Raw genomic sequence first — 57,671 nt, 5'->3', positions numbered from 1 at the left:
TGATTCCTTTCGTAAATCTTGTCAGTTTATGGATTGGCCGATTGAAGTATTTGTTCATAATGAGGACTCTTTATCCTATAATTTTTTTCTGGAAGAACAGCATGGAGTGCCTTTGCTTACTAGGATCTGTGCAGAAGGAATAGTGCTAAAAGGAGAAGAACTTGGGGAGGCGCTTATTCGAGAAGGGAAAGAGTTATTAAATAAAGGACCAAGTGCTTGGCCGAAAAGCCAGCTGGATAAAATGCGATATAGAATTACGGATTTACTTGATGATTTAGAAGGGTCTACTTTGCCTGAAGAGGACCTGTTTACTGTGACCGCCCTTACTGAAAAACTCCATCAATTTATTTTAAGAGCTAATCAGCAGTGGACCGGAGAGGGTAAATGGATGTATCGTTCACTTAAGGATTTTAATCCAGGGATGAGTAAAGAGCTTGAGAAATACTTACGGGAGTATTATCAGCTTAGTAAGAAAAAAGAACTGATTCAATATATAGATGAACTGCTTGAACCTTATGGCGGAAGGCTGTTTGACAACTTCTCTCAATAAAAACAATATAATAGGACTCATCAGCCAACCCGAACCAGTCATTAATGGTTCGGGTTTTTACATGATTGATTGGATTGGAATATTAGTAAGGAAAGATCATAAATTAAAAAGATGACTGCATTCGATTTAGTGCCATTCTCATGCACAGCGTTCAACATGTGAACAGGCAGGAATGGGGGGAAGCATGAATAATAAGAAAAAGTGGCTGTATCTGCCCATTGAAGTAAAAGTAAGAGAATTAGATGCGAAACTTCTATTAAGCTATTATGCTCTGAGAGAAGGTTATCGAGTTGTCTTAGGGGAACATCAAATGGTCGAACTGGCCGCCAATACGCTGCCCAAAGGGATTTTCTTTTCTAAAGGTTATACACATGGATACCGGCAGAGAGTAATTACCAATGCCCATGCAGCCGGCCATAAAATAGTGGAGCTTGATGAAGAGGGTTTTCTGGTTTCGGATCAGAAGAAGTATATGCGCGACAGGATGAAGGCTGACATGTTGGAGCTTGTCAGCCAGGAATACTGCTGGGGGGACTATCAGAAAGATATAATTATTCAGAAACGTCCTAACAGAAAGAACATGTGTTATGTGACAGGCAGTCCAAGACTGGACTTGCTTAAGCCCAAATTTCAGTACCTTTTTAAAGAAGAAGTGAATCGGTTAAAAGGGAAGTTTGGTACTTTTATCTTAATTAATACAAGATTCACAAGCTACAACTATATGAAGGGCAAAAAGGAAAACACGGATGCAGTTACGGTTTATATGAAGAAGCTGTACGAAAGTTTTCTTCAGCTGATTCATACTATGGCGGTTCGGTATCCAGATGTGAACATCGTGATCCGTCCCCACCCTGGGGAAAATAGTAAGAGTTATCAAAAGGAATTCACTTCGTATCCAAAGGTCCATGTGCTCCATCAAGGAAATATTATTAATTGGCTGGCAGCAGCTAAAGTGGTGATTCATAATGGCTGTACCTCGAGTATTGAAGCATTTCTCCTTGGTAAATCTACCATCTCTTATTTGCCTATTGTTTCGAAGGAGTTTGATGTAGAACTTGCTAATCAATTAGGAATAAAAGCAAGCACCATCGCAGAAGTTCATTCAATATTGGATAAGATTATAATAAATGGTGACTTTACACGAGTGAGTGAGGAACAATACGCTCCCGAGAATAGACAATTATTAGATCATTATTCTCCCGTGTTAAAAGAAACGTTCACGTATAATAAAATCCTCAAATTAATGAATAAGCTGCCCGTAGATGCAGCAGGGGATTCTTCTCCTAAACAGCCTATGAAAGTCCGCTTCAATGCAAAGTTAAAATATGTATTTCCATCGCTCTACAGGAAGGAGATTTGGGCTTTTTATAAAAAAATGGATAAATTGGAGCGCAACATTAGTCATCTCACAATAGAACAATTAGGTGATAATCTTTTTAAAATCGAACGCATCGACTGATTTGCCATAGAAAAACCTGATTGTGCAAATGAAGAACCCCCTTGAATGCACAGACCCTCTTTTGTGGGATTCAGGGGGTTTTTGCTGTCTTTAAATCTTACAAGAGTGCCATAGGATAAGTGTATACTCCGCTTTACACCTAACACCGCATAAGCTAAACCACATATATATAATTAGTAGATTAAAAAAGATTGAGTGATAGGTATGAAGTTTTTTAAAAGGATGAAAGAAAGGCTGAAAAATAAGATGACAGATGAGATCGATCATAAACCATGGCTTTACTTACCCATAGAAACGAAAGTAAGAGAGCTTGATGCAAAGTTATTGCTCGCCTATTACGCAGTGCACCATAATTACAGGGTCGTTTTGGGTTTATCAGGGATGATGGAAGAGGCACTTGAATGTTTACCGCCCGGGATTTTTCTTGATAAGGGCTACATCGAGAACGATAAATTACGCCGTTTCCAACAGGCTAAGAAGTACGGACATAAGTTGCTGAATTTACACGAAGAAGGGTTTCCGCTAACGGAGAAAGAGATTTATATTCAGAAGAGTCTTGACCAGAAGAGCTTTAATCTTCTTGACTATGAGTGCTGCTGGGGAGAAGTACAGAAAAATATTATTATTAGTCAGTATCCTGGTGAAGCCCATAAATGTGTGATCACGGGCAATCCCCGTTTTGATTTACTGCAAACGAAATATCGCAGCTTATTTAATATTGGAGCGGAAGCCATCAAAGAACGTTATGGAGACTTTGTTCTAATTAATACCAGGTTTCCTGCCTATACAAAGACCGTGAATGAAAAGGGCAAGGTGAATGTAAAAATCCTTTCCCAATTAGAGAGACATCTAGGGAAGTATGGTCCAAGAGAAATCTTACAGCTTTATAAGCAATTTATCGTAATGATCAAAGCGTGCAGTCAAAGGTATCCTCATCTTCATTTCGTAATCAGACCTCATCCAAGCGAAGTATTCAGTGTGTACGAGCAAGATTTGAAAGAATGTAACAATGTTTCCGTGGTCCACGAAGGAAACGTGATTAACTGGATTCTTGCTTCTAAGCTAGTCATTCATAATGGCTGTACGACTGGAGCTGAAGCCTTTCTGCTGGAGAAACCAGTCATTTCCTATGTTCCGTTGAAAGAAAGGAAATATGACCTGCCAAACGAGCTTAGTATTAAAGTAGCTAAAGTAAAAGATATCTTTCAGTTTATTGATCATGACCTAAATCAATATGATTTCAACAGCAACAAATTTAATGAACAAAGAAAGCTGCAACTGCTTAAGGGATATAATGCGGGGGTTCAGGATCGGTTTGCCCATGAAAATATTCTTCATTTATTAAATAAAATTCCTGCACCTAAGGCGAGTCCCGATCATATTGAAATGAATGCTCAACTGCTCAGCAAATTGAAGAGAGAAAATAATAAACGGATATATAAGACCAATCCCATTGTTATGCAGAAATTTCCCAGTTTAACCGTTAAGGAGATAAACAGCTTCCTTACAAGGATTAATAGGATAGAAAGAAAAGGCAAGCGGATCCTAGTTCGGCAATTGTACGATAAGTTCTTTGAAATCACTTTAGAAGGATGACATAGAAAGGAGGAGAAGAATGTATTTTAAGAATAAAAGAGTACTGATTATTGGCGGAACTGGAACGATTGGGAAGAGTCTATTGAAGGCGATTCTGCTCCAAGATCCTAAGTTCGTGCGAGTGTTCAGCCGTGATGAATATAAGCAATACCTTTTGCAGAATGAAATGGGAAACGATCAGGATATTCAGTACTGCCTTGGCGACGTAAGGGATGAAGCACGAGTGTTTCAGGTTATGGATGGAATCGATTATGTCTTCCACGCAGCCGCTATGAAACATGTTCCATCATGTGAATTTAACCCATACGAAGCTGTCCTGACCAATATTAAAGGCACTTATAATGTGATTCATGCAGCCATAGCTAGGAAGGTGAAAAAGGTCGTCTTTACAAGCACGGATAAAGCCATTTCCCCGACTAATACGTACGGTGCAACTAAGTTAGCCGCTGAAAGGCTGATTGCATCCGCGCAAACGATTGAGGGAAGTCACTCTACAACGTTTTCAAGTGTACGATTTGGGAACGTAATGGGCTCGCGAGGATCTGTTATTCCTTTGTTCACCAGGCAAATAAGGGAACATAAGAAAATTACTGTCACAGATTTGAAGATGAGTCGCTTTATGATGACCCTGGAAGAAGCCACAAATCTTACGATGAAAGCCTTACAGTATTCAACGGGAGGAGAAGTATTTGTATTAAAAATGCCTGTCGTTAATTTACAGGATTTGGCCAAAGTAGTCATAGAAGAAACCTGTAACAAATATGATATTAAATGTGACTCCGTAGGAATTGAGGAAATAGGGTTAAGACCTGGGGAGAAAATGTATGAAGAATTAATGACCGAAGATGAATCGCTAACCGCGCTTGAATTACCCGATATGTTTGTGATACCGGCATCCCCTGCAAATTTGGCAGATTATAATGGAGCGAAACCCGTGACTAAAGGAACATACCGTTCCGACGACCAGTCTCCTATGACCTTAGAAGATTTAAGGACTAGAATTATTAAAGAAAAGCTTATTTAGCTTGAAGGGAGGAAACGGAATGAATGTATTAGTTACCGGAGGAGCGGGATTTATCGGCCGGTGGGTAGTAAAGAAGCTACTAGACGATGGACATCATGTGTGGGTTTTGGATGATCTGTCTAATGGCAGAGAAGAGAATTTGTCAGCGTTTAGAACTCATAAGAATTTTGCAGCTTTTATAAAAGGGGACATTAAAGACAATGGTTTATTAGCGCAGGTATTTTCAAACCATTTTTCTGTCTGTTATCACCTTGGGGCGAGCATCAACGTTCAGGATAGTATTGATGATCCTAAGACTACGTTCGACAATGATACGATTGGCACATTTAATATTCTGGAACAATGTAAACAACACCAGGTGAAGATTGTATTTATGAGTACTTGCATGGTTTATGATCAAGCTTCGACTCCATTGGGAATTAAAGAAACGGATCCGATCAAACCCGCGTCTCCTTATGCGGCTTCAAAAATTGCCGCAGAGAATTTGGTCTTGTCTTATTATTATGCCTATGACCTTCCAGCTGTAGTTATTCGCCCATTTAATACCTATGGCCCTTTCCAGAAAACAGGAGGAGAAGGCGGAGTAGTAGCCATTTTTATCAAGAATAACCTCGAAGGTATTCCTCTGCAGATTTACGGTGATGGAAAACAAACGAGAGATCTTTTGTATGTAGAAGATTGCGCCAGATTTGTAGTGACAAGCGGTTATGAAGACACCGTGAATGGGGAGATCGTTAATGCTGGTCTAGGGAAAGACGTTTCCGTTAACGATTTAGCTTTTCTCATCTGTAAAGATGAAGGCAAAATTCAGCACGTGAAACATATACACCCTCAAAGTGAGATTGCTAAATTATTGTGCAATCATGAAAAAGCAGAGAAATTATTAGGCTGGAAACCACAAGTCAGCTTGGAAGAAGGGATCCGAAAAACGGAAGAATGGATCAAATCGACGGATTTAATCTAGCGGAGGAGTGAATATGAACATCAATCAAAACGATGAAGAATTCTATCGAGTAAGGTCCTCGTTACTCCCATATGGAAGACAATGGATTGACGAACAGGATTGCCAGGCTGTTGAGAAAGTCTTGAATAGTGAATTTCTGACTACAGGGCCGATGGTGGGGAAATTTGAAGCCGCTGTTGCTCAATACACAGGAGCAAAGTATGCTGTTGCGTTTTCAAGTGGGACGGCGGCATTGCATGCTGCCTGCTTTGCTGCGGGTATTGAGGAAGGAGACGAAGTGATCACCACGCCTATGACTTTCGCCGCAACGGCTAACTGCATTCTATATCAAAAAGCCTGCCCAGTGTTTGCCGACATAGATCCCGATACTTACAATATCTCACCTGCCTCTATATCCTCTCTCATCACCTCTAAAACAAAAGCCATTATACCCGTACACTTTACTGGTCAGCCAGCAAATATGAAAGCTATTCATAAAATCGCTCAAGAACATAACCTAGTGGTGATTGAAGATGCGGCTCATGCATTAGGAGCTTTCTATAATGGGAAAGCGGTCGGGGGTCTCAATGATATGACCATGTTCAGTTTCCATCCGGTGAAACATATCACTACTGGAGAAGGCGGTATGATCACGACCAATAATCCTCAGTATCGGGATAGCCTGCTTAAGTTCAGAACTCATGGGATCAGCCGCAACCCTCAGGATCTAGTAGAAAATCACGGACCCTGGTATTACGAAATGGAGTTTCTTGGTTTTAACTACCGGATGACGGATATACAGGCTGCTCTCGGGGAAAGTCAATTAACTAAATTAAGCGGCTTTATTCAGCGAAGGAAAAAGTATGTGCAGATGTATAATGAAGCATTTAAAGACTTGAAGGAGTTGACTATTCCTTTTCAAGATCAGCTAAGTGATTCGAGCTGGCACCTGTATGTCATTCGCTTGAACTTAGATCAATTGAAAGTAGGCAGGAAAAAAATATTTGAATCGTTTCTGAAAGCTAATATTGGAGTGAATGTTCATTATATCCCTGTGTACTATCATCCATTCTATAAAAAATTAGGATTTCAGAAAGGTCTGTGCCCAGCTGCGGAAAAGCTCTATGAAGAAATCATTACGCTTCCTTTACATCCTTCCATGACCAAACAAGACGCTGAAGACGTGATAAGCGTGACTAAAAGCATCCTTTCTCATTACTCTGTTCACTCGTAACTGGTCGTACTTAGGGGGGATAACTATGGGGGAGGCCATAACGATTAATGGGAGGGCAGTAGACGCTGTCCGCCCTTATATTATTGCGGAAATTGGATCAAACCACGATGGGAATTTGGCACAGGCAAAGCAGCTGATTGCTTCTGCAGCAGCTGCAGGAGCAGATGCTGTTAAATTCCAGACGTTTAAAGCAGATCGTCATTATTCTAAGTATACCCCGGGTTTTTCCTATTTAGATCATAACAAACGAGGAACCTATGAACTGATTCGCTCTCTCGAGATAAACAGGGATTGGCATACGGTGTTAATGGCGTATGCAGCGAAGCACGGTGTCACATTTTTATCTTCTCCTTGCGACAAGGAGGCGGTTGATCTGTTAGGTCAATTGGATATGAAAGCATTCAAAGTGGCTTCCTTTGATTTAACGGACGGTGATTTAATCGCCCGGATGGCCTCTTTCCAAAAGCCGATGATTTTATCAACGGGCATGGCGGATTATGGAGACATTCAATGGGCGGTTAATCGTTGCAGGAAAGAAGGGAACGACAAAATTATTTTATTACAATGCACATCGCTCTATCCTGCCCCTGTTGAGTTATCGAACTTAACAGCTATGAAAACCTTACAAGATACCTTTCAAGTTCCTGTCGGGTACTCGGATCATACGCTGGGGACCCATGTTTCCATAGCCGCAGCGGCATTAGGGGCATGTGTAATCGAAAAGCATTTCACACTGGATAGAACGCTTTCTGGACCGGATCATCCATTTGCGGTTGAACCGGAAGAGATGAAAACGATGATAACGGACATACGAGAGGTGGGGAAAGCTTTAGGAGACGGAGTAAAGAACGGGCCGAGGAAAGAGGAAGAGGAAATGTATTGGAAGGGGAGAAGAAGTCTTCACACAACTAGGGACCTTCAAGCAGGAGAAAGGCTGACTAAGGCGGATTTGTGCATCAAACGTCCGGGTTATGGAATTTCCCCGCGATTCATGGAAGAGGTCAAAGGTATGGTATTGACCCAAACCGTAAAGGCCGATCACTGGATTACATGGGAGGATTTAAAATGAGTCATAAGACCGTGTTTTTGACCGGTGCTGGAGGGGCGGCGGTTCCGGGATTAATTAGAATCTTGAAGAGTAAGGGCTATCGAGTACTGGCTGGGGATATGGATCCTCATGCTGTGGGACTTTATACGGCCGATCAAGGGTTTAAGCTCCCTCAAGGAGACTCTCCAGAATTTTCAAAGAAGCTGGCGGAGCTTTGTCAGCAGGAAAAAGTAGATGTACTTATTCCTTTAGTTGATGAAGAACTTCCAGCTTCTGCTGCGTTGGGGAGTGAATCACTGGCTGTATTGGTTCCGGACAAAACGTTCATAGAATTATGTCTAGATAAATATAAATTAATGCAAGCCTTTGAAAAGGCGGGAATCCCTTTTCCGAGGACGAAGCTTGCGAGTGAAGGTGCTCATGACCTTAAGTTTCCGATTATAGCTAAGCCAAGAGTTGGAAGAGGAAGCCGGGGAGTGGAAGTCTTCCAGTCGATTGACGAGTTTAATAGTTATAGAGGCACCTTACCGTCTGCGAAGGATATCCTTATTCAGGAATACATTGATGGCTTGGAATTTACTGTTTCCGTTTGTGTTTGGCGCGACGGGAGGGTCCAAGCGGTCATTCCAAAAGAAATTATTAAGAAACGAGGAGTTACTCAGCTTGCGGTTACACGAAAAAACAGTGTGATTGAAAAAGTGTGTATAAAGATTCAAGAGCAATTGCAGGCAGATGGGCCATTCAATGTGCAGCTCCGTATAGATAAGCAAGGAGTGCCTTTTGTATTTGAAATTAACCCTCGCTTTTCTACCAGCGTATCTTTAACGATTGCTTCAGGGTTTGATGAATTGAATTACTTAGTAGATCGAGCATTAGGTGTACGGTCAAGCCAAAACATTTCTTGGAAAGAAGGAGTAGTTTTGCTTCGGCAGACCTTGGATGAATTTATAACGGAAGATAAATTTCTGAAGCGAATGAAGGAATTTACCGGTGAGGGGCAATGATTCTGCTGACTGGAGGAGGGGGGTTCGTCGGCAGGAAACTGTTGGAGGCATTGCAAGGGTTATACGGAGAAGTCCTCCCTGTTTTTCGTTCTGATTGTTACTCAAATCAAAAAGAATATATTCAGTTAGATTTAACTTCCATAAAGCATTTGGAACAATTAAAACAAAGAAAGGATCATCCCGATACGGTTGTGCACTTTGCTGGTTTGGTAGATATTCATCTTCTGCCTAATCAAACGAATCCAACTCTAGCTCCCGTACCAGCCAATAAAGACATTGCATCTCTGTATATGGCCAATACCATTTCCACCGCTAACCTGCTTGAGTACTGTTTAGCTGCAGGAGTGAAGCATTTAATTTATGCTTCCTCTCAAACCGTTTATGGACTTCCAAAGACCCAGGTTATTCAGGAAGAAACTCTATGTGAACCACTTGAGCATTACGCGGTAAGCAAATATTGTGCAGAGCAGCTGCTAAAGACAGGGTCTAAGCAGGATTTGGCAGTCACATGTCTGCGCTTTCCTGGTATTTATGGAGAAGGCCGAAAAAGCGGCATGGTATATAAACTCTGTGAAGCAGCAGTAAAGCGCAAAGAAATTAAGGTGGAATTTTCGATGCCTCTGCCGCTTGACGTTTTGCATATAGAGGATGTGATCGAGGCGGTACAGAAAGCTGTGGTGCATGGAGGAAGTGGGTGGACGTGTTTGAACATCTCGACTGGCGAACCTTGCAATATACTTTTATTAGCTCAAAGAATAGCTTCATTAATGAAAGATTGCAAAGTTATAGACGCTTCTGTAGAGCAGCCGGTTATTCAATTAGATAATTCCCGGGCGAAAGAAGTACTGGGATGGAGTCCCTGGCCGATGAATAAACGGTTAGTAAACATGCTGGAGAGTGTTGAAAATGAAGCTTGATGACCTAACGTTGATTGTTGAAAAAGTGGGGAAAGCGGTGCTGACTAGACGCGGAGAAGCTTCTGAAGGTCATTGGGAAGGAACCCAATTTAAATCGAAAATCGATGGATATGCGCATCAATTATTGGAAATCTATTTAACTAAATTAGATGCCTCTGTTCCTATTATCAGTGAAGAAAATCCTCAGTCCTTAACAGCCGTTCGCCCGCGAAAGTACTGGTTGATCGATCCAATAGATGGAACAGCAAGCTTTGCTCATGGATATGACGGATATGTAACCCAGGCGGCGCTGATGGAAAATGGCTGTCCTGTAGTAGCGGCAATCTTTGCGCCAAGTCTTGGGGAGATGTATGCCGCTGAAAAAGGTGGAGGAGCGTATCATAACGGTTCATCTCTCCTTTGCTCTACTCTCAAGCCTTTTAGTACTCTGATCGATAACGAACCGGTACCGAGCGGCATCGCAAAAGAAGTGTATGATCACTTCTCCTGTGCGAGTTATATAGAATGTGGAAGTATTTCCTTGAAAATTTGCAAAGTAGCGGATGGGACTGCTGACTTATTCGTCAAAGATGTCGTGGTTAAAGATTGGGATATTGCTGCTCCTCATTTAGTTTTGCAAGAAGCAGGAGGAGTGATGACTGATCTTAGCGGTGCATCCTTCCACTATAATCACCAATATAGTAATCAAGGTCTTATTGCCTCACATTCAGCGGAGAATGTTAACAAGGTAGCAGATTGGCAGAAGGAGAAGCGAAGGGGGAAGGGGTCTTGAAAGTATTAGTAATAGCGGCACATCCGGACGATGAAATATTAGGCTGTGGAGCTGCGATGGCAAAGCATGTGGAGAACGGTGATGAAGTTCGTGTAGCCATTTTGGCTGAGGGAATTACGAGCAGAGAGAAGAAGAGAAACCGGCCGGCTAACGAAGGTAAATTATCATTACTTGCAAAGCAAGCAGAAAAAGCAAACCAAATCCTTGGGGTCAAGGAATTGAAGTTATTTGATTTTCCTGATAATCGTATGGATTCAGTGGACCAAATAGATATTACTAAAGTAGTAGAAGATTTAATAGAAGAATACCACCCGGATTGTGTTTATACTCACCACATAGGAGATGTCAATGTTGATCACCGCTGTATTCATCGGGCGGTCATTACCGCTTGCAGACCGATGCCGGATAAGCATAATGTAAAAGAACTGCTGTTTTTTGAAGTTTTATCAAGTACTGAATGGCAGCCGCCAAATTCGGGGGCTACTTTCCATCCAAACTGGTTTATCGATGTATCCCATACGATTGACAAAAAGTTGAAAGCCCTGGAAGAGTACAGTCATGAAATGAGAGACTGGCCGCACTCGCGATCCATTGATACGGCGCTCTATTTAGCGAAACTTCGTGGCTCTGCTATTGGTGTGGAAGCGGCGGAAGCTTTTATTCTAGGGAGAAAATTGCTGTGAAATCTGATGACCCCCACTTGTTGGGGACGAAATTGAAAGTTGTGATCCGCACGGATTCATCCGTATCTATAGGATATGGTCATGTCATGAGATGCTTAAGCATAGCTGAGGAATTAAGAATACTTGGTGCGGAAGTGTGTTTTATTTGCAAAGATTTAAAAGGCAATTTAATTAAAGACATAAAGGAAAAAGGATACACCGTGTATTCGATTGCCGGTACAGATCGGGAAATGGAATTCAACTGGCAGGAAGATCAGAAAGCAGTCGCTGAGATATTAGAAGGTATGGGCGAGGTCGACTGGATTATTATTGACCATTACCGGATTAATCAGCAATGGGAGAAATCTATTCGTCCGTATGTATTGAAGATTATGGTTATTGATGACCTGGCTGACCGCCTCCATGACTGTGATGTCATCTTAGATCAGGGATACTACTCCAATAATGAAGAAAGGTACAGGGACTTAGTTCCGGTACATTCGCTGAAATTGTTCGGGCCTGGTTATGCTTTGTTAAGGGAGGAGTTTAAACAAGCAAGGAATCAGCTGAGGAAAAGAGAAGGAAGTCTCAGGCGGGTAATGATTATGTTTGGAGGAACGGACCCTACGCAGGAAACGGAGAAGGCATTATCAGCCTTAGAATTACTAATGGATGAGGAAATGAAAGTAGATGTGGTAACGGGTGAGGCAAACGAGCGGAAAGAATTAATTAGAGAAAGATGTAAAAGATGGCCGAACATAACTTTTCACTGCCAGGTTAATTACGTCGCTGATTTAATGTTGAAGGCTGACCTGGCTATTGGCGCTGGAGGGAGCTCTACATGGGAAAGGTGTTTTCTGGGACTTCCGGCACTCACGATTCTCACAGCAGATAATCAAGTAGCGATGTGCCGCGAGCTGGAGAAAGTGAATGCCATTATGAACCTAGGCTGGTATGACCAAGTAAGTGTGGAAATGATTGCTCGGAAAATCAAGGAGTTTAAACAATCCCCATCCCAACTAGCCGAAATCTCAGAACAGGGGTTACGTCTCTTTCATCAGAATCAAAAGGAACATAAAGAGTTTGACTGGGTAAGGAGAGTGTTTTATGAACAAGGGTAACGGCTCGCTAAGATATATGGAAATGAGTGATATGGATAAAGTTCTCGAATGGCGTAACTCTGATCGCGTACGCTTAAATATGACGAATGATCATGTCATTTCCAGGCAGGAGCATGTAGATTGGTTTCGAAATCTGGACAGAACAAAGAACCATTTTTTACTATTTGAATATAAAAGGAAACCTGGTGGAGTAGTATATTTTAAGGACTTAAATGTCGACCACAACTCCTGTTACTGGGGCTTTTATTTAGGGGATTCCTCTTTACCGAAAGGGACTGGAAATTTAATGGGGAGTATGGGGTTGGATTTTGCTTTTCAGAAGTTAGGTGTTAGAAAGATTTGTGCGGAAGTCTTTCTGTTTAACGACCGAAGCATAAAGTATCATGAACGGCTGGGGTTTAGAAGAGAAGGACTGCTAAAGCAGCATTACTTAAAGCATAACAACTATGAAGATGTTATTTGCTACGCATTGTTTAAAGAAGACTGGGAAAGAACGGAACCAGTTTGAGCGAGTAAGAGATCTCCCTCTAGAAGGGTGTAGTCATGTTGGGGGTTGCTTCCAACAAGAATCTTGATCCGTCATCCAGAAGTTAAAGATAGAATCAGGAGTGAAATTGAAAATGAACAACAGGATAGTATTTACCTCTCTATGTTTACTGCTGTTCTTTGCTGCTTCCATTTCACTTGTTTACATAAAATCAGGAAGTACCGTAAAGCAAGCTATGTCTACCCTAGTTCCCTTTAGTGATCCAGTTATAATCGCTCACCGAGGAGCCTCTGCACGTACGCCTGAACATACGCTTCCAGCCTTTCGAAAAGCCATCGAACAGCAGGCAGACTTTGTAGAGTTTGATTTGCAGATGACAAAAGATGGAGAGCTTGTTGCTGTACATGATTCTACACTCGAGAGAACGACCAACGTCAAAGAACTGTATCCTGACAGGTCTCCGTGGGCCGTGAAAAATTTCACTCTTGAAGAAATTAAAAAACTGGATGCGGGAACATGGTTTAACGCTGCCTACCCTCCACTCGCAGATCCGGAATATCAAGGACTGCAAATACCAACATTGCAGGAAATCTTGAACCTCATTAAGGAATATCCCTCTACTCACATTGGAATTTACATAGAAACCAAAGGTCTTGGGATGGAAGAACAGCTTGCTGGGATCTTACAAAGAAACCATGTGTTTGAAAAAAGACAGGTGGTTCTGGAGTCTTTTATTCCTGAAAGCCTGAAGAAGCTCAAGGGGATAGTTCCTGAAGAAGTAGTGTTCATTCAATTAGTAGATTCGGCTCCTGCTGGAGAAGCAGAATTAAATCAGCAAATGGAGGAGATAGGTACCTATGCGGATGGAGTGGGTCCCTCGCAGGAACTTATTTCAAAGAAATATGTACAGGCAGCTCACAGGCATCACCTGCTGGTGCACCCGTATAATGTTCAAAATGAATCATTCATACAGCAGGCGATTTCATTGGGAGTTGATGGTTTGTTCACAGATGATCCAAGCCATCTCTACCAATTAATAAAACCTGGCGCAGAACATGGCATAAGTCCGCTTCCCCTGATTAGATAATGAAACAGATAGGGGAGATAGCAATAGCAAACCCGGACCATTTGCTTTCGTTGGTCCGGGTTAGCTGTTTGCACGTCTATGAAGGTTCATACTCTTCGCTTTCCGACGGTACTAATGTATTTGCTAATGATTTTGGTTGTATTTTCTATGTTTCTATGATGTCTTTTTTTACCTTATTTATGTTTGTGATGGCCGTGACCTTTGCCGTGATGGTGGTGATGTCTCCCATGACCGCCGTGGTGATGATGATGTTTTCCGTGATGTTTATCTTTATCTTGCGAAAGGTCGAGCTGGTACTTGGCGAAACCATTTTCGGTTTCATTTAGAAAGTTGATATTCTCAATGGAGTCTGCATAAGGCTGTGCTTGTTTAGAAGATTCAAAAGTAAGATCAAGTTTCTTATTTTTAATTTCTTCAAAGGACCAGTTCTGATCGGCAGCCGGATCAATCGTTTGCTGGTCCACCATATAGTCAATTAAGATTTGACGGTTTTCATCTGGTGAATCAATGATGATGTTGGAACCGTCCAGGTGAGGGAAGTGACCGCCTCCGCTCGCACGATAGTTATTGGTCGCCACAATAAAGGACATGTCCTTTGTTACATTCTTACCATTATACTGCAGTTTTTTAATTCGGTTGGCATCCGGATGGATTTCCTTACCGCTTTGATCGTATTTAGCCGGCTGTGTAACATCAACTTTATAAGTAACTCCGTCAATGACGTCGTAGTTATAAGAAGGGAATTCTGAATTGATTAAACTTTGCTCTTGTTTACTTTTTGGATCGATTTGGTTAAATTGACCGGCAGACATCTCTAGCCAGTCTTTTAGTTCTTCCCCATTCAGAAGTACGGCTTTTAACGTATTTGGATAAACGTAAAGGTCCGCTACATTCTTGATCGCGATATCTCCTGCTGGTATATCTGTATAATAGGAAGAACCGCTCCGGCCGCCGGCTTTAAACGGTGCCCCGGCCGATAATACGGGAATATCCGCATATTCCGTTCCCTGAATGTTATTTTCCACATACCATTTCTGTGCATTCGTAACAATTTGAATGGATGGATCATCGTTGACAAGCGCGAAATAGCTGTTAATCGGTGCGGTAGTTTCTCCCACCGGTGTTCTTACATAATCGATCGTTGCTTCGTGCTCCTCTTTTACAGCGTTCACAATGTCCTGATCCGTCTCTACAAGGGATGTGCCCGTAGCTGAGTCATAGATAGGACGCGCTTCTGATTGAGAATCTTTTACCGTCCAGTTCCCATTGTTATCTGTTAAGGTAAGGTCAATAACCCCTAGATGATCGCCCCAATACCCAGGTTCAACAGAAGGGACACCATTAATTGTACCTTTAGCAGAATCCACACCGCTCACCCCTTCGAAAGTGGCGTCTCCAGGAAATACTTTATGAGCATGTCCAAATAGAATCGCGTCGATTCCCTCTACCTCACTTAAGTAATAAACGGCATTCTCATCATTTCCCTGTGGTGCAGCTTTTTCAAAGCCTGAGTGGGGAACGGCAACAATAATATCAGCACCTTCTGCCTTCATTTCAGGTACGTATTTCTTTGCCGTTTCTACTATGTCTTTCACAATCACTTTCCCTTCTAGATTTCCTTTATCCCATTGCATCACTTGAGGGGGCACGAACCCAATCACGCCGACTTTCAGCTGATGTTCCTGACCATTCTCATCAGTGACCGTTTTATCAAGGATCTTGTAGGGATTAAAATAATGTTTATCATTGTCCGGATTATTATCCTGATCATCTACATAAACGTTAGCGTTGACGTAAGGGAAGTTTGCACCGCTAAGACTTCGATTTAGAAAATCAAGTCCATAATTAAATTCATGATTTCCGATATTTCCAGCATCATAATTGAGGAGATTCATCGCTTTATAAACTGGGTGCACTTCACCCTCCTTAAGAGGATTTACCTTCGCCACATAATCTCCTAAGGGTGTCCCTTGGATTAAATCACCATTATCAAACAACAAGCTATTGGTTGATTCTGTTCTCGCTTGTTTGATGAGTGTTGCCGTTTTTGCCAGTCCGAATTGGTCTGTCTTCTGGTCTTTATAGTAATCATAATTCACAATATTCGTATGGATGTCGGTCGTTTCTAAGATTCGCAGATTCACATCTGCTGATGCTCCATCCGCATGCGCGGGCGGATTATGTAACGGTAAAGCTAGTATTCCAATAGTTAATGCAGCGGCAAAAGCCTTCTTTAACATGTAACAACCTCCTATATAATGAGTGGGCCCGTTACTATTCTATAACCTTTTGCCGTAACCTTCTGTCGAAATATGTAAAAATTGTGTAAAAAACAGGAAAATGGTTCGTTGGAATCAGGATGCCAGAGAGAAGGAGGTACAAAGGTTCATCAATTAAACAAGCTAAAGACGAACAATTCGGGAAGGATAGAGATTTACTCTGAATAGCCGCTCCGGAAATACACTCCGCTTTTCGCGGGCGGCTGGTGTGCCTCCTCGTGCTGCGCACTCCGGGGGTACACTATGCCTTCCTCCTGCAGCAGTCTCCTTGTATTTCCTGCGCTAGAATGGTTTCTATTTTTCACTTCCTTCTTCCTGTTCATTATAGGAGCCTGATTTAGATAAATGGGAAACGTGAAATACGTTCTGTGTAAATTTCAAGATACCTCATATCACGCTGGCAGGAAAAAACCCGAACGATGAAGAAACGTTAATTGCTTCATCGTTCGGGTCTAATAATGGCTGGCAGATTTTTTCCCAACCTACTTCTAATACAAAAACATGGACTCATCAAGGGATTTATGGTTTCAATATAACTTTAATGTTGCCATCTTCTTTTTTATCAAAAATATCGTAAGCTTTTGCTGCCTCATCGATCGGCATGCTGTGAGTAATGATATCAGTCGGATCAAACTCTTTATTTTCAATCATGTCATACAATTTAGGCATCAAGTGGATAACAGGAGCCTGCCCCATTTTTAATGAAACATTGCGGGCAAAGAAGTCACCGATTGGAAAACCATTAGCTTCTGTTCCATACACTCCGGTCAGCTGGACGGTTCCAAATTTACGAATAGACTCAGACGCCGTTTTAATAGGGCTGATTGTTCCAAATTGGTTATCAAATTCTGAACCGAATTCTTCATCGGAAGGCACCGTGCCATCCATACCTACACAGTCTATGACGACATCTGCTCCGCCTTTCGTTTCTTCGTGAAGAAGGGAGCCGATTTTTTCAAAGGTTTTAAAATTATAGGTTTCCGCATTATTCGTCCGTTTGGCATGATCAAGACGGTGATCCACTTGGTCAACAGCAATCACTCGGCTGGCGCCTTTAAGTTTAGCGAATTTCTGGGCCATTAATCCAATCGGTCCGCTTCCAAGGATGATGACGGTGTCTCCCTGTTTTACCCCGCTGTTCTCTACACTCCAGTAAGCTGTTGGAATGACATCAGAAAGGAATAAGACACTTTCGTCATCCAATTCACTCGACTCCGGAACTTTAAAGGACGTGAAATCCGCATAAGGAACACGCAGGTATTCTGCTTGTCCTCCTGGATAGCTTCCGTACATTTCTGTAAATCCGAATAAACCACCGATTTCACCGTGGGGATTGGACTCATCACACTGGCTTTCCATTTGGTTTTTGCAGAAGAAGCATTCTCCGCATCCAATATTAAAAGGAATGACGACCCGGTCGCCTTTTTTCAAGTTCTTCACGTCAGGTCCAACTTCTTCGACAATTCCCATTGGTTCGTGGCCGACAACGTAATCCTGCTCCGGCTCAATTCCACCTTTGTAGAGGTGTAGGTCTGAACCGCATATTCCGCTTGCTGTTATTTTTACAATCATGTCCGTATGTTCTTTAATAGAAGGGGCTTCGACTTGTTTCGTTACCATCCGTTCTTTGCCTTGATATGTGACAGCTTTCACTTTAAACACATCCTCTTCTTAAAGTTTGTTGACCTATTTCCGTAATTAAAATCCCTTAAACTTTGAACATTTACAGAATTTATCCTTTTATATAGGTCTTTTTATTTACAAATAGAAGTAAATAAAATGATAGGAAAAGTGAGAGAGACCTAAATGAAGGCGATTTAAAGCTGTTTCATATAATTGCGGGCAGAAGAGGAAGAAATGAATCATAAGTCTGTATTAAATTTTTTGTAATATTATTTTATTAGAATAATATTTGTTGTAGGAATTGGTGGAGGAAAGCAGATGGAAAAATGATGTTTAAGGAGAATAAAAAGAGGAACATAGATTCTATTAGTAATAAAAAGGAAGGGGAGATATTCATGCAAAAACGAATTGAATACTTAACAAATTGGCTTCAAAACAAGGTGAAAGAGGCAGGGGCAGACGGAGCATTAGTAGGAATCAGCGGAGGGATAGATTCTGCAGTAGTTTCTTATTTAATTAAACGTGCTTTCCCAGATCATTCTTTAGGAGTTATTTTACCAATAAACCAAAAGGTTGAGGATCAGGATGATGCTCTGGCTGTAGTAGAAGGGGCAAATCTGGATTATACAGGAATAGAATTAACGATTCCTTATAAGGAAACCTTCTCCGCTATTCGTGAAAAGCTTGAAGAAAAAGGAGATTGGAATGAAGGGAAGTCCCAGCTCGGCGGTGCGAATTTGCAAGCAAGACTCAGAATGAGCACTTTATATGCAGTAGCAAGCAATTACAATTATTTAGTAGTGGGAACAGATAATGCAGCGGAAGATTATACAGGTTATTTCACTAAATATGGGGATGGCGGTGTGGATCTTGTTCCATTGATTCATATGCGCAAGGAGGAAGTCCGGGAAATGGCTAAGGCTCTCAATGTTACGGATTCTATTCTCCATAAGAAGCCAAGCGCAGAGCTCTGGGAAGGACAGTCAGATGAAGATGAACTTGGATTATCCTATGACACGATCGATAAATATCTCCGTGGAGAAAGTATCAGCCCGGAAGATGAAAAACATTTGAAAGACTTGCACGCCAAGACTGAGCATAAACGTCAAGTTCCGGCAGGACCAGAACGTTATAAAGGAGAGTGATGTCCATGAAGCAGGATACGGCGCTGATTATTATAGATATGATTAATAAAATGGAGTTCGACGGCGGAGAAGATCTGCTTGATAACACTCTGCAAATGACAGAGAATCTGCAAAATTTGAAATCGCTGGCAAAGGATAAAAATCTTCCCGTCATTTACGTCAACGACAATTTTGGTCTTTGGCAGGATAACGTTTCCGATTTAATTTCTGAATGCAGGAAGGGACAAGGTAAGCCAGTCATTGATCAGCTACTCCCTGATGAAGACGATTATTTCATAATTAAACCGAAGCATTCCGGTTTTTTCGGAACGCAGCTGGGTATTCTTCTCAACCAGCTGGAAGTCAATAACTTAATTATCACTGGAATTGCAGGTGATATCTGTGTATTATTTACCGCAAACGATGCGTATATGAGAGAATACAACCTTTGGGTGCCCAAGGATTGTACAGCTTCAGAGACAACGGAAGGGAATAATAATGCCATTCGAATTATTGAACGTTCTTTATCTGCTGTGATTACTGATAGTCGAGAGATCGATATGGATCAGGCATTCGATGATTGACTTTTTCTGGTGAATTGAGTACGATTTAGCTGTGAACAGTTTCTGTTCCGCCAGCACAATTCCTTACTAAAAAGGGGAAATGATTTATGAGTGTGGTTGTTCTTAACTAATTCCGTTAACTTTATACGGTCCTGAATAGCAGTTAAAAGCATGCATTAAGCAGGCTTATTTCGCTGCACTATTTTTCAGGAGGAGTTAAGAACAAGCATAAGCATAGCGCAAAAGACAAGAGTGTACCTACAGCTATGGCTTTTTTAGTCATAGCTTTTTTTATACTCTATTATGGCGGAACGGAGAATGTATTCATCCATTCAAACCATATCTTTGCTGCGGTGAGCTATTTAGCTTGCCGCAGTTTTTTTTATGGGAAAATTCAGGAGGGGACCCCATTGAATCAACGCACGTATCAAACCTTAGAGTTTAAGCAAATTTTACAAGAGGCAGCTGGTTTGGCCTTAACACGCGAAGGAAAAGAGAAGGTAGAACAGCTCACTCCATCTATTAACCGTAAAATGATAGAACGCTGGCATGAAGAAATTGACGAGGCGTTGGCGATTCTTAATATGAGCGGTAATCTACCCGTTCACAGTCTCGATGATGTGAGCTATATGATGGAACAGGGGCAGAAGGGAATATTTATTAAACCGGCTCAATTCACAGATCTTCTTTCGTTTCTCGATCATTGTACTAAATTAAAGCGATATATGAAGGATAAGGAATTTATCGCTCCAACAATAAGCCTCTATGCTCATTCGATGGCTGATCTATCCATGTTAGAAGAAGACATTTCTAGTAAAATCCGTCACGGACAAGTGGATGATTATGCTTCGAAGACCTTATCTAAGGTCCGGAAACAGCTGCACATTAAACAAGCGAAACTGAAAGAACGTATAGAGGCTTTATCTAAGAAACATCACGCCTATATGCAGGAAAGCCGTCCGGTGGAGAAAAACCAAAGATATACCCTTCCTATTAAACGAGAGCATCGCAGAAAGGTGAAAGGAACCATTATTGACCAATCTTCTTCAGGGGCAACACTCTTCATCGAGCCGGAAGAGCTGACATTTCTGCAGGAGGATCTTCAGCTTCTGCGTATGAACGAGGAACAGGAAGTTGAACAAATTCTATATTCCTTGACTAACCGCGTCCTGGACCACGAATATGAACTGACTATTGCCATGGAGACCATGCTTCAATATGATATTATTTTCGCAAAAGCGAAATACAGCCGTTCTATTAGTGGCAGTACGCCTATCTTTGCAGAAGGATATTCTATAGTAATGAAGAATGCACGGCACCCACTGTTAAAGGAAGAAGCGGTGCCCCTATCGTTGCAAATGGGGGAAAAAGATCAGGCGTTGTTAATCACTGGTCCTAACACAGGAGGGAAAACCGTGACTTTGAAAACGACGGGACTGCTATGTTTAATGGCTCAATCCGGTCTGCACATACCGACGGACGAAGGAACCGTACTGCCCATTTTTCAGCAGATTTTTGTAGATATAGGGGACGGCCAGAGTATTGAGGAGAATTTAAGCACGTTCAGCTCTCGGTTAGTCAACTTAATTGATATTCTCAGAGAGGCAAATGACCACTCCCTGCTCCTCTTAGATGAAATAGGATCCGGCACAGATCCAGGAGAAGGTATGGGGCTGGCCACGGCGATACTTGAACAATTATCTCAGAAAGGATCAACTATTTTAGCAACTACCCACTATAGTGAGATGAAGGAATATGCCAAACAAAAGCCAGGATTTATCAACGGGGCAATGGAATTTGATTTGGAAACGTTGAAGCCGACTTACAAGCTCCTTCTTGGTATGACAGGTAGAAGTCAAGCCTTTGATATTGCCCACAAACTAGGTCTTCACCCAGACATTCTTAAGAAAGCTCACGAGATTACCTATAAAGAAGAAACGCTTTATACGGTGGATGCCGACCAATTGAAGAATCAGGCATACACGAGCCAGACAGCCATCAATCGGTATGGAAGACAAAAATACTCGGAGAAGGCAAAACCGACTTCGAAGGGCTTTGCAATGGGAGATAATGTAGTGGTTCTTGCTACAGGCGAAACCGCCATCGTTTATAAGGGACCGGATGAAAAGGGGAATTATATCGTTCAAATCAAAGGAGAGAAGTATACCTATAATCATAAGCGTTTAAAGCTCCATATAGCTGCAGAAGAACTGTATCCTGATGATTATGATTTTGATATTATTTTTAAATCCAAAGAATACCGGAAAATAAACAAGCAGATGGAACGCAAGCACGTAGAGGGTCTTACCCTTCGTGATGAAGAGTAAGCTATAGCTCCACATAAGTTGGGAACGTAAGAACTTCATGCATTAGAAAACCCGAACGATCTGGTTCGGGTTTTTATTTTGCGATTCATGAAGATACCATTTCTTCCACTTCAATGCCCCTCTTGGTCTTGTACCCAACACTCCTAATAGCTATTGAATCTACGTCAAGAATAACCATTGTTTTTTTATATAAATTCTAATTAACATGTTTTATTAAGTGGTGAACGGGAAAAGAGAGGACATAAGAATTTACATATTTTATAAAAGGAGGAGTATTGGAATGAGTGACGAGCAGAAGAATCGTAAACAAGAGCAGCTTGAAAAATACAGCACGAATGATAAAGGGCACATGACTACGAACAACGGCCAAAAAGTTTCTGAAGATGAATTTTCTTTAAAAGCGGGTGAACGCGGACCAACATTAATGGAGGATTTTCATTTTCGTGAAAAAATAACTCACTTTGATCACGAACGTATTCCCGAACGGGCTGTCCATGCTAGAGGTTATTCCGCCCATGGGGAATTTCAAGTCTATGAATCTTTAGAGGAGTATACGGATGCGGACTTCTTAACCAATCCTTCGAAGACAACGCCGGTCTTCGTCAGATTCTCAACTGTGGCAGGTTCCAAAGGCTCCTCTGAAACCGTAAGAGATGTACGTGGATTTGCGACTAGATTTTACACAGATACCGGAAACTTTGACTTAGTTGGAAATAACATCCCTGTTTTCTTTATTCAGGATGCGATTAAATTTCCTGATTTAGTTCATGCCGTCAAGCCAGAGCCGCATAACGGAATACCACAGGCAGCGTCTGCGCATGATACATTCTGGGATTTCATTGCGAATAACCAGGAATCAGCTCATATGGCGATGTGGGCGATGTCTGATCGTGCGATTCCGAGAAGCTTCCGAATGATGGAAGGGTTTGGCGTGCACACTTTCCGTTTGGTCAATGCAAAGGGAGAAGCGCACTTTGTGAAATTTCACTGGAAACCAGTTCTTGGAATGCATTCTCTCGTATGGGATGAAGCCCAAAAGCTTTCCGGTAAAGATGCCGACTTCCACCGTGGTGATCTATATGAATCGATTGAAATGGGGAACTACCCAGAATATGAATTAGGGATTCAGGTAATCAAAGAAGAAGACGAATTTAATTTTGACTTTGATCTTCTTGACCCAACCAAGGTGTGGCCGGAAGAAGAAGTACCGGTGAAAATTGTCGGTAAAATGACGTTAAATAGAAATGTAGAAAACGTTTTTGCTGAAAATGAACAGGTAGCCTTCCAGCCAGGCAATGTGGTAAAAGGAATAGATTTCACGAATGATCCTTTACTTCAAGGTCGTTTATTCTCTTATACTGATACTCAAATCAATCGGTTTGGAAGTACAAACTTCCACGAAGTGCCTATTAACAAACCAGTTTGTCCTTTCCACAATAATCAGCGAGATGGATTCATGCGTCAAACTATTAATAAAGGTCAGGTGAGTTATCATAAAAACTCGCTCGCTGACAATCAGCCTGAACCGGCAGCGAAAGAAGAAGGCGGGTATGTTCATTACCAGGAACGGATTGACGCCCATAAAGTTAAGGCGCGCAGTGAAAGCTTTAAAGATCATTTCTCTCAAGCAACGCTGTTTTGGAACAGTATGAGCGACGTTGAAAAAGATCATATTACCAGTGCTTTCAGTTTCGAGCTTGGCAAAGTTCAAAGCGAATCTGTTCAAAAACAAGTGGTCGATATGTTCGCAAATGTCAGTCTTGATCTCGCTAAATCCATCGCTGACAACATCGGAGTAAGAGCTCCTCAAAGCGGAGGTTCAGATGTTACAAAGTCCTCTCCAGCGTTAAGTATGATGAATACGCACTTTAAGCCGGATACTCGTAAAGTCGGTGTTATTGTGGCAGACGGCTTTAAGGGAGAAGACTTAATGACAGTGATCAATGAACTGAAGTCTCAAGGAGTTCAACCTGAACTGATTAGTGACAAATTAGGCTACAGGAAAGCGAACGATGGCGCGGAAGCTCAAATTGATCATACGTTCTTAACAAGTGAATCAGTTCTTTTCGACGCCCTTTACCTTGTTGGCGGCGACAATGAAAGTCAGGCATTCTCTCAATCAGCGAATTACTTCTTGAATGAAGCCTTTACTCACTTTAAACCGATCGGTGCGACTCACTCTGGAGTGAAGTGGCTCGAAAATAATAAGATGATCGGCAAAGCTGGCGTAGTAACAGGTGATCATATGAAAGAATTTGCAGATGACTTTGCTAAAGCTATTGCGGCCCACAGGCACTGGGATCGTGAAATAGTCTTTCAACAGGCATAATTAAAAAAAGAGGGGTGCCTCTCTTTTTAAGAATGACACCACAAGACTAAATAAAAGCTTGCCCAGGAGAATGAGTTCCAGGGCAAGCTTTTTTATATGGATATTCGTGCAGCTTTTCAGATGATGGGGAGATGCGCTTAGGATTACTTAGAGTTGTGGGAGTGTTTCTCAGGTTCATTTAGTAGAATTGGAAGGAATCGATCATTGCTAGCTTTCGATGAAGAGTTTTCGATGAAGATCGATCTGGGGAAAAGAGCTGACTAATTCACTGACTCGTCGACGATTTAAAGTCAGCTTTATTCATAGTTGCTAGTTTACGAGCTTTTGAAATCTTTTGCTTTCTTTGACAATTTCTTTACAGCGTCGGATCATGGCAGAAGAGACAATTCGCTGATCAAAATGGGCAGGGTTGTCCCAGATTTCTTTAAAAAGCTGTTTGAGAATTTGCTCAGAAAGCATGGGATCCTGAATGGATGTATGTATTACTTTCATTAATATAAGGTGAAAGCGATCGTATAACTGTTCTAATGCGTATTTGTTCTTTAAAGAAATTTGGGACAACAGCGCCTGATCTTTTCTCAATTCTGCATTCACCTCCTGATTCCTTAGTTGCATTACTGATACCCTAGAATTAGAAGGAGCAAACAAGTAGGAGCACATTCGTGCAGATTCAAATGACGAACTCCGATAGTAGGAGGGGGGCTGGATTCACATTTATTTAAAGAGATGGGGTTTTTTGCTTATGCAAAAAATCAGCTGGTCTGTTGTGTGCTGCGATTGGTCAGTCTGCCTTTAAGGAGCAGCAATATAAAACAAAGACCCAAACCATTTGTAATAGAGTTCGGGTCTCACATTTAATTCACGTTTGTTTAAACTTCCGTAGCTTTTTCTTTCTCTCCTTTATAAGTAAAACGGGCATTTCCAATGAACATCGAAATGATAAATCCGATTCCGCAAACAATTAAGGCAAATAAGAACCCGTGCCCTATAGCATCCGACAATACTCCGCGAAGCACGTGGAGAACAGGGGCAGGAATCTGTAAACTGCTTTGTTCTTGAAGGAGAGCGTCTGGGTTGGAAAAGCTGCCTTTTCCGGTCATTTGCTGCTGCACATAGTTATTTACGATGGTTGCCATGATTGAAGCACCGAAAATCCCTCCAAGATTCCTGAAGAAAGCAACTAGTGAATTAGCAATTCCTAAGTATTGTTTAGGAATAGTATTAGCTACTGCGTTTTGAGCCACACTCATCAGTGGTCCAATTCCGCAAGAACCTAGTAATATCATAAGCAGAACCACTTCAAAAAATGGAGTATCGGGCCCCACCATAAAGAGCAGGCCGCTTGTTACAATTCCCATCCCCATGACAAATAAGTAAAAGGTTCGGAAACTGAACTTCGTCATAAGAATCCCCCCAAGCGAAGCCCCTGCCATTAAGGAGAGCATCATCGGGGTCAATAGACCGTTGGAACCATGCCTGCCTAATACGCCTACGGCTAGGATAGGAATATAGGTAATTGCAGAGAACATAAGCACACCCTGGCAGAAGACGATAAAACTGGTCCCAGATATTACTTTGTCCTTGAATAAATGAAGCGGTAAAATTGGTTCCTTCGCTCGCTTTTCGGTAAAAATAAAGAGAATAATACCTACAGTGAAAACCCCAAACAATCCAAGAATCACAGTACTGCTCCAGTCATATTTTTTGCCGCCCCATTCAAAGGCGAGCATCACTGCAATCGTGGTCGTAATTAATAGGATGGTTCCTAAATAATCAATTTTAGGTTTTAGATTCGATTTTGTTTCTATTAAAGCAAAAAATAGAATCAAGAAAGAAAGGATACCGAGCGGCAGGTTTACATAGAAACACCAGCGCCAACTTAAACCTTCTGAAATCCACGTTCCAAGCTGAGGTCCAAGGACCGAGGATAACCCAAATACTCCTGCGAAAATCCCTGTCATCTTTGCAGCTTTGGTCGGATCGGTAAAAATGGAAAAAATGATAGTGAAACTGATTGGCAGCAGGGCTCCTGAACCGACTCCCTGAATCGTTCTATAAAAGATGAGTTGATCGATATTCTGTGCCATTCCGCAAAGCGCGGAGCCTAGCAGAAATAATACAATCCCTGTGAGGAAAAATAATTTCCTTCCATAGATGTCACTCAGCTTTCCGAAGACAAGCATCGTGGAGGTGCTTGCCAATATGTAAGCTGTAAATACCCAGCTCATCTGTTCAAATCCGCCAATATCTTTAATGACCTGATTAATGCTGGCCGAGACAATGGTATTATCTAGTGATGCCATGAATATCCCAAGGATCATCGCAGAGATAATCAAAGTTTCTGTGCGTTTTGTCATCAGTATGCCTCCCTAACTAACTACAGCTATTTAATGTATTCTCCATAATCTAAAATATTTCTGCGTTTTTTTAAAAATTTTTCATGGTCTTTGTGCTCCTTCACATTAATCTGACGCCTTATTTATTTTACCTCAAATTCTTCTTAAGAAGGACAAGTATTTTAATAGGCTTTAGTTCCTTAAACTCACTGTTATTTTGAATATTTAATTCTTAAAGAGAAGTGCAGGATTGTGGAAGACCCGATTTCATATTTAGAGCAGGGATGTTTCTGCAACTTTCATGATACGTCGGAATTTTAGCTTTAACCTCAAGTAGTTTCGAGATTCTATATTATGGCAAGGGGGTGGAGGGAAACGGTGAGACTCCGGTGGAAGTGCGGGACAGCTGAGACCCCACAGAGCTTTGCTCGAGGAGGCTCAGCGCCCGCCCTACGGAAAGCGATCCTTTTCCCGGAGCCCCTAACCTCACACTAAAGTCTCGAAACTGGGTCTTGATCTTTCAGCCACGATTTGAAGATTTATTTACCAATCTAAGAAATTATTTTCCTATTATAACCAACGACTCAGATACTTTGTCGTACGTCTGTTGATATAGTATAGTTAGTGTGAGCGGAATTTTTCAGAATAGAGTGTCAAAGACGAGAGGAGTACAACAAATGACTCAACAAACTTATTTGTATCAGCCAAGAATTGCTGATGTCTTACAAAATATTAATAAAGTTATGATTGGTAAGGAAGAAGCGGCCTTACTAAGTGTAGTCGCTTTGCTTGCTAAAGGGCATGTTCTGCTGGAAGATGTTCCGGGAGTAGGAAAAACTATGCTCGTAAAGACTTTAGCCAAATCTCTTAGCTGCGAATTTAAACGTATTCAATTCACGCCAGACTTACTTCCATCCGATGTAACTGGTGTATCGATATATAATCCAAAGGAACTGGAGTTTGAATTTCGTCCAGGCCCCATTTTAGGAAATGTGGTGCTTGCCGATGAGATCAACCGTACTTCTCCCAAGACTCAATCAGCGCTGCTGGAAGGAATGGAGGAGTCCAGCATAACGGTAGATGGGGATAGCGTTCCGCTGAAAGATCCGTTTTTTGTCATGGCGACCCAAAATCCGATCGAGTATGAAGGAACGTACCCACTTCCAGAAGCTCAGCTGGATCGTTTCCTCTTAAAGCTTAAAATGGGCTATCCTTCACCTAAGCAAGAAATGGAGATGCTCGCTAGGACTTCAGGAGGGCACCCGATTAACGCTATCCAATCCGTAATGACTCGGGATGAATTAATTGATATCCAAAAAGAGGTTGAAGAAGTCTACGTAGATACCACAGTACATCGGTATATTGTAGATATCGTGACGGGAACTCGGGATCATAAAGCGGTGTATCTGGGAGTAAGTCCTCGTGGCTCGATAGGTCTAATGAAAGCGGCGAAATCCTACGCTTATATTCATGATCGTGACTATGTAGTCCCTGATGACGTTAAGTATTTAGCTCCGTTCGTGCTTTCCCACCGGATGATTTTAACTTCTGAAGCGAAGTTTGAAGGTTCCACTGAGGAAGAAATCATTCAGGAATTACTGAACTCTACGAACATTCCCGTCCAGAGGAATATTAGTGAATGAGACAATCAGTCCAATTCATTGCTAAGTTAGTCCTGGTTCTCTTGTTATTTACGATCTTGTTTTCTTATGCAATGTTTCAGGGCGGCTTTGTCAGCTGGTTTCTTTTCTATGGTTTTCTTCCATTTCTCGTTTATATGTTTGGATTGCTCGTGTACCCGATTAATAATTGGGAGATTACCAGAGAGCTTTCGAAGCGGGTCGCTACGGCAGGAGAAACGATTGATATTGAAGTGAAACTGACGAGAAATTTCCCTTTTCCATTGTATTACTGTGTAGTTGAGGAATATTTTCCTGATTCTCTGAAGAAGAAAGATACCCATTTTGAGAAATTTAGAAATATGGATGATTCAGCAAATATGGATGAGGCTAGAGAAGTGAAGCAAGTCTCTTTCCCCTGGTTTAAGAAGTCCTGGCGTTATCAATACCGTCTGGAAAAAGTGCCGCGGGGAGAACATCAGCTCCAAGCGCTGAGGATAAAGACGGGAGACTTTTTCGGATTTGTGAAGAAGGAATTCATTTATCCAACAGAAGAGAAGCTGCTCGTTTTTCCTTATAAGCGACAAGTTAAACTGAAGGAACGGGTTTACAGCTTCGAACAGGGAGCAAGCCCATCTTTTAAATTAAATGAAAAGAATACAAATGTTGTAGCTGGCGTCCGTGAATACATGCCAGGAGATAAATTTGCCTGGATCGACTGGAAAACAACAGCGAAGAAAAACGAAATGATGACCAAGGAATTTGAACAGGAAAAAAGTGTCGATATGCTGATTGTTTTAAACGCGGTTTATCATTCATCTATGAATCCTATCAGCTTTGAAGGTGCAGTGGAGTTCAGTGCTTCTCTGCTGGAAGAACTTCATAAGAAATCTTCGCAGCTCGCTTTTATGACCTTGGGTGATGGCAAAGGGTTCTTTCCTTTTCAACAGGATTATAAGCACAAGCAAATGATTCAGCAGCATTTAGCCCAAATTCGTCCTATTGGCAGAATTCCTTTCGCTCAGCAGCTCGATCGTGAAAGATCTCAATTGCCAGCTGGAATGATTACAATGGTGGTGAGTCACTATTTAGATCCGCAAACCCTGCAATCCTTGCAGAAATTAGCGCAAAAAAGTAAGCGCCTGCTATTCTTTTATATTCGTCCTCATAGTCAAATGAACTTTCAGGATCATCAATTAATAAAAAGTCTGAAACAACATGGGGTTATTGTGACCGTACTAAGTGAAGAACAGCTAATTCAAGAAGAGTTTGGGGTGAGTACCTAATGTTCGGAGGTTCTCGGGACCAGCAGTCGTTTTTTTATCAGTCTATTGTGTATGTTTGCGGTTTTTTACTGTTTTGTGAGTGGCTGCGGCCTCTGGAAACCATCACCAATACGAAAGATATCAATGTGTTTTTTATTTACGCTGCTTTCTGTTTTTTTATTTCTTTTCTACAGGTTAATTGGTGGATATCTGGAATTCTCAAACTAGTCGGATTAACCTTCATCATTGATGGTTTATATATAGCTGAACGTATTTTCAGCAGGAACTGGTTTGCAGTCGTCTATGATCAGATCATCTATAATATCCAGGTGATTCAAGCCCAGACGTGGTGGGAAATGACACCGATGTTCAGGAGTCTTCTTTTCCTCATTCTTCTTTGGCTGATGAGTTACTTGCTGTATTACTGGTTTATTGTCGCTCAGCGCTTATTCTTTTTTGTCTTATTTACTTTGATTTACGTTACGGTGGTAGATACATTTACGTTTTATGATGGACATTGGGCAATTATTCGAACCTTTGTTTTGGCGATGGTTGCTCTGGGCTTGTCCAGCTTTTCCTTAGAAATGGACAAAGAGTCGGTGTCTTTTCCAAGAATGAGTAAGGCGCATCTATGGGTCTTGCCGCTCCTTGCGGTGGTCATGTTCTCTACCGTTGCCGCGTATGCTTCCCCGAAGCTGGCACCGCAATGGCCGGACCCAGTTCCGTTTATTAAAAACGCAGCAGGCGGGAGCGGTGATGGCGATGGGAATGGAGGCGTACAGAAAGTTGGATATGGGGAAAACGATTCTCACTTGGGTGGATCGTTTGTTCAAGATGAATCGATCGTTTTCCATGCGCTTGCCGATAAAAAGAGGTATTGGCGGATCGAATCTAAAGATACTTATACCGGCAAAGGCTGGAAGGATACACTGGCGGGTGTTACCAGCAGCACAGCACCCGACAATATTGATTTTCGTACGTTTAAGGGGCAGGTAAAAACAGACGAGCAATCTGCTTATTTATATTTTACAAAAAAAGCAGACTTTAAAAAGCTGGTTTATCCTTATGGAGTGAACTCAGTTTCTGGTCCCCAAGACAACCTGCAGCTGCGTGTGCATAATAACACCGGGGAAATGGATACACTGCTAACGGGAGGAAGACCTGGCCAGCTGAACAGTTACCAGGTAAATTATGATGCTCCTTCCTTCGAGTATGATTTTCTTCGCGGGTCCAGCACAAAAGATCCGCAAGACATTAGAGAGCGGTATCTGCAGCTCCCTCGTAATCTTCCTGACCGCGTGAAGAATCTGGCTGGTCAAATCGTTGCGGATGAAGATAATCGCTACGATAAATCGAAGGCGGTAGAATCTTATTTCTCCGCTAATGGTTTTGAGTACTCGACGAAAAATGTGGCTGTTCCAAAGAAAAACCAGGATTATGTGGATCAGTTTCTGTTTGAAACACAATTAGGTTATTGTGATAACTTCTCGACTTCCATGGTTGTTCTCTTGCGTTCGCAAGGGATTCCGGCTCGCTGGGTAAAGGGATTCACCGGCGGGGAACAGACGGATAAATCAGAGAAAATTAAAGGAGAGACCTATCAAGAATTTGAAGTCACAAGCGGGAATGCTCACTCATGGGTAGAGGTATATTTTCCAGATGCAGGATGGGTCCCGTTTGAACCGACAAAAGGTTTTACCAATAACACCGATTTTTATTCTCAAATAGATCAAGCAGAAAATAATGAAACCCAGCCGGAGCAGGATAATAAGCAGAAACCGGATTCGAATCTCGGGAACCCTGCTCAGATGGAGGATCCGGCTAACAGCGAAGGAACTACGGCAAATGCCGCATCCGACCATAACTTCACTTGGATCTGGGTAAGTCTGATTGCTGCCGCTGCCATCGCTACACTTCTTTATTTCACCCGATACCGCTGGATGTCCGTCTATCTGATCCGGAAATATCGAAGGAATAAAGATAAAGAAACTTATGAGAAAGCCTACCAATATTTACTAAAGATCCTCGCGCATAAAGGCTATAAACGGGCACCCGGCCAGACCTTAAGGGATTATGCAATTCAAGTCGACCGTCACCTGCAGTCTGATGAAATGCGGCGTCTGACCCATAGTTACGAGCGGGTTCTTTACAGAAATGAGGGGCACACAGATCAATGGTCTAAAGTCACTGAATTATGGGAAAATTTAATTAAAAAGACATTGTCTTGATTCCCTGTCAAACCGTTGGTAGAATGGGAGAAAATTAACGCACTACTCCTTCGTATATCCTCGAGAATAAGGTTCGAGAGTTTCTACCGGGGCACCGTAAATGCCCTGACTATGAAGGCAGGGATACAGGACGTGTATAGGTACACATGAATGGATAACTGCCTTCACTGTTTATCAGGAAACAGGAAGCCAGTTATCTATTTTTATTTTTCCTTAATTTTCCATGGAGAGATTAGAAGTACCAGTGTTTTAAAATAAAAGGAGCTGAGCATATGGAACCAGTGGAAGGTATGATTCTTGTACTAGACTTTGGCAGTCAGTACAATCAATTAATTACCCGCCGTATTCGTGAATTTGGGGTTTATAGTGAACTTCATTCTCACAAAATGACAGCAGAGGAAATTAAACAGCTTAACCCAAGCGGTATTATTTTATCAGGTGGTCCGAATAGTGTGTACGGCGAAAATAGTTTTCGCTGTGATGAGGATCTGTTTGAATTGGGAATTCCGGTTCTTGGAATTTGTTACGGAATGCAGCTGATGACTCATCATTTTAATGGGAAAGTAGAAAGAGCTAAGGATCGCGAGTATGGAAAAGCAGCCATCGATACGATTCAGGACTCTGTACTATTCCGTAAAACTCCCGCAAAACAAACGGTTTGGATGAGTCACAGTGACAAAGTCATCGAGCCGCCAGAAGGGTTTCAAATTGATGCCACAAGTCCAAGCTGTCCTGTTGCTGCGATCAGTAACGAGGACAAGACCATGTACGGCGTTCAATTTCACCCGGAAGTGAGACACTCTGAATATGGCAACGATCTGCTGCGAAGCTTTGTCTTTGACGTGTGTGAAGCGACAGATGACTGGACGATGGAGCATGTGGTTGAAATGGAAGTCGAGAAAATCCGTGAACAAGTAGGCGATCGCAAAGTCCTTTGTGCCTTAAGCGGTGGAGTAGATTCTTCCGTCGTGGCAGCACTTATTCATCGTGCGATTGGCGACCAATTAACGTGCATCTTTGTAGATCATGGGCTGCTAAGGAAAAATGAAGCCGATGATGTGATGCGCACGCTCGGGGACGGCTTTAATATGAACATTATTAAAGTCGATGCCAAAGACCGTTTCCTAGGTAAGCTTGAAGGAGTTTCTGATCCTGAACGAAAACGTAAAATTATTGGTAATGAATTTATTTATGTTTTTGATGATGAAGCGGACAAGCTCAAGGATATTGATTTCTTAGCCCAAGGGACCCTTTATACAGATATTATCGAAAGTGGTACAGAAACGGCTCAGACGATTAAATCTCACCATAATGTAGGCGGTCTTCCTGAGAATATGCAATTCGACTTAATCGAGCCATTAAATACACTCTTTAAGGATGAAGTCCGTGCGCTTGGGACTGAACTCGGCGTACCTGAACATATTGTTTGGCGTCAGCCGTTCCCTGGACCAGGTCTAGCTATTCGTGTGCTTGGCGCGATCACCGATGAGAAGCTGGAAATCGTCAGAGAGTCGGATGCGGTTCTGCGTGATGAGATTAAAAAAGCCGGTTTAGATCGTGATATCTGGCAGTATTTCACTGTGCTCCCTGATATTCGTTCTGTAGGAGTAATGGGGGATGAGCGTACCTACGATTACACGATTGGCATTCGTGCCGTCACCTCGATTGACGGAATGACATCTGACTGGGCCAGAATTCCGTGGGATGTATTAGAGAAAGTTTCGAACCGGATTGTGAACGAAGTAGCTCATATCAATCGTGTCGTGTACGATATTACAAGTAAGCCGCCAGCAACGATCGAGTGGGAATAACGAACATTTTACAAAAAATAAACAAAAAACGTTCGTGTTTTGTCTTGACGAATGAAAGAGACGACTGTAACATATAGACATATTAAAAATATTAAATATTCCAGCCAACGTATAATTTTGGGGATAAGGCTCATGAGTTTCTACCAGACCACCGTAAATCGGTCTGACTACGCGGGTGAATCGATTTGTTTTTCTTGTGGGGAAGACCTGATTTACCCGTCTGTCAGAAAGTAGACACTCTTAACTTGTTAAGGGTGTCTTTTTTGTTTGAGTCTCTGCCTTATTCCGAGTTGGCTGTTGGTATAAGAGGGAGGAACGAACAATGAAGAAATTTTTCCGATTTAATGAATTAGGAACAAACTATCGGACTGAAATTATTGCAGGACTTACGACTTTTCTTGCTATGGCATATATTTTGTTTGTCAATCCGTCGACACTCGCGCTAGATGGAATTGACCAGCTTCCCGAAGGAATCACGCGAATGGATAAAGGTGCTGTGTTCACGGCTACAGCAATAGCAGCCGCTGTAGGTACACTGGTAATGGGGCTGGTGGCGAGGTACCCGATCGCTCTGGCACCCGGAATGGGACTTAATGCCTTTTTCGCTTACACGGTTGTGTTAGGATATGGGATTCCATGGCAGACCGCTTTATCAGGGGTATTGGCTTCCGGACTGATCTTCATACTTTTAACGCTTTCAGGATTAAGAGAACGAATTATTAATGCGATCCCTGCGAATCTTAAGTTAGCAGTTGGCGCGGGAATTGGTTTGTTCATTGCTTTTATTGGTTTTCAAAACTCAGGTATTGTGCAAAATAGTGATGCTACACTTGTTCAGCTTGGCGATTTAACTGCTCCATCCACTGTGCTTGCCATTTTTGGAATTATTATATCTGTTATCTTTTTAGCACTAGGTGTAAAGGGTGGGATTTTCTACGGAATGGTGCTTACTTCCATTGCTGGAATCGTTACGGGACTTATTGACGCTCCTAGCGGTTTTGGTGACATTGTTAGCAGTGCTCCAAGTGTTGAACCGACATTTGGTCAGGCATTCACTCACTTTGGTGATATTTTCACGATAAAAATGCTTGTCGTTATTTTAACCTTTCTGTTTGTAGACTTTTTTGATACGGCGGGAACTTTAGTGGCTGTTGCCACGCAGGCAGGGTTTATGAAGGATAATAAACTGCCCCGCGCTGGCCGTGCATTGTTTGCTGACTCTACAGCAACCGTTGTGGGTTCTGTGGTAGGAACATCGACTACTACTTCTTATATTGAGTCTACGGCAGGCGTTGGAGCAGGTGGACGAACGGGATTCGCTTCTGTAGTGACTGCAATCTGCTTTATCTTAGCCTTATTCTTTTCACCGCTGCTTTCTTTAGTAACGGCTGAAGTAACTGCACCGGCACTGATTATCGTTGGAGTGCTGATGGCGTCTACGCTTAAAAATATTGACTGGGACGAGTTTGAAATTGCTGTTCCTGCTTTCTTTACCATTGCAGCGATGCCTTTAACGTACAGTATTGCGACTGGGATTGCGATTGGATTTATCTTCTTCCCTATTACAATGATTTTGAAAGGCAGACGCAAGGAAATTCATCCGATTATGTATTTCTTGTTTGTAATCTTTATTCTATATTTCGTGTTCCTTGCTTAGAAAAACGGACAAGGCATGAGGCAGAATCATTTTATACTTTAGAAAACCCGAACCATGGATGGTCATTGGTTCGGGTTTTCTGTGTTTAGTCTTTCCAACGTGCTCCGATTTTGATCATCCAGCTCCAGCGCCTACTAGCTGCTCGTGACATAAGCAATCCTATTCAGCGCCACGGTATAGTTTTGCTTATGCAAGTCGCAGCATCCCAAGGCGCTTCTGCTTTTGTTTCATCCAGTTGCGAGTCGCAGATCCGCACGGTTCTAAGCAAGCGGCTGCAAGAGGGGGATCTAACCGCTCCTCTCCGCTTTAGGTTATCCAGCTGCAGCGCCCAGCCCCTCGAGGTCATAAGTCAATCGCCTGCGGGGAGGAAGAGCGCTCCCCTCCGCCGCTTGTCTTATGCTTGTCGGGGCTCCCCGGGCGCTTCCGCTTTTGTTCTATTCTTCAAGGTATCGGACGTGTACGGATTTTTCTCGGTTGGGTTCTGAGACGTGGCGGTGGAGTTGGACGATGAGCAGTCCGTGTTTATAGCTGGCGTCAATTTTGTCACTTTTTACGGGGAAGGGGAGGTCAATGGTTCGTTCGAATGAGCCGTTGGCGATTTCATTTTTAAGCAGGCGTCCGCCCCTCTGGTTAATTTCAATTTTTCCTTTAAGAGTCAGGGTAGTGTGGTCAACAAAGACATCGACGTTTTTTGGGTGATCCATTCCTGGCAGGTTGGCGATGCATACAAGTTCATCTTCATATTGATATAAGTTCAATTGCGGGATGGCCGGCTTCATCATTCCTTCAAATTCACCCCAGAAATCGTTCCCGAAGAACCGATCTAAGTTTGATTTCCAATCGCCAAATTGATTCATATGATCATCTCCCTAATTTTGTCAGAAATTGCGTTGAAAATGTATTGTGTCCGTAAGAACGGATGGTATATAGTGTATGCATAATTGAACTTCTAGGTGAATGTCCTGGTTAGGCCAGTGATCAGCCGATTGTTCACAATATATTCTTCATGGGGAGGCTTTCTGCATGTCTGATAATGCCCTATTTATGATGTTGATTATTTTCGGAGTCAACATTGTGTACGTGTCCTTTTTTACTTTGAGAATGATTTTTACTTTAAAAGGCAGGCGTTATATTGCTGCTCTTATTAGTGTGGTTGAAATTATCATTTATATTGTTGGGCTTGGCTTAGTCCTTGATAACCTTGACCAGATCCAGAACTTGATCGCTTACGCGGTGGGATATGGGACCGGCGTAATCGTGGGGATGAAAATTGAAGAAAAACTGGCACTTGGCTATATTACCGTGAACGTCATTTCATCTGATCCAGACATCGAATTTACCCGGCGGCTCCGCGATCAAGGATATGGGGTCACCAGCTGGTACGCGTACGGCATGGAAGGGGACCGGCTGGCGATGCAGATTTTGACTCCGAGGAAGTATGAGTTAAAATTATATGAAACGATCCGATATATTGATCCGAAAGCCTTTATCGTCGCCTATGAACCTAAACAGATTCAAGGGGGTTTCTGGGCTAAACAAGTAAAGAGAGGAAAGATTCAACATGCCCAAGAAGAAGGAAAACAAGAAGCGCTTTGAAGTGGGTGAGAAAGAGTCGATTGATCAGTGCCTGGAACGGATGAAGAAGGAAGGCTACGTTCCTGTCCGGCGTGCAGAAGAACCGATTTTTCGTGAAGTCGAGACTAATGGGGAAAAAACACTTGAACCCATAGGCAGGACAATTGTTTTTCAAGCTGTAAAACAGTAAACACGAACATTCTTTTCTTTTTAAAAAAATAACGTTCGTCATTTGCGTTGACACACCTCCGTTAAACTTGATATGATAAAGTCAGAAATTGCATAAGGATACCTCATATAAGACGGGAATATGGCCCGTTCGTTTCTACCCGGGAACCATTAATTTTCGGACTATGAGGGGAGACTGCGCATCTGACATGATACGTTACAGGACATACGTCTGCCTGTTTATCTCCTCTCACATAGTAGAGGGAGATGAGCAGGCTTTTTTAGTGGGGATTTGTCTCATAGATGATGTACAGTATTAATCGGAAGACTCATTTATTGTGGAAAAGAGGGGTAGAATGGCTGAAGTTGGTGTGATTATGGGAAGCATTTCCGATTGGGAAACGATGAAGCATGCCTGCGAAGTGCTGGATGAACTGGGGATTACTTACGAGAAAGAAATCATATCTGCACATCGGACACCGGAAGATATGCTGGACTATGCAGATACCGCTCGTTCTAAAGGATTAAAGGTGATTATCGCTGGAGCCGGAGGTGCTGCACACTTGCCGGGAATGGTAGCTGCGAAAACCACCCTGCCGGTTATTGGAGTGCCTGTCCAGTCAAAGGCCCTTCAGGGGTTGGATTCTTTATTATCCATCGTTCAAATGCCAGGCGGCGTACCTGTTGCGACCGTAGCGATCGGTTCATCAGGGGCAAAGAATGCTGGCATACTGGCAGCAGAAATGCTAGGTGCCTTTAATGAAGAAATAGCTGGAAGACTTGAAAACTATCGATTGGAAATGAAAGATAAAGTCGAAGGAATGAGGAGCGATTTGAGTGAATCATAAAGTGGTACGACCAGGAGGAACGATCGGAATCTTAGGTGGCGGTCAATTAGGAAGAATGATGGCGGTCGCAGCCAAACATATGGGCTACCGTGTTGCTGTTCTTGATCCGACAGAAGATTGTCCTTGCGCTCAAGTCGCCGATACCCATATTCAAGCAGCTTTTGACGATGTCGAAGCGGCAGAGCAATTGAGTGAAATCAGTGATGTCATTACCTACGAATTTGAAAATGTAGATCTTGAGGTAGCGCGGTTGTTTGAAGAAAACGAGAAGCTTCCTCAAGGTGCCTATTCGCTGGAAGTTACTCAAAATAGAGAAAAAGAGAAACAAGTGGCGGTGGCTGCCGGGCTCAGTGTTCCGGACTATGAAATTATCACTACCGTTGAAGAACTGACAGATGCTCTAGAAAGGATCGGTTATCCCGCGGTTGTGAAAACGATCAGCGGAGGTTATGACGGGAAAGGTCAATGGAAGCTGGATGACGAAGAAAGCTTGAATAAAGCTGACTCCTTCATTAGAAACGGTGGAACTTACATCGTCGAGCAGTGGCTTGCTTTTGATTTAGAAATTTCTCAAGTCTTTACAAGAGGACAAGACGGGAAGATTACTTATTTCCCTGTAGCTGAGAATATTCATAAGAACCATATTCTGCACGAAACAAGAGTACCGGCGACTGTGAACGGGATCATTACTGAAAAAGCGCAGGAAGCTGTGAAAGCAGTGTCCGAATCGATGGATATTGTGGGTACCTTCGCCGTCGAAATGTTTGTCCGTGGGGAAGAGATCTATATTAATGAAATGGCGCCTAGACCGCATAATTCCGGGCATTTTACCATCGAGGCGTGCAATGTTTCTCAGTTTGAGCAGCACATTCGGGCGATTTGCGGACTGCCGCTGATCACGATTCATACTTTTCCAGCCGCTGTTATGGTGAACGTCCTTGGCAAACACAGAAATATACTAATTGATAAACTCGAATACTATCAAGGCCTTCATCTTCATGACTATGGAAAGAAAGAAGTCAGAGCGAATCGCAAAATGGGTCATGTAACAATCATTGGCAGCGATTTAGAAGAAATTGATCAAATAATAGAAGAAGCTCAAATTCACTTATGGTAATTGATTAAGGAGGAAAACAATGATTGAACGTTATACAAGGCCCGAAATGGGAGCTATTTGGACAGAAGAAAACCGATATCAAGCATGGCTCGAAGTAGAAATCTTAGCCTGTGAAGCATGGAGCGAACTCGGCGTCATTCCTAAAGGAGATGTAGAGAAGCTTCGGGAAAAGGCATCCTTCAACATTGAACGGATTCACGAAATTGAAGCAGAAACCCGTCATGACGTCGTTGCCTTTACCCGCGCCGTTTCGGAAACAGTAGGAGAAGAACGTAAATGGGTCCATTATGGTTTAACGTCTACAGATGTAGTAGACACGGCGCTTTCTTATCAGTTAAAGCAAGCCAATACCATTATTCGTAAAGACCTCGTCAGCTTTATTGATATTCTAGCTGATAAAGCACGTGAGCATAAACATACGGTTATGATGGGACGTACTCATGGTGTCCATGCTGAGCCGACCACGTTTGGTTTGAAGCTTGCTCTCTATTATGAAGAAATGAAGCGGAATCTTGAGCGTCTCGATCTAGCTATTCAACACATCGAAGTCGGTAAGCTTTCAGGAGCCGTTGGTACGTACGCCAATATTGATCCCTTCGTAGAAGAGTACGTATGTGAAAAGCTTGGGCTTCAGCCTGCTCCAGTATCTACTCAAACACTGCAGCGGGATCGCCATGCTCATTACGTTTCAACCCTTGCGCTGATCGCAGCATCGATTGAAAAAATCGCCGTCGAAATTCGCGGCCTGCAAAAAACAGAAACTCGCGAAGTAGAAGAATTCTTTGCTAAAGGTCAGAAAGGCTCATCCGCGATGCCTCATAAGCGGAATCCCATTGGTTCTGAGAATATGACTGGAATGGCCCGTGTACTTCGTGGTGAAATGCTTACCGCTTTTGAAAATGTACCGCTCTGGCATGAACGCGATATTTCTCACTCCTCAGCCGAACGCGTCATTCTGCCTGATGCTACGATTGCTGTGAACTATATGCTGAATCGTTTTGGGAATATCGTAAAGAATCTTACTGTCTTTCCAGAACGCATGCAGGAAAATATGGAAAAAACTTACGGACTCATTTTCTCTCAGCGTGTCCTTCTCACTTTAATCGACGAAGGATTTGTTCGTGAAGAAGCGTATGACCTTGTACAGCCTAAGGCTATGGAATCCTGGGAACGTGGAGTTCCTTTCCGTGACTTGATTGAAGCGGATGAACGCATTACTTCTACATTGTCTGCTGAACAAATCAACGCCTGTTTCGATTACAAGCATCACTTGAAGAACGTAGACCGGATATTCGATCGTATCGGCTTATAAAAATTTCCACTCCGGATGGTCCGGTCAGGCTGGATCATCCGTATATTTCCTAGTGAGGTGTTTATAATGAAAGGTTCTCTTCTTTATGAAGGTAAAGCGAAGAAAGTATATCATGTCAACGATCATCCTGATCAATTGATTTTATCTTATAAGAATGATGCTACGGCATTTAACGGGAAAAAGAAGGATCAATTTGAGGGCAAAGGGCGCCTCAACAATCTGATTACCTCGAAAGTCTTTCAGTATTTAAAACAAAATGGTATTTCCTCTCATTTTATTGAAGAACTTAATGATACAGAGCAGCTTGTGGCTAAGACGGATATTGTTCCTCTGGAAGTGGTCGTAAGAAATGTAGCAGCGGGCAGCATTACCAGGCGGCTCGGTATTAAAGAAAAAGAAATCTTCACCCCTCCGCTCCTTGAACTCTTTTATAAAGATGATGACTTAGATGATCCGTTGATTAATGATGCTCATGCCTATCACCTGACAGGAATCTCAGAAGAAGATCTGGACTCGATTAAACAAATGGCGTTGCAAGTCAATGAACAGTTGATCGAACTGTTCAAACAAGTCGAATTACAACTAGTCGATTTTAAACTGGAATTTGGACGCCTGCAAGACGGAACGATCGTCCTTGCTGATGAGATCTCACCTGATACGTGCCGTTTGTGGGATATAACGACTGGAGAAAAGATGGACAAAGATGTGTTTAGAGAAAATATTGGAGATTTGATCTCTGTTTACGAAACGATATTACAACGACTGGAGGAACACACATGCGCAAAGTAAAGATTTACATCACGTTGAAAGAAGGCGTCCTTGACCCTCAGGGAAAAGCAGTTCAAAACTCTCTTCACTCACTGGAGTATAAGAACGTTGGAGAGGTGCGCGTAGGTAAGTATATGGAAGTCATGATGGAAGATACAAAGGATATCGAAACCCAGGTAGATAAAATGTGTGACCAGCTGCTCGCTAACCCTGTAATCGAAAACTATTCCTATACTATTGAGGAGGTCGTTTAAGTGAAATTTGCCGTCGTTGTTTTTCCAGGCTCGAACTGTGATCGAGACATGTATTTTGCGGCAAAGGAAGCTTTAGGGGAAGAAGCGGACCTTGTTTGGTACCAAGAAGCCGATCTTGCTGATTACGATGCCATTCTATTGCCAGGAGGATTCTCGTACGGGGATTACCTTCGTTCAGGAGCCATCGCTTCTACCGCGCCAGTCATTGAACAGATCAGACAGGCAAACAAAGCAGGCAAGCCGATATTAGGCGTTTGCAACGGCTTTCAGGTGTTACTCGAAATGGGACTGCTTCCAGGCGCGATGCTTTCGAATCAACATTTGAAATTCATGTGCCACTACGAAACCTTAGTCGTTGAAAATGCAGAAACGTTATTTACTAATCACTATCAAGTAAAAGAAGAGATCGATATTCCCATAGCCCATGGTGATGGAAATTATTACTGTGATGATGAAACGCTGCAACAATTACGAGACCATAAACAAATTGTCTTCACTTATAAAAATAACCCAAATGGTTCGGTGGGAGACATCGCTGGAATTACGAATCAGCAAGGCAATGTCCTTGGTATGATGCCCCACCCAGAACGCGCGGTCGAACAACTAATTGGAAATGATGACGGGCTCCGCCTGTTTCAGTCTATTTTGACACATTGGAGGAATCACCATGCCATCAACGCTTGAGATCACCCCAGAGCAAATTGAAGACCAGCGTTTATACAGCGAAATGGGATTGAGTGACGAAGAGTTCCAATCCGTGAAAGACATTCTTGGACGTAAACCTAATTATACAGAACTCGGACTTTTCTCGGTCATGTGGTCTGAGCATTGCAGTTACAAAAATTCTAAGCCATTACTGCGGAAGTTTCCGACGGAAGGCGAGCATGTGCTGCAAGGACCAGGAGAAGGAGCCGGGATTATCGATATAGGCGACGATCAAGCAGTTGTCTTTAAAATCGAAAGCCATAACCACCCTTCCGCAGTTGAACCTTACCAAGGAGCGGCAACGGGCGTCGGAGGAATTCTCCGTGACGTATTTTCCATGGGGGCACGGCCGATTGCCTTGTTAAATTCGCTTCGGTTTGGTTCCCTTAAACAGCCTCGCGTGAAATTTTTGTTCGAGGAGGTTGTCCGTGGAATTGCAGGGTACGGGAACTGCGTCGGTGTACCGACTGTTGGCGGCGAAGTCCAATTTGACAATGCTTACAACGGAAATCCGCTAGTAAACGCTATGTGTGTCGGTTTAATCGATCATAAAGATATTCAGAAAGGGATCGCAGCCGGAATTGGCAACACCGTTATGTATGTAGGAGCTAAAACTGGGCGTGACGGCATTCACGGGGCTACATTTGCTTCGGAAGAGCTTTCCGAAGCGTCTGAAGAAAAGCGTCCTTCTGTGCAGGTGGGAGATCCATTTATGGAAAAACTGCTCATTGAGGCGTGCCTGGATGTGATTCATCACGACGCGTTAGTAGGCATTCAAGATATGGGAGCGGCTGGCCTGACTTCATCAGCCAGTGAAATGGCGAGTAAAGCAGGCACGGGTATGTTGATGAATATGGATTTAATTCCTCAGCGGGAAACAAATATGACCGCGTATGAAATGATGCTGTCTGAATCCCAGGAGCGGATGCTGCTTGTTGTTGAAAAAGGCCGTGAAGAAGAAATCGCTCAAGTGTTCCAGAAGTATGATTTGGAGGCCGTGGCTGTTGGGGAAGTAACAGATAATCAGCGCTTTACTCTGCAGCACCATGGCGAAATCGTGGCGGATGTCCCCGTAGATTCGTTGGCCGAAGATGCACCGGTTTACCATCAGCCATCTAAAGTTCCAGCTTATTACGAGGAATTCCAGCAGCAAGATCACTATATTCCAAGAGTAGCAGATTATAAGCAAACCCTTCATGACTTGCTGAAGCAGCCAACGATTGCCAGCAAGGAGTGGGTGTATGATCAATACGATTCTATGGTGCAAACGAATACCGTTGTAACCCCGGGGTCAGATGCAGCGGTACTTCGGGTTCGCGGAACAGATAAGGCACTTGCAATGACGACTGACTGTAACTCTCGTTATATCTATTTGGATCCAGAAGTTGGCGGACAGATTGCGGTTGCGGAAGCTGCGCGCAATATCGTTTGTTCCGGCGGCCGTCCACTAGGAATTACGGATGGACTAAACTTCGGTTCTCCAGAAAATCCGGAAATCTTCTGGCAAATGGAGAAAAGTGTAGAAGGAATGAGTGAAGCCTGTACCACTCTAGGCACGCCAGTTATTAGCGGAAATGTTTCTCTATATAATGAATCCTTTGGCGGAAAAGCCATTTATCCGACTCCGGTAGTCGGCATGGTTGGACTTGTGGAAAAAACAGAGCATATTACGCGCTCAGCAATGAAGCAGGCAGGCGATGTCATTTATTTGATCGGGAAAACGAAGCCGGAATTTGGCGGAAGTGAATTGCAGGGATTGCTTGAAGATCGCCATTTTGGAAAGGCTCCCGCAATTGATCTGCAAGTCGAAGCAAGTCGTCAAAATAAACTGCTTTCAGCCATCCAGCAGGGACTTGTTCAATCAGCCCATGACCTGGCAGAAGGCGGGTTAGGCGTGGCTCTTGCAGAAAGCTTATTTGATCAAGAGCTTGGCTGTGAGGTAACGATTACAGGAGAAGCGACAGCTGCTCTCTTTGCTGAAACCCAGTCAAGATTCCTAGTGTCCGTAAAGCCTGAACAACAAGACCAGTTTGAATCAGTAATAGATGAAGCAGTAGAGATCGGAAAAGTCACGGAAGATGGTGTGTACAAAGTTTTCGCTAATAATCAAGTCGTCGTGGAAGAGCAGACAACTAAGCTTAAGCACACTTGGAAAGGAGCTATTCCATGCTTGGTGAAATCAAAGGTTTAAATGAAGAATGTGGGATATTTGGTGTATGGGGTCATTCGGAAGCTGCACAGCTGACGTATTACGGGCTGCATGCCCTGCAGCACCGTGGTCAGGAAGGTGCCGGAATTGTAACGACAGACGGGGAGCATATGAAACTTGCCAAGGGTCACGGACTTATTAATGAAGTATTCTCTCAGGAACGTTTGGATGGGATGACTGGCCATTCGTCCATTGGTCATGTTCGCTACGCAACTTCAGGAGACGGCAGCTATGAAAACATTCAGCCGCTGATGTTCCGTTCTCAAACAGGAGGTCTAGCCCTTGCTCATAACGGCAATTTGGTCAATGCCCAGGCGCTGAAGAATCAGCTTGAAGGACAAGGCAGCATTCTGCAGACAACTTCTGACACAGAAGTCGTGGCCCATTTAATTAAACGTGCCCCGCATCTGCCGATTGATGAAGCTATTATGGATGCCTTAACCATGGTTAAAGGGGCTTACGCATTCCTCATGATGACAGAAGACCAAATGTTTGTGGCTAATGATCCAAGAGGACTGCGCCCCTTGAGTCTTGGCTATTTAGGAGATTCCTGGGTCGTTTCCTCCGAAACTTGCGCCTTCGATGTCATTGGAGCTACTTACGAACGAGACATCCGCCCGGGTGAACTACTCGTTATCGATAATGATGGAGTGAAATCTAAGCGTTATTCTGCTCCGATTCAACGGACTCTTTGTTCTATGGAATACGTTTACTTTTCCCGTCCTGACAGCAATTTGGATGGTAAAAACGTACACGCTTCTAGAAAACGAATGGGTAAATCATTAGCCAAAGAGGCTCCAGTGGAAGCGGATGTAGTAACCGGTGTTCCTGACTCCAGTATTTCTGCAGCAATCGGCTATGCCGAGCAGGCGGGCCTCCCTTACGAATTAGGGTTAATTAAAAATAGGTATGTCGGACGAACGTTTATTCAGCCTTCCCAAGAACTTCGCGAGCAAGGGGTTAAAATGAAGCTGTCTGCTGTTCGAGGAATTGTTGAAGGCAAGCGTGTGGTGATGGTCGATGATTCCATAGTCCGTGGAACGACAAGCCGGAGGATTGTTCAACTGTTGAAGGAAGCCGGCGCGAAAGAAGTGCATGTTCGAATTGCTTCACCGCCGATTCAGAATCCTTGCTATTATGGAATCGACACCTCGACAAGCGGAGAACTTATTGCAGCCAATAATTCTGTGAAAGAAATAGAAGAACAAATTGGAGCGGACAGTTTAGCTTACCTTACTCCAGAGGGCTTGAATGATGCGATTTATCAAGGGGAAGATGATTTAAACCACGGTGGATGCATGGCTTGTTTCACCGGAAATTATCCTACTGAGATTTATCCGAATACGATCCCGCCCTATGAGAAGGCGTAGAGAAATGAGGGAATGGCAATGAGTGAATCCTACAAACAGGCTGGCGTGAATGTAGAAGCAGGATACGAAGCCGTCAATCGAATGAAAAAACATGTGGAAAGAACGATGCGCCCGGAAGTAATGGGTGGCCTTGGTGCTTTTGCAGGACTCTTTGATATTAGCTCTATGTCCTATCAGAATCCTGTGCTGGTCACCGGAACAGATGGGGTAGGAACGAAGCTGAAGCTGGCTTTTCAATTAGATAAGCATGACACTATCGGTCAGGACGTGGTGGCGATGTGTGTGAATGACATTGCTGCACAGGGAGCCGACCCGTTACTATTTTTAGATTATATTGCCTGTGGAAAAAACGAACCGGCAAAAATTGAGCAAATCGTCAAAGGGATTGCAGATGGCTGTGAACAGGCAGGAGCTGCCTTAATCGGCGGTGAAACGGCAGAAATGCCTGGCATGTATGACCTTGAAGAGTACGATTTAGCTGGATTTGTCGTAGGCATGGCAGATAAAGAAAAGCTGATTACCGGTGAAACGATTAAAGCGGGAGACGCAGTCATTGGTCTTGCATCCTCAGGGGTTCATTCAAATGGCTTCTCCTTAGTGCGCCGCATAGTCGATGAGCATAAGCTGGATCTTCACCACCACTATCCAGAATTAACGAAACCGCTGGGCGAAGAACTTCTAACACCAACGAAAATTTATGTAGAAGCTCTTAAGCAGTTGAAGCAAGCGGTAACGATTAAAGGAATGGCTCATATTACTGGCGGCGGTTTTTATGAAAATATTCCCAGAGCTCTGCCTGAAGGGATGGGCGTCCAGCTGAATCAGAATAGCTGGGAAGTGCCAGCGATCTTTGAATTTCTAAAGAATCACGGCCGCATTCCTGAAGAAGATATGATGGGTACCTTTAACATGGGAATTGGAATGGCTCTTGTCGTTTCAGAGAAGGATGTCCCTGCTGCTCTTGAAGCCCTTAAACAAGCTCAAGAGAACGGAAGGGTTATCGGTTACGTCACTGAGCAGGAAGGAATTCAGTGGTCATGATGAAACTTGCGGTTTTTGCTTCTGGGACAGGCTCGAACTTCGATGCTATCGTTCAAGCCATTGAAGCAGGGGATCTCGATGCCGAAGTTTCCCTGCTAGTGTGCGATCGTATCGAGGCACCTGTGGTAGAAAAAGCACAACGGGCAGATATTGATACCGTGGTCTTTAATGCGAAAGTGTATGAAAATAAGGCTGCTTATGAACAAGCTTTGCTGAAAGACTGTCAGGAAAGAGAAATTGATTACATCATTCTTGCCGGCTATATGAGATTGATTGGGCCGACGCTGCTTAAGCCTTACGAGAATAGAATCATAAATATTCATCCCTCTCTCCTTCCAGCTTTTGCAGGTAAAGATGCCATTGGACAGGCGTTTGACAAGCAAGTGAAGATTACCGGAGTCACGGTTCATTTTGTAGATGACGGCATGGACACGGGACCTATTATCGATCAAGAAGCGATGCGGATCGAAGACAGCGATACGAAAGAGGATGTGCAGAAGAAAATTCAAGCCATCGAACATCAGCTTTACCCGAGAGTTATACAGTCACTACAGGTCAAGGAGGATGCTAAATGAGTACAAAAAAGCGCGCACTGTTAAGCGTTTCAAATAAAGATGGTCTAGCAGGCTTTGCCAAAGAGCTTGTTGAACTGGGGTTTGAACTTGTTTCAACTGGAGGCACTAAGAAGACGATTGAAGAAGCAGGGATTCCTGTTTTATCAATATCTGAGATTACTGAATTCCCGGAAATTATGGACGGACGAGTGAAGACCCTTCACCCCTCGGTCCATGGAGGTCTTCTTGCGAAAAGGAAGAATGAAGATCATATGAAGCAGCTTGAAGAGCTTGATATTCATACGATTGATCTCGTAGCGGTCAACCTTTATCCCTTTAAGGAAACGATTGCTAAGCCTGATGTCACCGAAGCGGATGCTATTGAAAACGTTGATATCGGCGGTCCTACTATGCTTCGTTCCGCTGCGAAAAGTTTTCAGGATGTGGCGGTTGTTGTAGATCCATCTGACTATGATTCCGTTATTTCCGGTCTGAAAGCTGGCGAGCTTTCCTATGAAGCGAGACGGAAGCTGGCGGCGAAAGTATTCCGTCATACCGCTAACTATGATGCAATGATCGCAGAATATTTCTCTACGCTTACCGAAGAGACGTATCCTGAGACCTATTCAGTTACGTATGAAAAGGTTCAATCCCTGCGTTATGGAGAAAATCCTCATCAGACAGCATCCTTCTATCAAAAAGCTAATTATGAGGGGGCATCGCTCGCGAATGCCAAACAGCTGAATGGCAAAGAGCTTTCTTATAATAACATTCAAGACGCTAATGCTGCGCTTGAAGTTGTGCTTGAATTTGATCAGCCGGCTGCAGTAGCCATGAAGCATATGAATCCTTGTGGAGTAGGAACAGGCGAAAAGATCGCTGATGCCTATCAAAAAGCTTATGAAGGCGATCCTATGTCGATCTTTGGCGGGATTGTAGCATTAAATCGTGAAGTGGACGAAGAAACGGCCGTCAAATTAAAAGAGATTTTCCTTGAAATCATTATCGCTCCATCCTTCAGCCAGGAAGCACTGGATATTCTCACGAAAAAGAAAAACTTACGACTGCTTGAAGTAACGATGAAAAAACCTGAAGCTCAAACTCATAAGCTGACGAGTGTGCAAGGCGGACTGCTCGTTCAGGATACGGACCAAGGATCTCTTTCGGATGTAGAGCTTGAGGTAGCAACCGATCGTGAACCTACGGAACAGGAGCTTGAGGACTTAGCCTTAGGATGGAAAGTCGTAAAGCATGTGAAGTCCAATGCAATTGTGGTAGCGAAATCTGACCATACACTCGGAGTGGGTGCCGGTCAAATGAACCGTGTAGGAGCAGCTAAGATTGCCCTTGAGCAGGCCGGAGAAAAAGCAAAAGGAGCTATTCTTGCCTCCGATGCTTTCTTCCCTATGCCAGACACCGTAGAGACTGCCGCTCAAGCAGGCATCTCTGCTATTATCCAGCCAGGTGGATCTAAGCGTGATCAGGATTCCATTGATGCCTGCAATGAACATGGCATTGCGATGGTATTTACGAAAATGCGCCACTTTAAGCACTAATAAGGAGGGGAATCTATATGAAACTGATGGTCATTGGCCGAGGAGGCAGAGAGCATAGCCTGATTCAAACCCTTGCCAAAAGCAGTCAGGCGGAAAAAATTTATGCCGTACCTGGCAATGCAGGCATGGAAGAGGAAGCAGTGCGCGTCCCGATTGAAGAAACAGATCATGAGCAATTGGTCGCTTTTGCAAAAGAAAACGATATTGATCTTACTATTATTGGTCCAGAAAATCCGCTGCTTGATGGATTGTCAGACGCGTTTCAATCAGCAGGATTAAAGGTATTCGGACCATCCAAAAAGGCTGCGTTAATTGAAGGCAGTAAGCACTTTGCGAAACAGATCATGCAGAAATATCAGATCCCCACGGCTGATTATGCAGCCTTCACAGATGCGGAGAAAGCTAAACAATACATTCAGGAGAAAGGTGCTCCGATTGTAGTGAAAGCTGACGGCCTCGCTGCAGGCAAGGGCGTTGTTGTGGCAGAAACAGCAGAACAAGCGATGGAAGCTGCTGAAGATATGCTTATTAATGGACAATTCGGCAGCGCAAGTAAAGAAATTGTGGTCGAAGAATTTCTTGAAGGCGAAGAGTTCTCCTTGATGGCCTTTGTAAATGGTTCCGCTGTTTATCCAATGGTTTCTGCGAAAGACCATAAGCGGGCTTTCGAAGGCGACAAAGGACCGAATACAGGAGGGATGGGGGCATTTGCTCCCGTACCGGATTTACCGGAAGGTTCTTACCAAACAGCTGTAGAATCGATATTACAGCCTACTGCCGATGCGATGGTAAAAGAAGGACGCCCATTTACTGGCATCCTTTATGCTGGCTTGATTCAAACGGACCTTGGACCCAAAGTCATTGAGTTTAATGCTCGATTTGGAGATCCGGAAACTCAAGTGGTCCTGCCGCTTCTTTCTAATGATCTTGTGCAAGTTTTTCTTGATGTATTAGATGGAAAAAATCCTGAGCTGACCTGGGAAAAAGGCTTTTGTGCGGGAGTGGTTGTGGCTTCGAATGGATATCCAGGGGGATATGAGAAAGGACGCCCGCTTCCGGTATGGAAAAAGCAGACACAAGTGTTTACCGTCCATGCAGGAACCGAAAAGAAAGAAGATTCCTATATTTCCAGCGGTGGACGCGTATTACTTTCCGGTGCCAAAGCTGCTGAGCTTTCCCAAGCTTTAGATGACGTTTATGATCACCTGCAAGTATTTGACAGCAACAAAGATTTTTTCTACCGCAGAGATATTGGACTTTCTGCAATTTCTTCCCGCTCTCGTCAGTCATAAGCAGAGGACGATTTGGCCCCTTAGAGAAAGAGACTGGTATTTGAAACACTAATTTAGAACACTCAGGGAAGATCTGAGTCTTATCTTGAATGACCGCTCCGGACATACACTCCGCTTTTCGCGGGCGGCTGGTTTGCCTCCTCGTGCTTTCGCACTGCGGGGTCAAACCTATGCCTTCCTCCCGCAGAAGTCTTCGTGTATGCCCTGCGCTGCGAGGGTAAATATGGTTACCTCCTCCTTTGTTCATCTGTGGAGAGAGAGCTAAAAACAGAAACGTCTAAATCTTTACTACGTAGGACATAAAAATCCGAACGAAGATGGAATTATGTTGCAAACATTTCATCATCGTTCGGATTTAATAATGCCTGGAATACTTTTGCCACGCAGTTTTCATTGACATTCGGTACTTTGATTTCTCGTAAATGTCTGCACCGGATCACCATTTAAACAATTAGCAGGAAGACTAAAATTGTTCTTCTTCACTCTGCTTCAATTCCTGATAAGCCGCTGTTAACGGACAGTATCGGACGATGCCCTCCGCAACCTTCATAGAGGCAGCGACTACCATGAACGGGTGAAAAGAATGTCCTTGATTCTTTTCGGCACGCATCTTTAAGAAAGTAAGCATACTAAGTCCGCAGGTAATCCTCAGCATAGCATTTACAATTCCAATGTTAGGTTTCATTTCTATATCCTCCTTTCCCTGTGTTACGATAGAAAATAATGAATTAAAGGGAGGCAGCCCCAGTGAATGAACAACGCTTCCGTTGGCGTAATCGTCAACTGCGTGAACATACCTCTGTCATGGATGGTAAGTTAGCGCCAACTAAGTTAATTAAACAAACGACTTATTTAAACGTTTATTTAAAACAATGGCTTACCGGTCATATTTGGATTTATGAAGACCGGATCATTTATACAGGTAAGGAGCTTCCCGATAATCTTGAAGGCACAGAAGTTATTGATGGAAAGGATAGTTATGTGGTACCTGGGTACATTGAGCCCCACGCCCATCCATTTCAGTTATATAATCCCCTCAGCTTAGCTGAATATGCAGCTAAGACCGGAACCACATCCTTGATCAACGACAATCTTATGTGGCTTTTTTTAACAAAAAAAGGGAAAGCGTTTTCTTTACTGGAGGAATTTATGAATGTTCCCGCTTCTATGTATTGGTGGTCGCGTTTTGACGCGCAATCGGTGCTTAGAGAAGATGATAAGCGTTTCTTCGATGAGCAGGTACTTCCATGGATTGAGCATGATGCGGTAATTCAAGGCGGAGAACTCACGGCTTGGCCAGATGTGTTATACGGCGGCGATGAACAAATGCTGCACTGGATGCAGGAAACGAAGCGCTCCCGAAAACCTTTAGAAGGACATTTGCCCGGAGCCTCGGAGAAAACCCTCGTGAAGATGAAGCTGTTAGGTATAGACTCCGAACACGAATCGATGAACGCAGAGGAAGTGATCCGGCGGCTGTCTCTTGGTTATCAAACCGGTCTGCGTTATTCATCTATACGTCCGGATCTTCCGGAAATTTTGCAAGGATTACGTGAATTAAATCATACCCAATTTGATCATATGATGTTCACCACAGATGGCTCTACGCCTGGCTTTTATCGTGAAGGACTGATCAACCCTTGCATTAAGCTTGCTCTTGAAGCAGGTGTTCCCGACATTGATGCTTATATGATGGCTTCTTATCAGTCAGCCCGCCACTTTGGGGTAGAGGATCGTGTCGGGAGTATTGCCCCTGGCCGCGTTGCCCATATAAACTTGTTGTCCAGTCCCGATAACCCGGACCCGCATTCCGTGCTCGCTAAAGGGAAATGGCTGAAAAAAGACGGGGAAATTCTCGATCAGCCCACAACAATTGAATGGGAAGAAAATGGCATTACAGCATTAAAGCTGGATTTTGATATTTCGGATGAGGATTTGCAGTTTTCCATGCCCATCGGAATGGAAATGGTTAATGATGTCATTATGAAGCCCTACGCGATTGATATTGAGGCCTCAGTAGAAAGGCTTCCTGATGAGTTAAACGAAGCTTTTCTTACTCTGATGGATCGTGAAGGAGAATGGAAAGTCAATACCTTGTTGAAGGGATTCACGAACTCTTTAGGAGCACTGGTAAGTTCTTACTCGAATACAGGAGATTTGATTTTGCTAGGCAAATCACGAACTGATATTAAACAGGCTTTTGACCGTATGAAAAAGCTCGGCGGTGGAATTGTTCTGGTGAATAAAGGGGAAATTATCTTTGAACTTCCTCTGCCCTTAGGCGGTGTGATGTCGGACTTGCCTATGGAAGAGCTAATGGATGAGGAAGAGAAGCTGAAGAATCATTTGAAATCCTTTGGTTTTTCTTTTACAGACCCCGTTTATACCTTGCTGTTCTTGTCTTCCATGCATCTTCCGTTTATAAGAATCACTCCGCTTGGACTTATGAACGTGAAGAAGAAAGAAGTACTTTATCCTTCTATTATGAGGTAAACTAGTAGAAAGACTACAGGGATAAAGGGAAGTGTCAAGATGAAGAAACCTTTAAGTATGGTTGCCATCTTTCTGCTTATCATTTGTCTGGCAGCCTGCCAAAGTAAGGGAAATGAGAGTTCAAGATCCGCTGATTCACACGAGTCTTCCAGGATCAGCAAAGAAGTAAAAGAACAGCCTGAGAAAAAGGAAGAGCAGGAGACGAATGTCTATCCTCTTACCGGGGAGCTGGCAAATGGAGGAATAGACAATCAGGTCATTGGAGTGATGGTAAACAATCATTCGCTGGCACGTCCTCAAACAGGTTTAAGTAAGGCGGATGTCGTTTATGAAGTGCTTGCGGAAGGACAAATTACACGTTTTCTAGCTTTGTTTCAGAGTGAGATTCCTGATAAGATTGGACCCGTGCGAAGTGCTAGACCTTATTACTTAGAATTGGCGCAGGGATTTAACGCGCTTTACATTTACCACGGAGCATCTGTGGCCATTAACCAAACGGTCGCAAACAGTGGAACTGATTTCCTGAATGGTTCGATGTACGATAATAATGGCTGGCTGTTCCAGCGTTCCACAGACCGATCTGCGCCCCATAATTCTTATTTACTAACCAGCGGGATAAACCAGGCGCTGGAAGCAAAAGGATACGACAATCAATCGACAATTCCACCGCTGCCTTTTGCGGATGATGATCAATTAAACAAAGGTCAGCCGGTGACCGATGTAACGATTACGTACTCTGAACAGCCCGAAGAGATCGTGTCATTCACTTATGACACTGAAATCAAGCAATTTCTTCGTTCCAGTGACGGAGAACCTACAGTGGAAAAGGAAACGAATCAGCGTATTGCTGTCGATAATATTTTTGTTGTCGAAACGAGCCATCAGGTTGTGGATGGTAAAGGCAGGCGTTCTATAGATTTAACATCCGGCGGAAAAGGGTACTTATTCTATAAGGGTGAAATGCTGCAAGTAAACTGGAAAAACGTGAACGGGAGGATTCTGCCTTATCTAGATGGAGAGCCGCTGCCGTTCGCTAGAGGAAAAACTTGGGTCAACATTGTACCAACCAATACCAAAGTTGCAGCCCAGTAGTTAAGGGGGGGAACGATAAATGCAAATTGATAAGCTGCGTGGCAAGACACTAGATCAATTATTTGAAGCTATCTTATCTCTTAAAAATGTGGAAGAGTGTTATGAATTTTTTGATGATCTTGCTACGATGAATGAAGTTCAATCTCTTGCTCAACGTCTTGAAGTTGCTCGAATGCTAAGAGAAGGTTTCACGTATCATAAGATTGAAACAGAAACCGGTGCTTCAACCGCGACAATTTCAAGAGTTAAACGCTGCCTGAATTATGGAAATGATGCTTATACCCAGGCGCTGGACCGTGTCGAAGAAAAGAAAACCAAATAATAGAAATAGAAAAAAAGAGACGGAGAAACTTTTAAACCCGAACTGTTTATTTACAATGGTTCGGGTTTTCTGTGTTTAGCTGCTGTAAAATGAAGCGAAAACTATTAGAAAATCCTCTACTTGATTTACGCCCACGCAACTGATCAGCGAATTGTAGCTTCGACCGATTTTGAGCGAATTCCTCTTCTCTAATTTTCTTATCAATTTTTGTTAACCATTCATCCTCCAAGTCAATCTTTGCTATAATAAATGAATGAACTATGGGTTTTGGAGGACGAAATTGTGTACAACATGAAAGAATGGGATCACGTCTTTAAGTTAGATCCAAATAAAGAAATTACTGACGAAAACTTAGAACTCGTATGCGAATCAGGCACCGATGCTGTCATAGTTGGCGGCACAGATGGGGTCACCTTAGACGGAGTCCTTCATTTACTCGCAAGAATTCGCAGATACGAAGTTCCCTGCATATTGGAAATATCGAATCTTGAAGCGATAACACCTGGATTTGATTTTTATTTTGTTCCTATGATCATGAACAGCGAAGAGAAACAATGGATGATGGACCTTCAGCACCAGGCCGTTAAAGAATACGGAGACATCATGGACTGGGAAGAGATGCTTGCTGAAGGATATTGCGTATTAAATCCTGAGGCCAAAGTGTTTACACATACGCAGTGCAGGCTGCCTGACTCGGAAGACACAATTGCGTATGCTAGAATGGCGGAGCATATGTTTCATCTGCCCATTTTTTATTTAGAATACAGCGGTACATACGGAGATCCTGAACTCGTTCAGGAAGTGGCCCGTGAACTAAATCAAACGACATTATTTTACGGTGGCGGAATCCGTACCAAACAAGAAGCGGAAGAAATGAAATCTTTCGCAGATGTCATTGTTGTAGGAAATATTATATATGACAATTTGAAGGCTGCCCTTCAGACAGTGAAAGCGGCCAAACAATAAATTTTTCACTAAGGATGGTGTCCACATGACGCAGACAACACGCGCTTTATTGAAAGGCTTAAATGAGCAACAAGGAAATGCGGTGACCCATACCGAGGGGCCGCTCTTAATTATGGCAGGAGCAGGCAGTGGGAAGACTCGGGTATTAACCCACCGGATTGCGTATCTATTAAACGAAAAGGACGTTTCACCGCGAAATATCCTTGCCATAACATTTACGAATAAAGCAGCACGGGAAATGAAGGAGCGAGTGGAGTCTCTAGTAGGTGCCGATGGCGAGAAGATTTGGATGTCGACTTTCCACTCTTTATGCGTGCGGATCCTTCGGCGTGATATTGATCGCATCGGCTATGATCGTAATTTCTCGATCTTAGATTCCAGCGATCAGCTGTCGGTGATTAAACAAGTATTAAAGCAAATAAATCTGGATCCGAAGAAATGGGACCCACGGGCGATGCTTGGCGCGATCAGCAACGCTAAGAATGAGCTGATAACGGCAGAAGATTATGCCAATCAGGCTGGGAACATGCATGAAGAACAAATTGCTGAAATTTACAAAAGTTATCAAAAGAGATTAAGAAAAAATCAATCCCTGGATTTTGATGATCTAATTATGCAGACGCTGTCCTTGTTTGACCGGATGCCTGAGGTTCTTGAATATTATCAGCGCCGTTTTCAATATATTCATGTAGACGAGTATCAAGATACAAACCATGCACAGTATCAGCTCGTCAAACATTTAGCCAGTCGTTATAAGAATTTATGTGTGGTAGGCGATTCCGATCAATCGATTTACGCCTGGCGCGGTGCCGATATTGAGAACATTCTTTCGTTTGAAAAGGACTACCCTAATGCGCGGACCATTCTGCTGGAGCAGAATTACCGTTCTACAGAGTTGATCTTAAATGCCGCCAATCATGTGATTGACCATAATTCAGGAAGAAAACCTAAACGATTATGGACCGATCATTCCGGTGGAGAGAAAATCCATTACCAAGAGGCAAGCACGGAGAGGGAAGAAGCTTTGTTTGTTACGGATAAAATTGAAGAATTAATTCGTCAGGGCAAATTCAAATACAAGGATGTAGCGATTCTTTACCGTACGAATGCTCAGTCCCGTACGATTGAGGAAACCTTTGTAAAAGCCGCGGTCCCTTACCAGATGATAGGCGGCACGAAATTCTACGATCGTAAAGAAATTAAAGACATGCTTGCTTATCTTCGTTTGATCGCCAATCCAAACGATGATTTGAGTTTTCAACGCGTCGTCAATGAACCGAAGCGCGGGGTGGGGAAGACTAGCATGGACAAGATGGCAGCTTATGCCGCTGATCATGATATTTCCCTGTATGAAACGGCAGCGGAAGTTGATTTTGTCGGAGTCAGCGCCAAAGCGGCGAAATCTATCATGCAATTTCGCACCATGATTAAGAACTGGACTCAGCAGCAGGAATTTCTTTCGGCTACGGACATGGTTCAGGAAGTCATCACTAAAACGGGTTATGAAGAGATGCTTTTGAATGAAAAGAGTATTGAAGCTCAAAGTCGTCTTGAAAATATCGAGGAGTTTAAGTCTGTAACAAAAAACTTTGAGGAAAATAGTGAAGATAAAACACTGATTGCTTTTTTAACGGATCTTGCCTTAATTGCGGATATTGATTCTATGAATGACGATCCTAATAGTGATGATGCTGTCACGATGATGACCCTGCATTCAGCGAAAGGGCTTGAGTTTCCTGTCGTCTTTTTAGTAGGAATGGAGGAAAATGTTTTCCCGCACAGCCGGTCACTTATGGATGAGAATGAAATGGAAGAAGAACGGCGTTTAGCCTATGTAGGTATAACTCGGGCGGAACGTCAGTTATTCATTTCGCACGCCAAAATGCGTACGTTATTTGGCCGGACTAATATGAATCCGGTCAGCCGGTTTATCAGTGAAATTCCGGAAGACTTGATTGAAGGAAAAGAAGAGAAAGAGTCGCTTCCATTCTTTAATCAAACAAGAGGGACGGCCCCTGTTCATCCGTCTCAGCAGAAACCGCAGAAACGCACAGCTAAGAAAATGGAGAAAAAACCTTCGAGTGGCGGAGAAAAACTCGGCTGGAATCCTGGTGATAAAGCTGCCCATAAGAAATGGGGCGAAGGTACAGTGGTCAATGTCCGGGGTGAAGGAGACGCTATGGAACTGGATATTGCTTTTCCAGCTCCTACAGGAATAAAGCGTCTGCTTGCACGTTATGCTCCAATTACGAAAGCTTAAGGGAAGTGTGATTAGATGAACGAACAAGAAGCAAAGGAAAAAATCCAGTCACTTAGAGATGAAATAAATCAATACAATTATGAATACCACACGCTGGATGACCCGAGTGTACCTGATAACGAGTACGATAAAAAAATAAGAGAACTAATTGAGCTGGAAGAGGAATTTCCTGCTCTCGTAACCCCTGATTCTCCTTCTCAGCGGGTAGGGGGAGCTCCTTTAGATGCCTTTGTTAAAGTTCAACACAACGTTCCGATGCTAAGTCTTGGAAATGCTTTTGATGAACAAGAACTTCGGGATTTTGATCGTCGGGCACGTGAAGGCACGCAGGAAGAAGTTACGTATGTCTGTGAGTTGAAAATTGACGGCTTAGCTGTTTCTTTAACTTATGAAGACGGCGTATTTGTCCGCGGAGCTACACGGGGAAATGGAACAATCGGCGAAGACATTACAAAGAATCTGCGTACGATCCGCAGTATACCTCTGCGTTTACATCAACCAGAAACAATAGAAGTACGCGGCGAAGCTTTTATGCCGAAGAAATCTTTTATCGCCCTCAATGAAGAGCGTGAATCAAAAGAGGAAGAGCCGTTTGCCAATCCAAGAAATGCAGCGGCAGGAAGCCTGCGTCAATTGGACCCTAAAATTGCTGCTAAACGGAATTTAGATATTTTTCTTTATGGGATTGGCATGTGGGAGAATGA

Annotated in this window: 49 protein-coding genes and 3 riboswitches (2 of these 52 only partly in view); of the genes, 43 read left to right on the top strand and 6 right to left on the bottom strand. The window is 43.1% G+C overall.

The features are described from left to right. From Q7A53_RS09420 to Q7A53_RS09355, 14 genes are all read left to right on the top strand, one after another. Nucleotides 1-550: the 3' portion of a nucleotidyltransferase domain-containing protein gene (locus Q7A53_RS09420; protein ID WP_411788895.1), read on the top strand. The gene continues 140 nt to the left of window position 1, outside the view; the window shows 550 of its 690 coding nt (coding positions 141-690); its start codon lies beyond the left edge, outside the window; its stop codon occupies nucleotides 548-550. 184 nt (nucleotides 551-734) lie between these two features. Continuing rightward, nucleotides 735-2,009 (top strand): surface carbohydrate biosynthesis protein, encoded by a 1,275-nt coding sequence (locus tag Q7A53_RS09415; protein ID WP_411788894.1) that lies wholly within the window; start codon nucleotides 735-737, stop codon nucleotides 2,007-2,009. A gap of 204 nt (nucleotides 2,010-2,213) precedes the next feature. After that, nucleotides 2,214-3,605, top strand: a complete 1,392-nt coding sequence (locus Q7A53_RS09410; RefSeq protein ID WP_411788893.1) for a surface carbohydrate biosynthesis protein — start codon at nucleotides 2,214-2,216, stop codon at nucleotides 3,603-3,605. 19 nt (nucleotides 3,606-3,624) lie between these two features. Continuing rightward, entirely contained in the window at nucleotides 3,625-4,629 is a 1,005-nt protein-coding gene (locus tag Q7A53_RS09405; protein WP_411788892.1) for a UDP-N-acetylglucosamine 4,6-dehydratase family protein, read from the top strand. Nucleotides 4,630-4,648: 19 nt separating this feature from the next. Beyond that, on the top strand, nucleotides 4,649-5,593 hold the full coding sequence (locus Q7A53_RS09400) for a dTDP-glucose 4,6-dehydratase (protein ID WP_411788891.1): 945 nt from the start codon (nucleotides 4,649-4,651) through the stop codon (nucleotides 5,591-5,593). Nucleotides 5,594-5,606: 13 nt separating this feature from the next. Beyond that, complete coding sequence (pseC, locus tag Q7A53_RS09395; protein WP_411788890.1) at nucleotides 5,607-6,806, top strand: UDP-4-amino-4,6-dideoxy-N-acetyl-beta-L-altrosamine transaminase; 1,200 nt, start codon at nucleotides 5,607-5,609, stop codon at nucleotides 6,804-6,806. Nucleotides 6,807-6,831: 25 nt separating this feature from the next. Then, a complete protein-coding gene (locus tag Q7A53_RS09390; RefSeq protein ID WP_411788889.1) occupies nucleotides 6,832-7,875 on the top strand; it encodes an N-acetylneuraminate synthase family protein in 1,044 nt (347 codons plus the stop codon). Beyond that, nucleotides 7,872-8,858, top strand: a complete 987-nt coding sequence (locus Q7A53_RS09385) for an ATP-grasp domain-containing protein (protein ID WP_411788888.1) — start codon at nucleotides 7,872-7,874, stop codon at nucleotides 8,856-8,858. Before Q7A53_RS09390 ends, Q7A53_RS09385 begins: the two co-directional genes overlap by 4 nt. Beyond that, entirely contained in the window at nucleotides 8,855-9,775 is a 921-nt protein-coding gene (locus tag Q7A53_RS09380; protein ID WP_411788887.1) for an NAD-dependent epimerase/dehydratase family protein, read from the top strand. The genes Q7A53_RS09385 and Q7A53_RS09380 overlap by 4 nt, the downstream gene beginning before the upstream one ends. Next, nucleotides 9,765-10,547: a 3'(2'),5'-bisphosphate nucleotidase CysQ family protein gene (locus tag Q7A53_RS09375; protein WP_411788886.1), complete on the top strand. Its 783-nt coding sequence runs from the start codon at nucleotides 9,765-9,767 to the stop codon at nucleotides 10,545-10,547. The genes Q7A53_RS09380 and Q7A53_RS09375 overlap by 11 nt, the downstream gene beginning before the upstream one ends. Beyond that, nucleotides 10,544-11,230 (top strand): PIG-L deacetylase family protein, encoded by a 687-nt coding sequence (locus Q7A53_RS09370; RefSeq protein ID WP_411788885.1) that lies wholly within the window; start codon nucleotides 10,544-10,546, stop codon nucleotides 11,228-11,230. Before Q7A53_RS09375 ends, Q7A53_RS09370 begins: the two co-directional genes overlap by 4 nt. Continuing rightward, entirely contained in the window at nucleotides 11,227-12,330 is a 1,104-nt protein-coding gene (gene pseG / locus Q7A53_RS09365; RefSeq protein WP_411788884.1) for a UDP-2,4-diacetamido-2,4,6-trideoxy-beta-L-altropyranose hydrolase, read from the top strand. The genes Q7A53_RS09370 and pseG overlap by 4 nt, the downstream gene beginning before the upstream one ends. Beyond that, a complete protein-coding gene (gene pseH, locus Q7A53_RS09360) occupies nucleotides 12,317-12,838 on the top strand; it encodes a UDP-4-amino-4,6-dideoxy-N-acetyl-beta-L-altrosamine N-acetyltransferase (RefSeq protein ID WP_411788883.1) in 522 nt (173 codons plus the stop codon). The genes pseG and pseH overlap by 14 nt, the downstream gene beginning before the upstream one ends. 112 nt (nucleotides 12,839-12,950) lie before the next feature. Next, nucleotides 12,951-13,904, top strand: a complete 954-nt coding sequence (locus Q7A53_RS09355; protein ID WP_411788882.1) for a glycerophosphodiester phosphodiesterase family protein — start codon at nucleotides 12,951-12,953, stop codon at nucleotides 13,902-13,904. Nucleotides 13,905-14,077: 173 nt separating this feature from the next. On the opposite strand, the gene Q7A53_RS09350 is transcribed toward Q7A53_RS09355, so the two are convergent. Continuing rightward, nucleotides 14,078-16,144 carry a bifunctional 2',3'-cyclic-nucleotide 2'-phosphodiesterase/3'-nucleotidase gene (locus tag Q7A53_RS09350; protein WP_411788881.1) on the bottom strand — a complete coding sequence of 689 codons (2,067 nt, stop codon included), beginning with the start codon at nucleotides 16,142-16,144 and terminating at the stop codon, nucleotides 14,078-14,080. Between the two features lie 558 nt (nucleotides 16,145-16,702). Further along, on the bottom strand, nucleotides 16,703-17,836 hold the full coding sequence (locus Q7A53_RS09345) for an alcohol dehydrogenase catalytic domain-containing protein (protein WP_411788880.1): 1,134 nt from the start codon (nucleotides 17,834-17,836) through the stop codon (nucleotides 16,703-16,705). Between the two features lie 365 nt (nucleotides 17,837-18,201). Here Q7A53_RS09345 and nadE point away from each other — a divergent pair, with 365 nt between their 5' ends. The 4 genes from nadE to Q7A53_RS09325 all read left to right on the top strand — a co-directional run bounded on the left by nadE (nucleotide 18,202) and on the right by Q7A53_RS09325 (nucleotide 24,149). Beyond that, a complete protein-coding gene (gene nadE, locus Q7A53_RS09340) occupies nucleotides 18,202-18,951 on the top strand; it encodes an NAD(+) synthase (RefSeq protein WP_411788879.1) in 750 nt (249 codons plus the stop codon). 5 nt (nucleotides 18,952-18,956) lie between these two features. Then, a complete protein-coding gene (locus Q7A53_RS09335; protein WP_411788878.1) occupies nucleotides 18,957-19,514 on the top strand; it encodes a cysteine hydrolase family protein in 558 nt (185 codons plus the stop codon). A gap of 389 nt (nucleotides 19,515-19,903) precedes the next feature. Then, nucleotides 19,904-21,820: an endonuclease MutS2 gene (locus Q7A53_RS09330; protein WP_411788877.1), complete on the top strand. Its 1,917-nt coding sequence runs from the start codon at nucleotides 19,904-19,906 to the stop codon at nucleotides 21,818-21,820. A gap of 280 nt (nucleotides 21,821-22,100) precedes the next feature. Then, entirely contained in the window at nucleotides 22,101-24,149 is a 2,049-nt protein-coding gene (locus Q7A53_RS09325) for a catalase (protein WP_411788876.1), read from the top strand. A gap of 309 nt (nucleotides 24,150-24,458) precedes the next feature. Here Q7A53_RS09325 and Q7A53_RS09320 read toward each other — a convergent pair whose 3' ends face one another. Both Q7A53_RS09320 and Q7A53_RS09315 read right to left on the bottom strand, forming a co-directional pair. Continuing rightward, complete coding sequence (locus Q7A53_RS09320) at nucleotides 24,459-24,731, bottom strand: hypothetical protein (protein ID WP_411788875.1); 273 nt, start codon at nucleotides 24,729-24,731, stop codon at nucleotides 24,459-24,461. Between the two features lie 287 nt (nucleotides 24,732-25,018). Next, nucleotides 25,019-26,506: a DHA2 family efflux MFS transporter permease subunit gene (locus Q7A53_RS09315; protein ID WP_411788874.1), complete on the bottom strand. Its 1,488-nt coding sequence runs from the start codon at nucleotides 26,504-26,506 to the stop codon at nucleotides 25,019-25,021. 656 nt (nucleotides 26,507-27,162) lie between these two features. Between Q7A53_RS09315 and Q7A53_RS09310 the strand changes: the two genes are divergently transcribed. The 5 genes from Q7A53_RS09310 (at nucleotide 27,163) to Q7A53_RS09290 (ending at nucleotide 35,065) form a co-directional block, all read left to right on the top strand. Next, on the top strand, nucleotides 27,163-28,128 hold the full coding sequence (locus Q7A53_RS09310) for an AAA family ATPase (RefSeq protein WP_411788873.1): 966 nt from the start codon (nucleotides 27,163-27,165) through the stop codon (nucleotides 28,126-28,128). After that, nucleotides 28,125-29,390 (top strand): DUF58 domain-containing protein, encoded by a 1,266-nt coding sequence (locus tag Q7A53_RS09305; RefSeq protein ID WP_411788872.1) that lies wholly within the window; start codon nucleotides 28,125-28,127, stop codon nucleotides 29,388-29,390. The genes Q7A53_RS09310 and Q7A53_RS09305 overlap by 4 nt, the downstream gene beginning before the upstream one ends. After that, nucleotides 29,390-31,597 (top strand): DUF4129 domain-containing transglutaminase family protein, encoded by a 2,208-nt coding sequence (locus Q7A53_RS09300; protein WP_411788871.1) that lies wholly within the window; start codon nucleotides 29,390-29,392, stop codon nucleotides 31,595-31,597. The genes Q7A53_RS09305 and Q7A53_RS09300 overlap by 1 nt, the downstream gene beginning before the upstream one ends. 30 nt (nucleotides 31,598-31,627) lie before the next feature. Continuing rightward, nucleotides 31,628-31,729, top strand: a riboswitch (purine riboswitch). Between the two features lie 140 nt (nucleotides 31,730-31,869). Then, the gene (gene guaA / locus Q7A53_RS09295) at nucleotides 31,870-33,408 is read left to right on the top strand and encodes a glutamine-hydrolyzing GMP synthase (protein ID WP_411788870.1); all 1,539 of its coding nucleotides are present in this window, start codon (nucleotides 31,870-31,872) and stop codon (nucleotides 33,406-33,408) included. 87 nt (nucleotides 33,409-33,495) lie between these two features. Beyond that, nucleotides 33,496-33,598, top strand: a riboswitch (purine riboswitch). Nucleotides 33,599-33,730: 132 nt separating this feature from the next. Then, nucleotides 33,731-35,065: an NCS2 family permease gene (locus tag Q7A53_RS09290; RefSeq protein ID WP_411788869.1), complete on the top strand. Its 1,335-nt coding sequence runs from the start codon at nucleotides 33,731-33,733 to the stop codon at nucleotides 35,063-35,065. A gap of 434 nt (nucleotides 35,066-35,499) precedes the next feature. Here the strand turns inward: Q7A53_RS09290 and Q7A53_RS09285 are convergent, their stop codons facing one another. Next, complete coding sequence (locus Q7A53_RS09285) at nucleotides 35,500-35,922, bottom strand: Hsp20/alpha crystallin family protein (protein ID WP_411788868.1); 423 nt, start codon at nucleotides 35,920-35,922, stop codon at nucleotides 35,500-35,502. 166 nt (nucleotides 35,923-36,088) lie between these two features. On the opposite strand from Q7A53_RS09285, the gene Q7A53_RS09280 reads away from it, so the two are divergent. From Q7A53_RS09280 to purD, 14 genes are all read left to right on the top strand, one after another. Beyond that, nucleotides 36,089-36,661 carry a DUF2179 domain-containing protein gene (locus tag Q7A53_RS09280; RefSeq protein WP_411788867.1) on the top strand — a complete coding sequence of 191 codons (573 nt, stop codon included), beginning with the start codon at nucleotides 36,089-36,091 and terminating at the stop codon, nucleotides 36,659-36,661. After that, nucleotides 36,627-36,830 (top strand): NETI motif-containing protein, encoded by a 204-nt coding sequence (locus tag Q7A53_RS09275; protein WP_411788866.1) that lies wholly within the window; start codon nucleotides 36,627-36,629, stop codon nucleotides 36,828-36,830. The genes Q7A53_RS09280 and Q7A53_RS09275 overlap by 35 nt, the downstream gene beginning before the upstream one ends. A gap of 83 nt (nucleotides 36,831-36,913) precedes the next feature. Continuing rightward, nucleotides 36,914-37,014, top strand: a riboswitch (purine riboswitch). A 150-nt stretch (nucleotides 37,015-37,164) separates the two neighbouring features. Beyond that, a complete protein-coding gene (gene purE, locus Q7A53_RS09270) occupies nucleotides 37,165-37,656 on the top strand; it encodes a 5-(carboxyamino)imidazole ribonucleotide mutase (RefSeq protein WP_411788865.1) in 492 nt (163 codons plus the stop codon). Next, the gene (gene purK, locus Q7A53_RS09265) at nucleotides 37,646-38,773 is read left to right on the top strand and encodes a 5-(carboxyamino)imidazole ribonucleotide synthase (protein WP_411788864.1); all 1,128 of its coding nucleotides are present in this window, start codon (nucleotides 37,646-37,648) and stop codon (nucleotides 38,771-38,773) included. Before purE ends, purK begins: the two co-directional genes overlap by 11 nt. A 19-nt stretch (nucleotides 38,774-38,792) precedes the next feature. Then, nucleotides 38,793-40,085 carry an adenylosuccinate lyase gene (purB, locus tag Q7A53_RS09260; protein ID WP_411788863.1) on the top strand — a complete coding sequence of 431 codons (1,293 nt, stop codon included), beginning with the start codon at nucleotides 38,793-38,795 and terminating at the stop codon, nucleotides 40,083-40,085. Nucleotides 40,086-40,151: 66 nt separating this feature from the next. Continuing rightward, complete coding sequence (gene purC / locus Q7A53_RS09255) at nucleotides 40,152-40,874, top strand: phosphoribosylaminoimidazolesuccinocarboxamide synthase (protein ID WP_411788862.1); 723 nt, start codon at nucleotides 40,152-40,154, stop codon at nucleotides 40,872-40,874. Then, nucleotides 40,862-41,107, top strand: coding sequence for a phosphoribosylformylglycinamidine synthase subunit PurS (gene purS / locus Q7A53_RS09250; protein WP_411788861.1), 246 nt, complete (start codon nucleotides 40,862-40,864; stop codon nucleotides 41,105-41,107). The genes purC and purS overlap by 13 nt, the downstream gene beginning before the upstream one ends. Beyond that, complete coding sequence (gene purQ, locus Q7A53_RS09245) at nucleotides 41,108-41,791, top strand: phosphoribosylformylglycinamidine synthase subunit PurQ (RefSeq protein ID WP_411788860.1); 684 nt, start codon at nucleotides 41,108-41,110, stop codon at nucleotides 41,789-41,791. After that, nucleotides 41,775-44,003: a phosphoribosylformylglycinamidine synthase subunit PurL gene (gene purL, locus Q7A53_RS09240; protein ID WP_411788859.1), complete on the top strand. Its 2,229-nt coding sequence runs from the start codon at nucleotides 41,775-41,777 to the stop codon at nucleotides 44,001-44,003. The genes purQ and purL overlap by 17 nt, the downstream gene beginning before the upstream one ends. Then, a complete protein-coding gene (purF, locus tag Q7A53_RS09235; protein WP_411788858.1) occupies nucleotides 43,979-45,391 on the top strand; it encodes an amidophosphoribosyltransferase in 1,413 nt (470 codons plus the stop codon). Before purL ends, purF begins: the two co-directional genes overlap by 25 nt. Nucleotides 45,392-45,409: 18 nt before the next feature. Beyond that, on the top strand, nucleotides 45,410-46,432 hold the full coding sequence (gene purM, locus Q7A53_RS09230) for a phosphoribosylformylglycinamidine cyclo-ligase (protein WP_411788857.1): 1,023 nt from the start codon (nucleotides 45,410-45,412) through the stop codon (nucleotides 46,430-46,432). After that, the gene (gene purN, locus Q7A53_RS09225) at nucleotides 46,429-47,007 is read left to right on the top strand and encodes a phosphoribosylglycinamide formyltransferase (RefSeq protein WP_411788951.1); all 579 of its coding nucleotides are present in this window, start codon (nucleotides 46,429-46,431) and stop codon (nucleotides 47,005-47,007) included. Before purM ends, purN begins: the two co-directional genes overlap by 4 nt. Beyond that, nucleotides 47,004-48,542, top strand: coding sequence for a bifunctional phosphoribosylaminoimidazolecarboxamide formyltransferase/IMP cyclohydrolase (gene purH / locus Q7A53_RS09220; protein ID WP_411788856.1), 1,539 nt, complete (start codon nucleotides 47,004-47,006; stop codon nucleotides 48,540-48,542). The genes purN and purH overlap by 4 nt, the downstream gene beginning before the upstream one ends. A gap of 17 nt (nucleotides 48,543-48,559) precedes the next feature. After that, the gene (gene purD, locus Q7A53_RS09215) at nucleotides 48,560-49,834 is read left to right on the top strand and encodes a phosphoribosylamine--glycine ligase (RefSeq protein ID WP_411788855.1); all 1,275 of its coding nucleotides are present in this window, start codon (nucleotides 48,560-48,562) and stop codon (nucleotides 49,832-49,834) included. Nucleotides 49,835-50,297: 463 nt separating this feature from the next. Here the strand turns inward: purD and Q7A53_RS09210 are convergent, their stop codons facing one another. Beyond that, on the bottom strand, nucleotides 50,298-50,519 hold the full coding sequence (locus tag Q7A53_RS09210; protein WP_411788854.1) for a YgaP family membrane protein: 222 nt from the start codon (nucleotides 50,517-50,519) through the stop codon (nucleotides 50,298-50,300). A gap of 62 nt (nucleotides 50,520-50,581) precedes the next feature. Here Q7A53_RS09210 and Q7A53_RS09205 point away from each other — a divergent pair, with 62 nt between their 5' ends. The 6 genes from Q7A53_RS09205 to ligA form a co-directional block, all read left to right on the top strand. After that, on the top strand, nucleotides 50,582-52,327 hold the full coding sequence (locus tag Q7A53_RS09205) for an adenine deaminase C-terminal domain-containing protein (RefSeq protein WP_411788853.1): 1,746 nt from the start codon (nucleotides 50,582-50,584) through the stop codon (nucleotides 52,325-52,327). 39 nt (nucleotides 52,328-52,366) lie between these two features. Next, nucleotides 52,367-53,419, top strand: a complete 1,053-nt coding sequence (locus tag Q7A53_RS09200) for a DUF3048 domain-containing protein (RefSeq protein WP_411788852.1) — start codon at nucleotides 52,367-52,369, stop codon at nucleotides 53,417-53,419. A gap of 19 nt (nucleotides 53,420-53,438) precedes the next feature. Next, nucleotides 53,439-53,741, top strand: coding sequence for a YerC/YecD family TrpR-related protein (locus tag Q7A53_RS09195; protein ID WP_411788851.1), 303 nt, complete (start codon nucleotides 53,439-53,441; stop codon nucleotides 53,739-53,741). Between the two features lie 282 nt (nucleotides 53,742-54,023). After that, nucleotides 54,024-54,707, top strand: coding sequence for a heptaprenylglyceryl phosphate synthase (pcrB, locus tag Q7A53_RS09190; RefSeq protein ID WP_411788850.1), 684 nt, complete (start codon nucleotides 54,024-54,026; stop codon nucleotides 54,705-54,707). 25 nt (nucleotides 54,708-54,732) lie between these two features. Then, nucleotides 54,733-56,967 carry a DNA helicase PcrA gene (pcrA, locus tag Q7A53_RS09185; protein ID WP_411788849.1) on the top strand — a complete coding sequence of 745 codons (2,235 nt, stop codon included), beginning with the start codon at nucleotides 54,733-54,735 and terminating at the stop codon, nucleotides 56,965-56,967. 15 nt (nucleotides 56,968-56,982) lie between these two features. After that, nucleotides 56,983-57,671: the start of an NAD-dependent DNA ligase LigA gene (gene ligA / locus Q7A53_RS09180; protein WP_411788848.1), read on the top strand. Its footprint extends 1,312 nt past the window's final position; only the first 689 of its 2,001 coding nucleotides appear in the window; the start codon lies at nucleotides 56,983-56,985; its stop codon lies off the right edge, out of view.

The organism is Halobacillus rhizosphaerae (assembly GCF_046719735.1).
In the GTDB taxonomy this organism is placed as follows: domain Bacteria; phylum Bacillota; class Bacilli; order Bacillales; family Halobacillaceae; genus Halobacillus_B; species Halobacillus_B rhizosphaerae.
The sequence above is the reverse complement of the archived record's forward strand: the minus strand, read 5'-3'. Positions and strand labels throughout refer to the sequence as shown.

What these genes read in the sequence shown, in the direction of transcription:
- Q7A53_RS09210 (WP_411788854.1), bottom strand. Translation starts at nt 50,519, where the DNA reads ATGAAACCTAACATTGGAATTGTAAATGCTATGCTGAGGATTACCTGC.
- Q7A53_RS09325 (WP_411788876.1), top strand. Translation starts at nt 22,101, where the DNA reads ATGAGTGACGAGCAGAAGAATCGTAAACAAGAGCAGCTTGAAAAATAC.
- Q7A53_RS09195 (WP_411788851.1), top strand. Translation starts at nt 53,439, where the DNA reads ATGCAAATTGATAAGCTGCGTGGCAAGACACTAGATCAATTATTTGAA.
- Q7A53_RS09280 (WP_411788867.1), top strand. Translation starts at nt 36,089, where the DNA reads ATGTCTGATAATGCCCTATTTATGATGTTGATTATTTTCGGAGTCAAC.
- guaA (WP_411788870.1), top strand. Translation starts at nt 31,870, where the DNA reads ATGGAACCAGTGGAAGGTATGATTCTTGTACTAGACTTTGGCAGTCAG.
- purD (WP_411788855.1), top strand. Translation starts at nt 48,560, where the DNA reads ATGAAACTGATGGTCATTGGCCGAGGAGGCAGAGAGCATAGCCTGATT.
- purL (WP_411788859.1), top strand. Translation starts at nt 41,775, where the DNA reads ATGCCATCAACGCTTGAGATCACCCCAGAGCAAATTGAAGACCAGCGT.
- purB (WP_411788863.1), top strand. Translation starts at nt 38,793, where the DNA reads ATGATTGAACGTTATACAAGGCCCGAAATGGGAGCTATTTGGACAGAA.
- Q7A53_RS09285 (WP_411788868.1), bottom strand. Translation starts at nt 35,922, where the DNA reads ATGAATCAATTTGGCGATTGGAAATCAAACTTAGATCGGTTCTTCGGG.
- Q7A53_RS09200 (WP_411788852.1), top strand. Translation starts at nt 52,367, where the DNA reads ATGAAGAAACCTTTAAGTATGGTTGCCATCTTTCTGCTTATCATTTGT.
- purM (WP_411788857.1), top strand. Translation starts at nt 45,410, where the DNA reads ATGAGTGAATCCTACAAACAGGCTGGCGTGAATGTAGAAGCAGGATAC.
- Q7A53_RS09290 (WP_411788869.1), top strand. Translation starts at nt 33,731, where the DNA reads ATGAAGAAATTTTTCCGATTTAATGAATTAGGAACAAACTATCGGACT.
- pseH (WP_411788883.1), top strand. Translation starts at nt 12,317, where the DNA reads ATGAACAAGGGTAACGGCTCGCTAAGATATATGGAAATGAGTGATATG.
- Q7A53_RS09275 (WP_411788866.1), top strand. Translation starts at nt 36,627, where the DNA reads ATGCCCAAGAAGAAGGAAAACAAGAAGCGCTTTGAAGTGGGTGAGAAA.
- Q7A53_RS09375 (WP_411788886.1), top strand. Translation starts at nt 9,765, where the DNA reads ATGAAGCTTGATGACCTAACGTTGATTGTTGAAAAAGTGGGGAAAGCG.
- purF (WP_411788858.1), top strand. Translation starts at nt 43,979, where the DNA reads ATGCTTGGTGAAATCAAAGGTTTAAATGAAGAATGTGGGATATTTGGT.
- pcrA (WP_411788849.1), top strand. Translation starts at nt 54,733, where the DNA reads ATGACGCAGACAACACGCGCTTTATTGAAAGGCTTAAATGAGCAACAA.
- Q7A53_RS09380 (WP_411788887.1), top strand. Translation starts at nt 8,855, where the DNA reads ATGATTCTGCTGACTGGAGGAGGGGGGTTCGTCGGCAGGAAACTGTTG.
- purH (WP_411788856.1), top strand. Translation starts at nt 47,004, where the DNA reads ATGAGTACAAAAAAGCGCGCACTGTTAAGCGTTTCAAATAAAGATGGT.
- Q7A53_RS09400 (WP_411788891.1), top strand. Translation starts at nt 4,649, where the DNA reads ATGAATGTATTAGTTACCGGAGGAGCGGGATTTATCGGCCGGTGGGTA.
- Q7A53_RS09305 (WP_411788872.1), top strand. Translation starts at nt 28,125, where the DNA reads ATGAGACAATCAGTCCAATTCATTGCTAAGTTAGTCCTGGTTCTCTTG.
- pseC (WP_411788890.1), top strand. Translation starts at nt 5,607, where the DNA reads ATGAACATCAATCAAAACGATGAAGAATTCTATCGAGTAAGGTCCTCG.
- Q7A53_RS09315 (WP_411788874.1), bottom strand. Translation starts at nt 26,506, where the DNA reads ATGACAAAACGCACAGAAACTTTGATTATCTCTGCGATGATCCTTGGG.
- Q7A53_RS09415 (WP_411788894.1), top strand. Translation starts at nt 735, where the DNA reads ATGAATAATAAGAAAAAGTGGCTGTATCTGCCCATTGAAGTAAAAGTA.
- Q7A53_RS09310 (WP_411788873.1), top strand. Translation starts at nt 27,163, where the DNA reads ATGACTCAACAAACTTATTTGTATCAGCCAAGAATTGCTGATGTCTTA.
- Q7A53_RS09335 (WP_411788878.1), top strand. Translation starts at nt 18,957, where the DNA reads ATGAAGCAGGATACGGCGCTGATTATTATAGATATGATTAATAAAATG.
- purC (WP_411788862.1), top strand. Translation starts at nt 40,152, where the DNA reads ATGAAAGGTTCTCTTCTTTATGAAGGTAAAGCGAAGAAAGTATATCAT.
- Q7A53_RS09350 (WP_411788881.1), bottom strand. Translation starts at nt 16,144, where the DNA reads ATGTTAAAGAAGGCTTTTGCCGCTGCATTAACTATTGGAATACTAGCT.
- purS (WP_411788861.1), top strand. Translation starts at nt 40,862, where the DNA reads ATGCGCAAAGTAAAGATTTACATCACGTTGAAAGAAGGCGTCCTTGAC.
- Q7A53_RS09300 (WP_411788871.1), top strand. Translation starts at nt 29,390, where the DNA reads ATGTTCGGAGGTTCTCGGGACCAGCAGTCGTTTTTTTATCAGTCTATT.
- purE (WP_411788865.1), top strand. Translation starts at nt 37,165, where the DNA reads ATGGCTGAAGTTGGTGTGATTATGGGAAGCATTTCCGATTGGGAAACG.
- nadE (WP_411788879.1), top strand. Translation starts at nt 18,202, where the DNA reads ATGCAAAAACGAATTGAATACTTAACAAATTGGCTTCAAAACAAGGTG.
- Q7A53_RS09390 (WP_411788889.1), top strand. Translation starts at nt 6,832, where the DNA reads ATGGGGGAGGCCATAACGATTAATGGGAGGGCAGTAGACGCTGTCCGC.
- Q7A53_RS09355 (WP_411788882.1), top strand. Translation starts at nt 12,951, where the DNA reads ATGAACAACAGGATAGTATTTACCTCTCTATGTTTACTGCTGTTCTTT.
- Q7A53_RS09410 (WP_411788893.1), top strand. Translation starts at nt 2,214, where the DNA reads ATGAAGTTTTTTAAAAGGATGAAAGAAAGGCTGAAAAATAAGATGACA.
- Q7A53_RS09385 (WP_411788888.1), top strand. Translation starts at nt 7,872, where the DNA reads ATGAGTCATAAGACCGTGTTTTTGACCGGTGCTGGAGGGGCGGCGGTT.
- Q7A53_RS09405 (WP_411788892.1), top strand. Translation starts at nt 3,625, where the DNA reads ATGTATTTTAAGAATAAAAGAGTACTGATTATTGGCGGAACTGGAACG.
- purN (WP_411788951.1), top strand. Translation starts at nt 46,429, where the DNA reads ATGATGAAACTTGCGGTTTTTGCTTCTGGGACAGGCTCGAACTTCGAT.